33 protein-coding genes and 1 riboswitch (1 of these 34 only partly in view) are annotated in these 57671 nt (G+C 46.2%); of the genes, 27 read left to right on the plus strand and 6 right to left on the minus strand.

Features of this window, described 5'->3' with window-relative positions:
- Positions 1 to 4062, plus strand: the 3' portion of a protein-coding gene (locus V6668_RS13590; protein WP_338708680.1) for an S-layer homology domain-containing protein. 1164 nt of this gene lie to the left of the window's left edge; 4062 of the gene's 5226 nt are visible here — the last part of the coding sequence; its start codon lies beyond the left edge, outside the window; it ends in the stop codon at positions 4060 to 4062.
- A gap of 169 nt (positions 4063 to 4231) precedes the next feature.
- On the opposite strand, the gene V6668_RS13595 is transcribed toward V6668_RS13590, so the two are convergent.
- Positions 4232 to 4792 carry an NAD(P)H oxidoreductase gene (locus tag V6668_RS13595; protein WP_338708681.1) on the minus strand — a complete coding sequence of 187 codons (561 nt, stop codon included), beginning with the start codon at positions 4790 to 4792 and terminating at the stop codon, positions 4232 to 4234.
- 177 nt (positions 4793 to 4969) lie between these two features.
- On the opposite strand from V6668_RS13595, the gene V6668_RS13600 reads away from it, so the two are divergent.
- The 4 genes from V6668_RS13600 to V6668_RS13615 all read left to right on the plus strand — a co-directional run bounded on the left by V6668_RS13600 (position 4970) and on the right by V6668_RS13615 (position 10184).
- Positions 4970 to 5359, plus strand: a complete 390-nt coding sequence (locus tag V6668_RS13600; RefSeq protein WP_280523071.1) for a winged helix-turn-helix transcriptional regulator — start codon at positions 4970 to 4972, stop codon at positions 5357 to 5359.
- 219 nt (positions 5360 to 5578) lie between these two features.
- Positions 5579 to 7414, plus strand: a complete 1836-nt coding sequence (locus V6668_RS13605) for an assimilatory sulfite reductase (NADPH) flavoprotein subunit (protein ID WP_338708682.1) — start codon at positions 5579 to 5581, stop codon at positions 7412 to 7414.
- Positions 7415 to 7467: 53 nt separating this feature from the next.
- Positions 7468 to 9189 (plus strand): assimilatory sulfite reductase (NADPH) hemoprotein subunit, encoded by a 1722-nt coding sequence (gene cysI, locus V6668_RS13610; RefSeq protein WP_315373188.1) that lies wholly within the window; start codon positions 7468 to 7470, stop codon positions 9187 to 9189.
- Between the two features lie 278 nt (positions 9190 to 9467).
- Complete coding sequence (locus V6668_RS13615) at positions 9468 to 10184, plus strand: YebC/PmpR family DNA-binding transcriptional regulator (RefSeq protein WP_036608916.1); 717 nt, start codon at positions 9468 to 9470, stop codon at positions 10182 to 10184.
- Between the two features lie 86 nt (positions 10185 to 10270).
- Here the strand turns inward: V6668_RS13615 and V6668_RS13620 are convergent, their stop codons facing one another.
- From V6668_RS13620 to V6668_RS13635, 4 genes are all read right to left on the minus strand, one after another.
- Positions 10271 to 10759 carry a DMT family transporter gene (locus V6668_RS13620; RefSeq protein WP_100528918.1) on the minus strand — a complete coding sequence of 163 codons (489 nt, stop codon included), beginning with the start codon at positions 10757 to 10759 and terminating at the stop codon, positions 10271 to 10273.
- 14 nt (positions 10760 to 10773) lie between these two features.
- Entirely contained in the window at positions 10774 to 11472 is a 699-nt protein-coding gene (locus V6668_RS13625) for a Crp/Fnr family transcriptional regulator (protein WP_036670692.1), read from the minus strand.
- 45 nt (positions 11473 to 11517) lie between these two features.
- Positions 11518 to 11943 (minus strand): DMT family transporter, encoded by a 426-nt coding sequence (locus tag V6668_RS13630; RefSeq protein WP_036608521.1) that lies wholly within the window; start codon positions 11941 to 11943, stop codon positions 11518 to 11520.
- A gap of 525 nt (positions 11944 to 12468) precedes the next feature.
- Positions 12469 to 13266 (minus strand): Nif3-like dinuclear metal center hexameric protein, encoded by a 798-nt coding sequence (locus V6668_RS13635; RefSeq protein ID WP_338708683.1) that lies wholly within the window; start codon positions 13264 to 13266, stop codon positions 12469 to 12471.
- Between the two features lie 258 nt (positions 13267 to 13524).
- Between V6668_RS13635 and V6668_RS13640 the strand changes: the two genes are divergently transcribed.
- The 20 genes from V6668_RS13640 to V6668_RS13735 all read left to right on the plus strand — a co-directional run bounded on the left by V6668_RS13640 (position 13525) and on the right by V6668_RS13735 (position 52572).
- A complete protein-coding gene (locus V6668_RS13640; RefSeq protein ID WP_338708684.1) occupies positions 13525 to 14121 on the plus strand; it encodes a biliverdin-producing heme oxygenase in 597 nt (198 codons plus the stop codon).
- Between the two features lie 316 nt (positions 14122 to 14437).
- The gene (locus tag V6668_RS13645; RefSeq protein WP_338708685.1) at positions 14438 to 16978 is read left to right on the plus strand and encodes a diguanylate cyclase domain-containing protein; all 2541 of its coding nucleotides are present in this window, start codon (positions 14438 to 14440) and stop codon (positions 16976 to 16978) included.
- A 209-nt stretch (positions 16979 to 17187) separates the two neighbouring features.
- On the plus strand, positions 17188 to 18765 hold the full coding sequence (locus V6668_RS13650; protein WP_338708686.1) for a TerB N-terminal domain-containing protein: 1578 nt from the start codon (positions 17188 to 17190) through the stop codon (positions 18763 to 18765).
- A 6-nt stretch (positions 18766 to 18771) separates the two neighbouring features.
- Complete coding sequence (locus tag V6668_RS13655) at positions 18772 to 20115, plus strand: ATP-binding protein (RefSeq protein ID WP_036670698.1); 1344 nt, start codon at positions 18772 to 18774, stop codon at positions 20113 to 20115.
- On the plus strand, positions 20112 to 22331 hold the full coding sequence (locus tag V6668_RS13660; protein ID WP_100528923.1) for a DEAD/DEAH box helicase: 2220 nt from the start codon (positions 20112 to 20114) through the stop codon (positions 22329 to 22331). Before V6668_RS13655 ends, V6668_RS13660 begins: the two co-directional genes overlap by 4 nt.
- Positions 22332 to 22478: 147 nt before the next feature.
- A riboswitch (purine riboswitch) is annotated at positions 22479 to 22589 on the plus strand.
- Positions 22590 to 22695: 106 nt separating this feature from the next.
- A complete protein-coding gene (locus tag V6668_RS13665) occupies positions 22696 to 23649 on the plus strand; it encodes an EamA family transporter (RefSeq protein WP_017688752.1) in 954 nt (317 codons plus the stop codon).
- Between the two features lie 205 nt (positions 23650 to 23854).
- Positions 23855 to 24280, plus strand: a complete 426-nt coding sequence (locus V6668_RS13670) for a cupredoxin domain-containing protein (RefSeq protein WP_017688751.1) — start codon at positions 23855 to 23857, stop codon at positions 24278 to 24280.
- Between the two features lie 96 nt (positions 24281 to 24376).
- Positions 24377 to 25399 carry an SDR family oxidoreductase gene (locus V6668_RS13675; protein WP_338708687.1) on the plus strand — a complete coding sequence of 341 codons (1023 nt, stop codon included), beginning with the start codon at positions 24377 to 24379 and terminating at the stop codon, positions 25397 to 25399.
- A gap of 155 nt (positions 25400 to 25554) precedes the next feature.
- On the plus strand, positions 25555 to 33057 hold the full coding sequence (locus V6668_RS13680; protein ID WP_338708688.1) for a fibronectin type III domain-containing protein: 7503 nt from the start codon (positions 25555 to 25557) through the stop codon (positions 33055 to 33057).
- A 127-nt stretch (positions 33058 to 33184) separates the two neighbouring features.
- Positions 33185 to 33895, plus strand: coding sequence for a trehalose operon repressor (treR, locus tag V6668_RS13685; protein WP_338708689.1), 711 nt, complete (start codon positions 33185 to 33187; stop codon positions 33893 to 33895).
- Positions 33896 to 34068: 173 nt separating this feature from the next.
- On the plus strand, positions 34069 to 37407 hold the full coding sequence (locus V6668_RS13690; RefSeq protein ID WP_338708690.1) for a DUF5107 domain-containing protein: 3339 nt from the start codon (positions 34069 to 34071) through the stop codon (positions 37405 to 37407).
- 51 nt (positions 37408 to 37458) lie between these two features.
- Positions 37459 to 39798 (plus strand): beta-galactosidase, encoded by a 2340-nt coding sequence (locus tag V6668_RS13695; RefSeq protein ID WP_338708691.1) that lies wholly within the window; start codon positions 37459 to 37461, stop codon positions 39796 to 39798.
- Between the two features lie 403 nt (positions 39799 to 40201).
- Positions 40202 to 41134, plus strand: coding sequence for a glycoside hydrolase family 5 protein (locus V6668_RS13700; protein ID WP_422395278.1), 933 nt, complete (start codon positions 40202 to 40204; stop codon positions 41132 to 41134).
- Positions 41135 to 41313: 179 nt separating this feature from the next.
- A complete protein-coding gene (locus V6668_RS13705) occupies positions 41314 to 43383 on the plus strand; it encodes a bifunctional aldolase/short-chain dehydrogenase (protein ID WP_338708693.1) in 2070 nt (689 codons plus the stop codon).
- 19 nt (positions 43384 to 43402) lie between these two features.
- Positions 43403 to 44674, plus strand: coding sequence for an L-rhamnose isomerase (rhaA, locus tag V6668_RS13710; protein ID WP_338708694.1), 1272 nt, complete (start codon positions 43403 to 43405; stop codon positions 44672 to 44674).
- A gap of 157 nt (positions 44675 to 44831) precedes the next feature.
- Entirely contained in the window at positions 44832 to 46505 is a 1674-nt protein-coding gene (locus V6668_RS13715) for a ribonuclease J (RefSeq protein ID WP_076249490.1), read from the plus strand.
- Positions 46506 to 46941: 436 nt separating this feature from the next.
- Positions 46942 to 47925, plus strand: a complete 984-nt coding sequence (locus V6668_RS13720; RefSeq protein WP_036670711.1) for a LacI family DNA-binding transcriptional regulator — start codon at positions 46942 to 46944, stop codon at positions 47923 to 47925.
- Positions 47926 to 48269: 344 nt separating this feature from the next.
- Positions 48270 to 49745, plus strand: a complete 1476-nt coding sequence (locus V6668_RS13725) for a sucrose-6-phosphate hydrolase (RefSeq protein WP_338708695.1) — start codon at positions 48270 to 48272, stop codon at positions 49743 to 49745.
- Positions 49746 to 49771: 26 nt separating this feature from the next.
- Positions 49772 to 51754, plus strand: coding sequence for a sucrose-specific PTS transporter subunit IIBC (locus tag V6668_RS13730; RefSeq protein ID WP_338708696.1), 1983 nt, complete (start codon positions 49772 to 49774; stop codon positions 51752 to 51754).
- A 422-nt stretch (positions 51755 to 52176) separates the two neighbouring features.
- Positions 52177 to 52572, plus strand: coding sequence for a hypothetical protein (locus V6668_RS13735; protein WP_338708697.1), 396 nt, complete (start codon positions 52177 to 52179; stop codon positions 52570 to 52572).
- 129 nt (positions 52573 to 52701) lie between these two features.
- Here the strand turns inward: V6668_RS13735 and V6668_RS13740 are convergent, their stop codons facing one another.
- Positions 52702 to 54429, minus strand: a complete 1728-nt coding sequence (locus tag V6668_RS13740) for a cellulase family glycosylhydrolase (protein WP_338708698.1) — start codon at positions 54427 to 54429, stop codon at positions 52702 to 52704.
- Positions 54430 to 54689: 260 nt separating this feature from the next.
- On the opposite strand from V6668_RS13740, the gene V6668_RS13745 reads away from it, so the two are divergent.
- Positions 54690 to 55520 (plus strand): amidohydrolase family protein, encoded by an 831-nt coding sequence (locus tag V6668_RS13745; RefSeq protein ID WP_338708699.1) that lies wholly within the window; start codon positions 54690 to 54692, stop codon positions 55518 to 55520.
- Between the two features lie 428 nt (positions 55521 to 55948).
- The gene (locus V6668_RS13750; protein ID WP_338708942.1) at positions 55949 to 57391 is read left to right on the plus strand and encodes a 6-phospho-beta-glucosidase; all 1443 of its coding nucleotides are present in this window, start codon (positions 55949 to 55951) and stop codon (positions 57389 to 57391) included.
- Positions 57392 to 57671: the final 280 nt, after the last annotated feature.

Below are 57671 nucleotides of genomic sequence, written 5' to 3' on the forward strand. Positions count from 1 at the left end.
GCTACTGTTGCAGAAGCCACGACATACTCTATTGACTCTCCAGCAGAGTTCGTTGCCACAGCTGTGAAGGATACATCAATCTCTCTGGGGTGGAATGTCCTGCCTGGATCTGATGTAACGTATACCCTGTCCAGGTCAACCGGTGCTACGGGTAAGTATCAGCAGGTCTATAGTGGCAATGAAAACACGTTTAACGATAGCGGTCTGACGATGGGCACAGGATATTTTTACATCATTCAGGCGACCGTGGACGGCGTAACTTCTCCAGCATCCGCACCGCTTGGTGTTGCGACAGTTCGCACAAGCATTACACCGGGGCAACTGTGGCCAGATCTGGACGGTAAGCCGATTGATGCGCATGGGGCAGGCTTTTTCTATGATGAACAGACGGAGATGTATTACTGGTATGGTGAATACCACACGGGCGGATGGCCAGCTGTTGGTGTGCGTGTGTATTCATCCAAGGATCTGATGAATTGGACGGATGAAGGCATGGCTTTAACAACACTTCAATCCATGGATGATTTTGACAATGACCCGTTGATTTCCGAATTGTATGCGGGGCGTGAAGACCGCGTGGATATCTGGGCAGATATCCGCAAAGGACGGATTATTGAACGACCAAAGGTCATCTACAACGACAAAACGAAGAAATACGTGATGTGGGCTCACATGGATGGCGACAAAGACCCCTATAACGATAATGCGAATTATGGTAAGGCACGGGCCGGTTATGCGATCAGCGACTCTCCAACAGGGCCTTTTGTGTATCAGAAGAGTTACCGGATGGACAGAGCTCCCGAAGGGGAGAAAGATTTCTTCCCAAGCGACCGGGGTATGGCACGTGATATGACGTTGTTTAAGGATGATGACGGTACCGGTTATCTGATCTATTCCAGTGAGGAAAACCTGACGCTGTATATCTCCAAACTGAATGAAGACTACAGTGACGTAACAGGGTGGCATAAGGAAGGACGAACGGATGACAAAGGCAATCCGGTACGAGATTCCACCTATCAGGCGGAATACGGCGTCGATTACGTGCGTGTGTTCCCGGGAGGGCAACGTGAAGCACCGGCGATGTTCAAGTATCAGGGGAAATATTATATTTTGACTTCCGGAGCTTCCGGTTGGGCCCCTAACGAAAACAAAGTGACGGTGGCGGACAACATCTTTGGCCCGTGGTCAACACAGACCAATCCGTTCGTGCGCACGTTGCCGAGTGATCCCGATCCAGGCAAAGCATTTGGCACACAGACGACTTCTGTCATACCGGTTGATCCGGAAAAAGGCAAATTCATTTACGTGGGGGATACGTGGAATGGTGGCAATTTCTCGAATGATGCTGCAAAATACGTGTTCTTGCCAATTGAGTTTGGAATAGGCTCCGACATCGCGATCAAGTGGTATAACAGCTGGACACCTGATCTGCTGAGTTCGATGGGCAAGGTAGATATTGCTGATCCGTTGCCAGAAGCCGTGGCGTTAGGCAAATTACCATCCCTGCCAACAACATTGAATGTGCGCGACGGTGGAACACTGGTATCAACGCCAGCAGTATGGACGATTGATAACCGGGCCATGACGGCAGAGGATTTTGCCAAGCCAGGACCGCTCACATTACAGGTAACGACACCGGAATATAACAACAAAAAGCAGGCAGTTCGCGTAAATGTCATTCCGGAGAATACACTCTATTTCGTGAATAGCGGAGGTTACGAAACGGCTGATTATAGTCTCATGGGTGCTTATATGAAAGGAACGCTTGCGAACCCGGAAACTGCGGATCAGATGTACGCTCCGGCTGAGGGACGTAATTGGGGTTATGTCAGCGCAGATGCACTGGCATCCGGTTCGAATGGCGGGGATATATTCTCGACCGTACGTTATCTGAACGGTGGCAATGTCAGCAATTCTCCTAAAGGCACGGACTTAACCTATAGATTTGATGTGCCAAACGGGTCATACGATGTGTACGCCGGATTCAACGATCCGTGGACCAATACATCGCGCAGAGCGAATTTAATCATCAATGGCACCAATACCGGAGCAGTTACTTTTACGCCTGCCAGTGTTAGAGCCCATAAAGGCATCGGCGTGTTGGAAAACAAGCTGGAGTTGACTGTGCGCAATACGGCATCGCAGGACCCGATGATTAGCTGGATTATGATCGTTAAACCTGACGCCGCGCCACCTGCAAATGATAGTGCTGGCCTTAATGCTGATGCGTTGGATTCAACGAGCGCAACGCTTCACTGGGATGCTCATCTTGGTGCGGCAAGCTACAAGCTTTACCGCTCAGATCGTGAGCAAGGTGAGTACGAGGTGGTCTATAACGGCAATGGACGGGAGTACACGGACAGTGAACTGAACCCCGGCACAGAATATTATTACAAAGTCGAAGCTTTTGATGCGACGGGGCAATCCTTAAAAGGCATATCTTCCGCTTATCAGGTGCACACGGTTCAGCAGAGCGCTGCCAATGTAGCTTCAGGCATTGCAGCATTGGAACAGCCTTCGGCAGGTGCGAAAAAACTGAAGTTACCATCCGTGCCGCAAGGTTTCACGGTGAAGATCGCTTCCAGTTCGGCACCGTCGGTCATTCAAACCGATGGAACGATTGTTCCACCATCTAAGGAAACAACAGTAACCCTGGAGTTGGAAATTACTCGAACTTCTGACGACAGTAGAGCCCTGACTATACCGTTGACAGTGAAGGTGCCGACAACTGTTCCTTCCCCTGGAGGCACGGACCCTGGTTCGGGCGGTAGTCCAGGAGGCAATTCTGGTGGAAATCCAGGAGATGGTTCTGGTTCATCCAGCAATGGCGGACAATCAGGAAGTGGTAACCCAAGTTCAGAGAATGCGGTACCACAACCTAAACCGGAGAAGGACCGTTCTGTTCTGGAGTTGCAGGGACAGTCCGATCAGAAGGGTGTAGTGCAGTCCAACGTGGATGCTTCCACCATCAAAGAGGCTTTCAAAGTTGCGCCTACAACAGAAGCGGGTCAGCGCTTGGTTGAACTTCGACTGAAGCCGGTCTCGGGAGCAACTGCATATGAAGTGTCTCTGCCTGTCTCTGCGTTGTTGGATCAAGGTGAATCACATGTGTTCAACATCGTAACTGAGCTGGGGACGTTGGAGCTTCCTGCGACACTGTTAACGAAAGATGCGGTTAGTGACGGTATTGCGTTAATCCGATTGGTCAGAACGGAGCTGCCGAAAACAGTCGCAGATCAGCTTGGCACGCAATATGGAGTCCAGCTTGAACTTCAACTGGATGGTCAACCATGGCCATCGGAAAGCAAGTTAATACTTCGTCTGCCTTTCCAATCCTCACAAAATGCTCAGCAGGATCGGATTGTAGCATTTGCCATTGGGGCGAACGGTGTGACAACCCCGTTGCCGCAAAGTTACTACGATCAAAAAAGCGGGCAGCTTGTATTTTCCGTAACATCACTCACAGGAAATTATGCTGTTGTGCCTGTGGAGCAGACATTCACAGATCTTGCAGAAGTGCAGTGGGCCAAGAAAGCAATGGAGGCTTTGGCTGTCCGAGGTGTAATTGATGTTGAGGCAAGTGGTGATTCCACGCAGTTACATCCAAAACAGGAGATGACCCGCGGCCAATACATGCAGTGGTTGATGACTGCGCTGGGCTTGAATGCTTCTTCCGGGAATGCGTTCTCTGATGTAAACGAAAAGGCTTCGTACTACGAAGCAGTTACAGCTGCGCGTTCGCTAGGTATCACCAGTGGTACTGGTGACGGGCGCTTCTTGCCAGAGTCCACGATCACTCGTCAAGAGATGATGACGTTGACAGTGAGGGCACTTGCGGCGGCTGGACTGGTTGACTCCGAGACAGCTGCAACAGATAACCTTACTCGTTTCCGCGACGCTTCGGAGATTCGCTCCTATGCCCGGGATAGTGTGGCATTACTTGTGGATCTGGGCATCGCCCACGGCTACAACAGTGAGGTGAAACCACTTGCCGAAGCGACCCGAGCCGAATCGGCTACGTTGTTATATGCGTTGATGAGCAAACTGGTATGGAATAAATGATGATACATCAGAATCATAGCGTGTGAAAAAGAAGGCTTACTTTGACCTGGAACCCAGGTTGGAGTAAGCCTTCTTGATTGTACGCCCGTCATGGGCGAAAAGTCAGTTACTCAACGAACAAGTAACCTCCTATCGTTTTGCAGTTGTTATCTGTAATATCTGCGAATTGTTAATTGTAATGTTTGCCGATTTGATATGCTTGCTCAAGCAAGCCTTCGATATGTTCTTTGGATTCTGAAATGGTTTCATAGAGGAATTCGACTCGGGATTCCTGCATTCTTGCATAACCTGCGATCCCATTATTCAGATAATTGGAGATCATGTTGTAATAGTCGTATTTATGGAATGAAGCCTCCGTTCCTCCAGCTAGCGCAATCCACAGTGCCTTTTTGGAGTTTGCCTTGTTCAGCAGCCCCATGTTCCATACCTTGTCCAGATAAGCTTTGAGCATGGAGGGGACGTTGTACCACCAGATCGGGAAAACAAATACAATGGCATCAGCCGCAAGCACACGATCCAGCTCTTTGCGAATCACAGGGGCATGCTGTTTATCGGGATTTTGCCAGTCTCGTTCATCTTCTACATCATATAGTGGATCAAATCCGTCATGATATAGATCGAGGATATCGATTTCATGGGAATTCTCCTGCATACCTTCTATAAAACGATTCATCACGGCAAATGTTAGGGAATCCTGTCTTGGGTGAGTAACGACCAGTTTAACTTTCATGTAGGAGTAACCATCCTTTTTTCTTTTTATTTTGGTTAAACATTCTGACCAATGTTATTATAAGTTTCATGACATCTTCTTGAGAAGTACGCACCTGAGAGTGCTGTAGATACTTTGGGGTTCTTCGGTTACTTTTAATAACGGATATACATATATGTGAATTATGGGGGAGTACAAGTGGAACAAGAAATGAAAAAATATGAGAGTGGTGTGCAGGCGATGCTGGAACTGGTCGGTGGAAAATGGAGGATTCTTATTCTGCATCAGCTGATATCAGGTAAAAAACGAACAAGCGAACTTCGCAGAGCCATTCCTGGCATTACCCAGAAGGTCTTAACCCAGCAGCTGCGTGAACTGGAAAAGAATGAAATCATCCATCGGATCATTCATCCTCAGATTCCGCCCAAGGTAGAGTATGAGCTGACAGAGTACGGCTTGACACTACAGGACATCATTGACCGCATATGTCTATGGGGAGAGAATCACTTGGACAGAGTATACGGAGATAAAAGCAGAGTGCTTGGAGATCATTTTAGTGACTATATTCCACTTTCAACTTCAACTTGAGCTGGCCGCCAAATTAAAATTAAAACAAAAACCGTCCTTGATTTGAAAAGGAGGGTTTTTGTTGTTTTTTGTCCTTTATCAGCGAAACTGATAAATGCTATAAAATCATTGAAATTGACCCTCAACACCCGGTGTGTTAGGTTTTAGAGAGAAGAAATTAAATTAATGTGATGATTTTAGTCGGAATTAAAATCGAAGCAATGCGCGAGGTGGCAAACAGTGGAACTTCAAGTGACAAACAGCCCTTTTAATCAAGAACAAGTTGAACTGCTTAATCGTCTTATTCCTACATTGACCGATGGACAACGTACTTGGTTGAGCGGATATATTGCAGCAATTCAGGCAAGCGCGACAATAACAGCTCCAGCTAACCTGGTACAGGCTGCACCAGCTACAGGTATTGCACCTGTCAGTGCTCCGCCAGTATCCCGGGAAGTTACCGTGCTTTTTGGTTCACAAACCGGGAATTCCAGTGGCCTATCGAAAAAGCTGGCCAAGAAACTTGAAGAGCAAGGTCTTCAGGTAACGTTGTCATCGATGGGAGATTTCAAACCGAACGGACTCAAGAAAATTGAAAATCTCCTCATCATCGTCAGTACGCATGGCGAAGGCGAACCACCGGATAATGCGATTCCGCTGCATGAATTCCTGAACAGCAAACGGGCTCCGAAGCTTGAAGGACTTCGTTACTCGGTGTTGGCTCTGGGAGATACCTCCTATGAGTTCTTTTGTCAGACAGGTAAGGACTTCGATAATCGGTTGCAGGAGTTGGGTGGTACAGCCCTTGTACCACGCGTGGACTGTGATGTTGATTTTGATGAAGCAGCTGCAGAGTGGATGAATGAAGTACTGGCATCCTTAAGCAGTACATCTGCTGCTGCGAGTACGGTAACCACGGAGGCTGTTACAGCTGCGGTGAGCGGCGGGGAATCCGAATATGATCGCACGAATCCATTCAAGGCTGAAGTGTTGGAGAATCTCAATCTGAATGGCAGAGGATCGGACCGTGAAACACGCCACATTGAGTTGTCTTTGGAAGGTTCCAGCCTGGATTACGAGCCAGGTGACAGCCTTGGGGTATTCCCTGAGAATCATCCGCGCCTTGTAGATGAATTGATTGCAGCCATGGGATGGAATGCCGATGAACGCGTGACCGTGAATAAAAATGGCGATCAGGCATCTGTTCAAGAAGCGTTGCTGCGTTATTTTGAAATTACAGCTGTGACGAAACCGGTCGTGGAACAACTTGCGAAACTGAATCCTGGGAGTGGCCTGACAGCGTTACTCGCAGATGGTTCCGAATTCCGCACGGTCATGAATAGCTGTGATCTGCTGGATCTGGTTCATGATTATAATCTGAAAGGGATTCCTGCCGGAGAATTTGTAGCTGCTCTTCGCAAAATTCCGGCACGTCTATACTCCATAGCGAGTAGTTCGAAGTCTTTCCCGGATGAAGTTCATCTTACTGTTCGTTCGGTACGTTATGAAGCAAGTGGCAGAGAACGTTACGGTGTATGCTCGGTACATCTGGCTGAACGAATCGAAGCTGGCGACACCTTGCCTGTATATATACAGCATAACCCGAATTTTAAGCTACCTGAGAACCCGGATACACCGATCATCATGGTTGGCCCAGGTACAGGTGTGGCGCCGTTCAGATCTTTCCTTGGTGAGCGTGAAGAAACAGGAGCAGAGGGCAAGACATGGCTGTTCTACGGAGATCAGCATTTCGCCACGGACTTCTTGTACCAGACGGAATGGCAACGTTGGCTCAAAGATGGTGTGCTCACTAAGATGGATGTAGCCTTTTCACGTGATACGGAACAGAAAGTGTATGTACAACATCGCATGCTGGAACACAGCAAAGAACTGTACCAGTGGCTTCAGGAAGGTGCAAGCGTATATATCTGTGGTGACGAGAAAAAAATGGCACATGATGTGCATGCTGCGCTCACCACGATTCTTGAACAAGAAGGCGGTTTATCGCCTGAGCAGGCATCGGAATATCTGACACGGTTACAGCAGGAGAAACGTTATCAGCGGGACGTCTATTAATCACCGGCCCAGCCGGATTGCACCATCCCGCAGAGACGAGAGGAGAAAGCAGCATGGTTTATAATAACTTACTTAACCCACAGCGCACGAATAGCGATGTGGAAGATATAAAGATCAAAAGTGATTACTTGCGCGGAAGTCTGACCGAAACGTTGGCTGATCGTATCACGGGGGCTATTCCAGAGGACGACAACCGTCTGATGAAACACCACGGTAGTTATATGCAGGATGACCGTGACCTGCGTAATGAGCGTCACAAATCCAAGCTGGAGCCTGCATACCAATTCATGTTACGTGTGCGTGCTTCCGGTGGGATTGTAACCCCGGAGCAGTGGTTGATGATGGACAGAGTGGCACATAAATATGCGAATGAGACGATTCGTCTGACCACACGTCAGTCTTTCCAACTGCATGGCGTATTGAAGTGGGATCTTAAAAACACCATTCGCGAAGTGAACGATTCGTTGTTAAGCACACTGGCTGCATGTGGTGACGTAAACCGTAACGTGATGTGTAACCCGAATCCGAATCAATCTGATGTGCATGCTGAAGTGTATGAGTGGGCATGTCAGGTGAGCAATCATTTGGACCCTCGCACCCGGGCTTATCATGAGCTGTGGCTGGACGGAGAGAAAGTGGTTGATTCCCAGGACTCGGACGAAGAAGTTGAACCAATCTATGGCAAAGTGTATTTGCCACGGAAGTTCAAAATCGGTATTGCTGTACCACCATCCAATGATGTGGACGTCTATTCACAGGATCTTGGTTTTATTGCTATTGTGGAGAACGGCAAGTTGCAAGGCTTCAACGTTTCCGTAGGAGGCGGCATGGGGATGTCTCATGGTGATGCCAAAACCTATCCTCAGGTGTCCAAAGTCATTGGTTTCTGTACGCCGGAGCAAATGATTGATGTTGCAGAGAAAACAGTTATGATTCAGCGTGATTATGGAGATCGTGCAGTTCGTAAACATGCTCGTTTCAAATATACGCTGGATGATCGTGGTGTGGAGTGGTTTGTCGAAGAGCTGACCACCCGTCTGGGATGGAAACTGGATGCGGCACGTCCATATCATTTTGAGACTAACGGAGATCGATATGGTTGGGTAAAAGGTAATAATGGCAGATGGCACTACACGCTGTTCATTCAGAATGGTCGTGTAAAGGATGTTGATGGTTATCCGCTCATGACGGGTTTACGTGAAATTGCCAAAGTGCATACGGGTGATTTCCGTCTGACTGCGAACCAAAATCTAATCATCGGTAATATTAGCAGCCAGAAAAAGAAAAAGATTGAAGCACTCATTCAGCAATATAACCTGACTGATGGTGCACATTACTCAGCGCTGCGCAGAAGTTCAATGGCTTGTGTTGCGTTTCCGACCTGCGGCCTTGCGATGGCTGAGTCCGAACGTTACTTGCCGTCCCTGATCGACAAACTGGAGCCTGTACTCGACGAAGCCGGGCTGAGAGACGAAGAAATTGTCATTCGGATGACCGGCTGCCCGAACGGATGCGCAAGACCGATGCTGGCAGAGATTTCATTTATCGGTAAAGCACCAGGGAAATACAATATGTATCTCGGTGGCAGCTTCACTGGACATCGCTTGAATAAGCTGTACAAAGAAAACATTGGTGAAACTGAGATTCTGGACACGTTAACTCCAATGGTGAATCAGTATGCCAAGGAGCGCAATGAAGGGGAACATTTCGGAGACTTTGTCATTCGTGCGGGTTATGTTCCTGAAGTGTTGGATGGTCGACAATTTCACGCTTAATTGACCGAGTAAGATAACTGAAATTAGGACTGATTTAGGGCGGAAGCATTCCTTTATGGGGTGCTTCTTGTCTGCTATATATGGAGTGAATAGAGGTAACGTTAGTTGCTGCTGAGAGATTTATGAGAGGATAAACTGAAGCTAATCTTCAAATGGAGATGGATAATCACCGCAGTTATTCCCATTATTTCGTGTGTATTAACTTGTTGAAGTACGCTCAACAAGATATAATGGCATAGTAGAAAGCAGATTAAATGTTGAAAGTGAGCGGAAACGATATGGGTCGTAAGTGGAATAATATCAAGGAAAAGAAAGCTTCAAAAGATGCAAACACGAGCCGGGTCTACGCTAAATTCGGCGTTGAGATCTATGTAGCTGCCAAGAAGGGCGAACCGGACCCGGAAGCGAACCGTGCACTGAAAGTCGTGCTGGAACGTGCCAAAACGTATAATGTACCCAAAGCCATCATTGATCGTGCGATGGAAAAAGCAAAAGGTAGCGGGGATGAGAACTATGAAGAGTTGCGTTATGAAGGCTTCGGACCGAATGGTGCGATGGTCATCGTTGATGCACTCACTAACAATGTGAATCGTACAGCGCCTGAAGTGCGCTCTGCGTTTAACAAAAACGCTGGCAACATGGGTGTCAGTGGTTCTGTTGCTTACATGTTTGATCCAACAGCGGTTATTGGTATAGAAGGCAAAAACTCCGAGGAAGTACTGGAACTTTTGCTTGAAGCAGATGTGGATGTACGTGATATCGTGGACGAAGACGATGCTGTAATTGTATATGCAGAACCGGATCAGTTCCACGCTGTACAAGAAGCATTCAAAGCTGCGGGTATTACTGAGTTCACAGTAGCCGAGCTGACCATGCTTGCGCAAAACCATATTGAACTTCCAGAGGATGCACAAGCTCAGTTCGAGAAACTGATCGATGCGCTTGAGGACCTTGAAGATGTTCAGCAAGTTTACCATAACGTAGAGTTCGTATAAGAGAACGAAACGATATGTGGTTTGATTGTATAAAAAGAGTGTCTGACCAATCTACGGGATTGGACGGACACTCTTTTTTTGTTTGTTTATGAGTCAGACTGAAGTGTTCCAGGGGACTGCTCTGATTTTTCCGATTTACCCCCACCGAACTTGAACAATATAATTCCCCCAACAATGACAAGTACACCAAGCAGCTGATTCCACGAAAAAGGAATTTGCTCCAGACCGAGCCACCCCATGGAATCAAACAATAGAGCAAAGCTCAGTTGGGATGTTAGCACAATTGAGATGGCATACGTGGGACCAAGCAGCTTCATCCCTTGCACGAGACAGAAGACCACGCCAACGCCGATGGCTCCACTGAGCCAGTACCAGGGTTGCATATGCTGAAAGCTGAATGTATTCTTGCCCTCTACCAGCAGAGAGATGAGGAACGAAGCAATGAATCCAGTGAAAAGCACCATCGTTGTTGTAGACCATGAACCGGTACGTTCATTGACTTTGCTATTAAAAATCGTTTGCAGACTGACAAGTGCACCTGCCAGTAGTGCAAGCGAAATACCTGTGATTAACATGGTTGTCGAACTCCTTATTCATAAATGTTGTGACCTGTTATTTCACGTAGACCCGCCCGGTCCTTGATCATAATCAATCCCTGATGTCGTTCAATTAACCCGTCTGCACAGAGCTTCTGGATGACCCGGTTCAGGTGTCGGTAACTGGTGCCGATCAGATTCGCGATGTCGGTCAGATTGAACGCGTCCAGCTCTTCATGAACGACGTTGCCCGCTTCTTCTGTTGAGATGGAGAGCAGGTAGCTGACTAGACGAACCTCAACGGGATACATCAGGTTGAAATTGGAAAAATTCGAGTCAATGTAGAATTTGTGAGAGATGATTTTAAGCAAAAATTTAAGTAAAGGTGCATAATCGCTGGCAAGCTCAGCAAGCCATTGATAATGAATGCGAAGCATCACCACAGGTGACACGGCCTGAACCGTATTAACAATATCGCTTTCACGGACATACTCTATGTCACCGACAACTTCAAGCGGTGTTTTGAAACAAAGCACCAGCGTTTTGTCCTGAGCGGAGGTGGTGAAAATCTTGATTTTACCCTCGACCAGTACGTACAAATATTCGGAAGTTTCCCCTTCACGACAGATCAGTTCACACTTCTCAAAGTGGCATAACGTCATATGTGTACGCAGGGGCTCGTGAAATACAGTTTCGAGTTGATATTGCTTCAGATATTGTATTAATTGTTGCTCGTTATGGATCTCTTGCACGCTGTGATTCACCCCCGACGATATGTTTCAATCCTTCTCCAAAAACTATAGTTTCATAATAATGACACCAGTCACCATTAAGGCAATGCCTAGAAATTGCGGCAGTTTCATCTTTTGTTTAACCACGCCGAACCATCCGTTACTATCCACCAGAAAAGTCAGGAACAGCTGAGCAATGAGCAGAGCCGAGATCGTGAATGTAACCCCAATTTGCTGAATGGCCGTCACTTCGCTGAAAATAATGACGGCGCCAAAAGCACCTCCAGCCAAGTACATAGGTTTTACTTGTTTGAGTCCTTGAAGGTTGGTGTCTCTAACAAACATTAGGATCAGCGCCGCTAAGATGAATCCCGTCAGTTGTGTAATCGTAGCGGCCTGCCATGTACCCATGTCGGTGCTAATCCGAGTATTGGCAACCCCTTGGAGCGTGATACACGCGCCGCCCAGTAATGCAAAAATAATTCCTCTCATATGTACGCTCCTTATTCAATCACTTCGACTTCTATTATTAAATGATAAATTAACTCTGAACGCCAAGGACAAATGTCCTGAGCTTTGAAGTCACAGCATCTAGAGTACAATAAAGAACTCGGGAAATCCAGATGGGGCTTGAAGAAATGCGTGGCATATGTGCTCAGTACTCATTTTTCATCATAATCTAACGAACCAGTGACACCTTATTGTACTGATCCGATTGAATTGAGAAATCTAACGAATCTCAGCGACGTTAAATGGGCTATGTTGGGTAGAAATGGGCGGTAAAACAGGGGGAATGGAGGCATAGGGTGTCTAAGATTCGTTACTTTTGAAAATCGGCAAATATTCGCTCAATAGAGGGTGTCAGGTTCGTTAGCTATCCAAGAAATGAAACGAGAGTCTGCCCAGCGTCCCCGGAGCATAGAAAGTATCCAAAGCTCCAGGGTAGGATAGGCAATGAAAATTAGAAGCAATCAGCTAGAAGATCGTGATCCTCTCCATACAAATCAAATGATCCTATTAGATCACAGTGTACACAGGCTTCTCGCCTATAAAACGAACAGACAATTCGGGAAAACGTTCTGCCAACCTGTCTGTTAATAGCTTCATTCCCGAAGCCTCGCTCTCGGCATGCCCCATCATGATCATTGCCTTGGACTTGCCTTGTTGCACAGCATCACGGATATATTCCGGTGTTTCCCATTCAAATCCTTCTCCTGCAATGATGAGATCCAATTGCTCATTCTGAATCAAGGGAATTGTCACATGTCCATTACCACGAAAACCTACCAGTACCGCTGCGCGTCTACAGACTATTTCCGCATTACCTGCAACGCGTACATAATCGATGCCTAGGGAACTTTTCACATGGTGAGCAATAGCTTGGGCGGTGCGTCCTTCCGGAAAAGAAAGGACGTCTGCTTCCGGTAGTCGTTGCTCTACATAAGAGGACCACCCCAATGCCCGAATCAGTCCTTCAGTAATGCCATCTGGTTGGAAGCGGTGGATGATATCATGACATCGATAGATGGAAATGCCTGCTTCGTCGATCAACTTTCTTTTGTCCACATAAACCGAATCATTTGCAAGCCAATCCGTATGACTGTGATGGTTGTAGAAGGGGGATTCATGCGCAATGATCAAGTTTGCACCTTCCTGTATGGCTTGTTCAATAACATAATGTGTGGGCATAAAAGCAATGATAATGCCTTTGACCTTACGATCAAGGGAGCCCGTAATGAGCTGATCTACCGTGTTTTCCGGCAATTCAATGTTATCTGTGAGATGAAGTACAACGTCTTGAACTGTAAGATCCATAGAATGCATTCCTCCAATGACAGGATATAAAGTTAGTGTACCATGTTGACATCTGAAATCTACTGCCTTCCAGATTATAGGGTCGTTTTTATTGTTTTCGGTTAATACTAAAACATACAGATTACAGTCAGTTAAGATAACAACGGAGAAATGTATTGGCTGTTTACGGATGTGGATTCATATAGTTTTCTCAAACAAGAATAAGTATACTTACATAGAGTCTTTGCTTGTAACAGATTGTGAAAGGGGATAACTACGATGACAGCAACAACTATTATGGAACGTCTGAAGAGCGAGACAGCTCATTATCACAGACAAGTAGAACAGAACCCTTATGCAAAAGCCATTATGAATCAAACTGTGACAATAGAAGAATATAGAACATATTTAGAGAAATTTTATGGATTCCTGAAACCGCTGGAAGATCAGGCTGTACAACAGCCTTTCTGGGGAAGTACGGGATTGGATATCGAGATTAGAGGCAAGGCTGGACTGTTGGAGAAAGATTTACGAAATCTGGGTGCTAGTGAAGAGGAAATCAGCCAACTTCCGCTCTGTGAAGAACTGCCGGATATTTCAACACCTGCCCGTTTGTTTGGATACCTGTATGTAATTGAGGGGTCCACGAACGGTGGACAAATCATGACCAAGCGTTTGTCGCAGTTCCTGCCCATTGAGGCTGATCGTGGTTTGGAATATTTCAATGCTTACGGCTCAGAGACAAGAACAAGATGGAGCGAGTTTACGGGGTTGCTGCAGCAGTCCATCAGTGCTCCAGAAGATCATGACAATATGGTGCATAGTGCATCAGAGACTTTCCGACTACTGGACCAGTGGATTAATACGGACAAGTAACATCCCTTTCATCAACCCAAACGCCTGTAGGGCAGATTTTTTCACATTTAAAAGGTATCTATATAAGTTGAAATAATACATTTACACCTAACGGAGAGGACAGAAAAAAGCTGGAAAAGCGAAGCGTTCGCCCAAAGCTTTCTGAAAGAAAGCTGCATCGGAAGCATACGCTTATAACCGGATTTTTCCCTCTAGAAAAGGGAATCGATAAAATCTGGGGATAACAGCGATTGGAAGATTATTCTGTCATCGTAGTGCAATGTAAATAATCATTATTTCAACTTATATAACATCATGAGAGGGGATTTTCCTGGCCATGGCCGAACCGAAGTCCAAGAAAGAACAAAATTTGTTAAACCGCACACTGCTTCATCAGGGGACTTACACGAATGATCCTATAGATCTGAATAACTGTGATAAAGAACCCATTCATATCCCCGGCTTTATTCAACCTCATGGTGTTCTTTTGGCCATCAATACCAGTCATACGCCAACAATAGTTCAGTGTAGCCAAAATACGGAGGACCATCTGGGTATTGCCTATGAAGACGTTCTGGACATGCCTTTGGAAAATCTGATTGGCAAGGAAGATGTACGCAAACTTTTGGCTAGCAGCTTCAATGCAGCTGTAACCTCTGATTTGCATTACATGGATCTGACCATTAAGGTATCCGGTGAAGACCGGATCTTTTCTTCTGTTCTTCATGAAAGTGAAGGTCTGCTTATTCTGGAAATTGAGCCTTTTTATGAAAAAGAGGACATGGAGACTACCGACTTTGAATGGATATCCCGTTTCTTTGGTCGGATCAAAAGTACAGATAGTCGCGTGGAAGCAAGTCAGATTGCGGCTGAACAGGTGAAGGGAATGCTCGGTTATGACCGGGTGATGATCTATGAGTTTGACGAGCAATGGAACGGTAAAGTAATTGCTGAAGCACGTGAACAAGAACTCGAACCATTCCTTGGACACCACTATCCGGCTTCGGATATTCCAAAACAGGCTCGGGAATTGTATCTTCGCAATTGGCTGCGAACCATTGTGAATGTCGATTATAAACCCGTCGAGATTGTACCTATGCTCCAACCGCTCACAGGCAAACCGCTAAATTTGAGTCTTTCGGTCCTGCGCAGCGTATCTCCTCTTCATATCGAATATTTGCATAATATGGGTGTAGGTGCGACCGTTACGATCTCGCTTATTCATAACAATCAACTGTGGGGACTCATCACATGTCATCATTATTCGGCCAGATATGTACCCCATCGCGTACGGAATCTGTGCAATTTTCTGGGTGCGTTTTTCTCGAATGAATTGTTCCAGCGTCAGCAACTCGATGATTATCAAGCAGAGATCCAATCACGTGAAGCCGCTTCACGAATTGCCAACATATTTATCGGTAACACAAGTCCTACCCGAGTCCTTGAGGAATTACAGGGAGAAGAAGAGACGGTGTTAAACCTGATGGGTGCTGCCGGAGCAGCAATCTGTTACCAGGACAAGTTGTTGTTGTATGGTGAAACTCCGAACAGCGGACAGATTCGTGAACTGGCAGGTTGGCTTGCAGGAAAGTCCGAGGATTATAGTTATCATACGTCGAAGCTGAGTGCAGAGTATGAAACATCCAAAGCTTATCAGGATAAGGCTTCCGGAGTTATTTATGTTGCCATTTCGCCTGGACAGCATAACTACATGCTCTGGTTCCGACCTGAGGTCGTCCAGGTTGTTGATTGGGCGGGTGACCCCGCGAAGGCAGTGTTAAAGACAGATGATGGCATGCGGTTATCTCCTCGTAAATCATTCGAGAAATGGCGTGAGGTTGTAAAATCAACTTCGTATCCTTGGACATCCAAAGAGCTGAGCGTGTTACCTTTACTCAAAACCATTGTACGTCGGCAGACAGAGAACCAGTTGGTTCAGGCTGAAGAACAAGCGCTGCAGAATGCTCGTATTTTGCGACAAAATGAACAGCGTTATTTGCAGTTAATGGATTACTCGCCCGTGGCATTTTTTACTTTGACTGACGGTCAGATTATCTACTGTAATACGAAGGCTGCCGAGCTGCTTGGGTTCGAGAGTTCCAAAAACCTGATGGGCAAGGACTTCAGGGCGTTTGTACCTGAGCAAACGAGAGTGACGTTGCAACAGAATTTTGAGGAATTAAAGCACAATAACACAAGTTTGATTACCAGCCAGTCCTATTTCACCACAGCAGCAGGTACCTCATTGTTGCTTGAAATTACACTTGCTTCTGTTACGCATGCGGGTAAGCCATCTGTGATGGTCCTACTGCACAGTGGAACGTCTCACCATGAACAGGACAATTACACCGAAACGACGAGCCAGCTGCAGAGTTATCTGAGGACTGATCCGTTAACGGATATGCCGATCCAGACAGTGTTCAAGTCACAGCTTCAAGATGACTGGGATGACTGTTTACAGGAAAAATGCAGTCTTGGACTGCTCATTATAGATATTGATGATTTCCGTTCGTATAATGCAGCATACGGCCTTCAAGGAGGCGACTTGTGTCTGCAATGGATCGGTGAGGTGCTTACGGTGGTTAGCGAACAGCATGAGGCGCAGATCTCTCGTCTTCGCGGAGGCACATTTATGCTGAAATTGAAGAGCACAACGTCACAATATTCAGCTAAACTTGCAGAAGAGATCAGACAACATGTGCTGGCTCTACAGATTCAAAGGGAATCATCCGGTCCGAGTGGAGTCGTCACTGTTAGTGTCGGTGGTGCAGTACAGGTACCAGATGAGAATTCCAATGCATCCGAACTGATCGAAAAAGCGAGTCGAGCGCTGGCTCAAGCCAAAAGTGAAGGCAAAAATCGCGCAATTGTCGTGTGATTACGCCTGTGCAACGTTCGATTTGAAACGATACAATCATTATTTGAAAAGAGTTAAATAGACATGATGAAAAGAGGGCAGAAATGCCTTCTTTTTTGTGTCCAGGAATGTTTAAATTTCGTCACCGCAGACACAGGACAAGTGATATAATGATCCCTATGGATACACTTGTTCGTATTCTGTCTTGGAGGAGGGTGAGATAACGTTCTATGAAAGACAACTCAAGACAATTGGAATTTATGGAGATAGATCTGAGTGAAGAACCTGAAACAGCAACAGTTCCGGTTCCCGATCGTTCAACCATTGTGCAGTCTGCACATGATACGATGCAGCATCGTGGAGGCATATTGTCCTCAGAGAAACGTTTTGTAGAGGAAGCAAAGCAGTGGGCAGAGATGGAGGGGGATGTATCCCCGTGGGTTCCCTTTATGAGTTACTGGCCAACGTATGGCGTGATGAATGAAGCCCAGCGCAAGTGGTATATGTTTTGGAGGAAGGAAGTACGTCAGGGGAGATACCCGGATACCGATCTGTCCTATCTATTTGTTCATATCTACGAGTTAATTAACGGCATTGGCTGGCAGAATCCTCAGGATGGTTATGATCAATTGAAGCAGCTATGGGTGAACTACCGTGAACGGCTGCCCCAATTAAATATATATATGCAAGAGTGGATGGTCGATTATGTGCTGGTCCATCAGATGGAAATGTCCTTATCCGAGGTCATGGGCCTTTCGGGCGGATACCTGCCAGCAGAGATGCTGGATAGGGAGCTGCAACGTATTTTACAGGATAATGTATCGGATATATCGCTCAATATGCTGCAAAGATACTATGATTACGATATTACGCTCAGTAAATTCTACAGAGATGGCGGCAAAGAAGTGATGGAGCAGTACATCCCGCGGGTCGTGGCCTTGGTTGATTCGTACCTGGAACGTACGCGACAAGTTGGACTGTTGCCTGAGTGTGATCCTAACGATGAACGCACGATGGAGCGCATTCTGTTTCGCAAAGCAGTCTATGATGATTCGATCTATGGAAGATCGGTATCGTTCAGATATATGCCCATAGGTGAACAGGCTGAATTTCTGCAGATGGTTACGCGGATCTATCGATGTACTGAAAATAAACTTCGTGAACTGCTCGGATTCAGAGGCAGATTGCGAGGACAGACTCTTGAACCCGAACTTGCAAATCTGATTGAGCGATACCTGGACAAAACATACGCGATCGAACAGGCGAAGTCCGTGGAACAACCGATGATTCGTATTGATTCAGAGAAACTGGCGTCTTTACAGCAGGAAAGTGAGTACGTGCGATTGGCGCTTACAATTGAGGATGATCACCCTTCTGAAGTGAAGGATGAAGAGGTTAATAGCGCAAATGTTACAAGTAATCCATTCGATGTACTGGAAGCAAGGAATGAGATCACTCCAACTGAAGGTTCTATGGAGTCGGAGCCATCTGCAGTAGAGATTGCAACAGGAGCGCAAGTAGAATCGATTAGGTTGCAGTGGGACGAGTCTGCTGAGGCTGATCTGGATGAAGAATGGCTGCTCTTTGCCAATGAACTCTCCCCTCAGCAGGTGCAAACGATTCATGTCCTACTTGGCGCAAGTCCAGATACGGAGCTGATGCGTCTGGCTGAGCAATATGGAACGATGCCTACGCTTCTGCTGGATGAAATTAATGATGTGGCTATGGAAACGATCGGTGATCTTCTGATTGATGGTGATCGGATTGTTCCTGATTATATAGATGTGTTCGAACATGTGAAGAGGTGATACGCAGTGACAGAACTTAAAATACCAAAGCGGCTGACCACCGCGCTTGTAAATTCATTGACAGCTGGTGTTGTCCCGCGCATAGGACTGGAGCAGATTGCTGTTGGTCGGAAACCGGAAGTGGAAGCCATCTTGCGGGATATGGATAATATCGCCGAGGGAGGCGCAGCGTTTAAACTCATTACGGGTCGTTACGGCAGCGGTAAAAGCTTTCTTTTGCAAATGATTCGTAACTATGCGATGGATCGTGACTTCGTTGTTGCGGATGCGGATCTGTCACCTGAGCGTCGATTGGTGGGAACCAAAGGGCAGGGACTTGCGACATATCGCGAACTGATGACTCGTCTGTCTACACGCACACGCCCGGATGGGGGAGCGTTGGAGCCGATTTTGCAAAAATGGATCGCAGGGTTGCAACAGTCCACGATGCAGAGTCAGAACTTGCGCCCGGATGATCCCGCTCTGCCGCTGGAAGTAGAGAAGCAGATCTATGCGGTGACGGGGGAGATGCAGAATCTGGTTCACGGCTTTGATTTTGCCAAAGTACTGGCGTCGTACTGGAACGGGTACAAGCTGGCTGATGATGATCGCAAACAGGCGGCGCTTCGCTGGCTTCGAGGAGAATTTGCAACCAAAACGGAAGCGAAAAAAGAACTCGCTGTTGGGGTCATTATTGACGATGATAACTGGTATGACTACTTCAAATTGTGGTCTGAATTCACAGCGCGCATTGGTTACAAAGGATTGCTGTTGTTCATTGATGAAGCGGTGAATCTGTACAAAATTACAAACAGTGTCTCCCGTCAAAGCAACTATGAGAAATTGCTGACCATGTTCAATGATACGATGCAGGGTAAGGCAGAGCACCTGGGCATATTTGTAGGTGGTACACCGCAATTTGTGGAGGATGAACGGCGCGGATTATACAGCTATGAAGCGCTTCGCTCCAGGCTTATTGATGGTCGTTATGCAGCCAAAGCGTATGCGAATTACACAGGTCCGATCCTGAAGCTGGCGATGTTATCGCATGAAGAGATTCTGATTTTACTTCAGAAGCTGCGGCAGATTCATGCCCTGCATTTTGGATACAGCGCAAGTCTGACGGATGAACAATTGGTTGATTTTATGCAAACGGCGGTGAACCGGCTGGGTGCGGATGAATTGCTGACCACGCGTGAAGTGGTACGAGACTTTATGGATGTTCTGCATACGTTACACCAGAATCCTGAAGTGACTTATACTCAATTACTTGGCGAGCGGGTTGCCAAACCTCAGGAAACGGGTAAAGGGGCAGATGCTTCCGCGAATACAGATGATCTGGACGACTTTCTGGCGGAGTTTGAATTATGAGTGATAATCCGTTCTATCGGCTGGCTCCGTTTGTTCAGGAATTTATATATAAAAAAAGATGGGAATCGCTTCGTCCTGCTCAGATTGAGGCCTGCAATATCTGTTTTCATACCCCGCATCATATGCTGATTGCGGCGGGAACAGCCTCCGGCAAGACGGAGGCGGCTTTTTTTCCTGCATTGACCGAGCTGTATGAACGGCCTTCCAAATCGGTTGGCATTTTGTACATTGGACCTCTGAAAGCCCTGATTAACGATCAATTCGAACGTCTTAAGGATCTGTTATCCGAAGGAAATATTCCGGTTTGGCATTGGCACGGGGACGTACCTCAGGCGGAGAAAACAAAACTGATGAAAAATCCGTCCGGTGTGCTCCAGATAACGCCAGAATCGCTGGAAGGTCTGCTCATGAATCGACCGAATGCAATCCCGGCGCTGTTTCATGACTTGCGATATGTCATCATCGATGAGGTGCATGCTTTCATGGGAGCGGATCGGGGCATTCAAGTACTCAGCGAACTTGCCAGAATCGAGCGTATGGCTGGCTGCGCACCGCGAAGAGTGGGCTTGTCCGCTACACTTAGTGACTATGATGCGGCTACATCCTGGCTTGCTGCGGGAACGCAGCAGGGGGTGGATGTGGTCTCTTCCCCGGGCGGTCGCAAGTTGCGACTGCGGGTGGAACATTTCTCCTTTCCAGATGCACAGGACGAGGAGCAGGCGGAGCAGCTTCATAACGCACGCAAAGCGTACTACGACTTCATCTATGAGAGCACACATCGTAAAAAAGCGCTGATCTTCACCAACAGCCGAACGGATGCAGAAGTCACCATTCTTGAGATGCGGCGAGTCGCGGCTCGCAGGCAAGAGCGTGATGTGTTCCATGTGCATCATGGAAGTATCTCGGCTATGCTGAGGGAAGAGACGGAAGCTGCCCTACGCACTGGATCGGGACCTGCGGTTGCTGCGGCAACGGTCACGCTTGAACTGGGCATCGATCTGGGCGAACTGGAACGTGTGGTTCAGCTCGGTGCACCGTATAGTGCGTCCAGCTTTGTACAGCGTCTGGGACGTTCAGGGAGACGAGAGGACATGGCATCGGAGATGCTTTTTGTATGTCCGGAGGAAGAGGATGAGGAAGCGCAATTGCCAGCACGTATGCCGTGGACGTTGATGCGTGCGATTGCTGTTATTGAGCTCTATGTAAAAACCAAGTGGGTCGAACCTCTTGAAGCTCGCAAAATGCCCATAGGTGTGCTCTACCATCAGACGATGAGCATGTTGAAAAGTATGGGGGAGGCGGAGCCGAGAGATCTTGCGGAAGCCATCCTTTCGCTGGCCCCATTTGCGTTGATCAGACCTGATCAATATCAGGTATTCCTGAATTACCTCATTGAGACGGATCATCTGCAATGGACAGAGGATCGAACATTGATCATCGGTCTGACAGGTGAGAAAATTGTGAATAATTATCGCTTCTACGCCGTGTTTAAAGACGATGAGGAACATAAAGTACTAAACGGCTCGGAAGAGATTGGTTCGATTACAACAGTGCCCCCACCTGGCTATTGCTTCTCGCTCGCAGGCAAACTGTGGAAAGTGGAAGAGGTCGATCACAAGCACAAGGCTGTGTATGTGAAGTCTGCAAAAGGTAAGGTAGATACGTTATGGCTTGGAGCGGGAGGAGATATTCATACGTCGGTAGTACAGAAAATGCGTGAAGTGTTGTCCGACTCGACCATCTATCCTTACCTGTCACCACAAGCCGTCAATCGACTTGAACGGGCGCGCCGCCTAGCTCGTGAAAGCGGACTGTTAAAGCAGGTCGTGATTCCGGCAGGGGGAGATTCGATGTATGTTCTTCCTTGGGTTGGAAGTAAATCATTCCGTACATTGGAGCGCCTGATGAAGCATAATCTGTCCAAGAAACTTGCCTTGCGTTCGGTTGTGCCCATGGAGCCATATTATTTTGTAGTGTCCGGCAAGGTCGACGAACGAACATTGTTAGCCGAGATCATGAGTGAGTGTCGAACGGCTGAAGACGCATCTGCGTTACTGGCTGAAGATGAAGCGCCTTATCTGGGCAAGTATGATGAATTTGTCGCGCCGCCTTTGATCCGTGAGGCTTTTGCCGTAGATGGGCTGGATCTGGAAGGATTGAAGGCAGGTTTACAGCAAACATTGGAGTGGGACTCCTCAGGCTTCAATCGGACATGACGTTTTTACGTAATTAGAGTACTCGAAGAATGGTACAGCGATCGAAGCGACTCGGTGTAATAATTTAGTTTAACTTTTTATACGGAATAGGGTTGACACCATCTCACCTCCCATGTAATATATGAAAAGTCGTCACACACGAATTACATCAAATTGCATATATCATTTCGTATAACCTCGCAGGCCGAAAGTGTACACAGGGCGAGGGTCTCTACGGGAAGCCTATACTTCCTAACTACGATGCCAAGGAATCAATGTATTCCTTGCTCGTAGTTAGGATTTTTTGCATTTAGATGGTGTCTGTGACCTTGGCATGAACCAACATGCAGGCGTATTTTTCTTATCATCAGGAGGTTTATTCACAATGAAATATTATCTGTCCGTTCTCGCGGGAGCGATGAGCTATGGCATATTATCCACGATTGTGGTTCTGGCGTACGGCGAAGGATATAAACTTGGAGAGGTTGTGGGAGCACAGCTGATCACGGGTTTCCTTCTATCCTGGATGCTGGCGCTATACACAAAATTTAGAACAAAACGTAAGTCACAGGCAAATGGCAAAGCATCAGGAGCCGTGGCACAGGTATTCAAGCGGTTGACGTGGAAACAACGTCTGATATTGATGGCTGCTGGAACACCAACGGTAATTACAGGTCTCGTGTATTATCAGTCTTTACGTTATATCCCGGCTTCACTTGCCATTATCCTGTTGTTCCAGTTCACTTGGATTAGCGTATTGATTCAGGCGATAAGCAAACGTCAACGTCCAGACAAAGTCACGTTCCTGACGTTGATCATTCTGTTTGGTGGAACCTTGCTGGCAGCGGGTTTCCTGGAACAAGGATTGGGTGAGTTCAACGGTCTGGGTATTGCTCTTGGACTAATGGCAGCCGTAAGTTATTCCCTGTTTGTCTTGTTCAGCGGCAAAGCGGTTCCTTCAGCGCATCCAGCCTTTCGTAGTGCGTGGATGGTTACAGGCGGATTGATTCTACTGTGCATTTTGTTCCCACCGACATTCCTCTTTAACGGATTGATCTGGAGCCAGTTGCTTGTATTTGGATTGCTGCTTGGATTCTTCGGGGCATTCATTCCACCAGTACTGTTCGCTATCGGCGTTCCGCATATTGGTGGTGACATGGCCGGAATCCTGGGTGCAGTGGAGCTTCCAATTGCAGTTTTGTTATCCTCAATCGTGCTCCATGAGCATGTCAGCGGATTGCAATGGTTCGGAGTTATTATTGTGCTCATTGGTGTAGCCCTGCCAGAGTTGTATAAATTACGCATGAGACGAAGTCGGAATACACCGATCTATTCCTAATTAATACGAAAAGGAATATTGCGAATCATGAACGGGAATACCCGTAGATAAGCCTGAGAAATCAGGCTTTTTCTATTGAAATATTTTTGCTCAATCGCAATAGCCCAGAGGGGTCATTTTCATTGTCATGCGAATCAGGTATGCTTAAAGAATACATCCGTCTGTTGATTGAATATTGATGGGACATCGAATGAGGAGTGTTTATATGAAAAGCTGGTTTGGAAAAACATGGCCTTGGTTAACGCTGGGTCTGACCGTTGTTGTACTGCTTGGATCATTTTTGGTTTATTTTATGGGCAAAGACGTATCCCCCGGATCGGGAAGTGCGGTAACAGCACAAGCTGAGACTCCGGAGGATTTGAAGGGATATGAAGTCATTGATGTGGACGTGAGCAACGATGGTTTTGGACCAGACGTTATCGAGGTGAAAGCTGGCGTACCGACCAAAATCAACTTTATTCTGACCCGGTCGGTGACACATGTGAAATCAGTGGGATCACAAAAGCTTGGCATGGATCTATACATGCAAAAGGGACCCAATTATTATACGGTCGACAAAGATCTGCCCAAGGGAGAATATGAGATCCATTGCGGCATGTACATGATATATGCAACGATTAAGGTCGTATAAGCAGAAGGAGCGAGGTTTCGGGTCACCGAGCTTTGCTCCTTTTTTTGGTGCGTGATATCATGGAAAAGTGGGTAAAATCGATCAGGAGGTGGCGAAATGAAAGCGCTATTTATTGGAGGGACAGGCACCATCAGTACGGCCATTACGGAGATGCTCGCACAGCAAGGCTGTGAACTTTATTTAATTAATCGCGGCAATCGGAACGATGAGTTACCAGCAGAAGTCAAGGTACTTCAAGCTGATATTAATGACGAGGCACTTGTAGCGGAACTGATAGCTGATCTGGAATTTGATGTTGTGGCAGACTTTATCGCTTTTGTACCGTCTCAATTGGAGCGAGATTACCGTTTGTTCAAGGATAAAACCAAGCAGTTTATTTTTATAAGTTCAGCATCGGCGTATCAGACACCTTTGGCTGATTACCGGATCACGGAAGGGACGCCCTTATCGAATCCATATTGGGAGTATTCTCGCAACAAGATTGCCTGTGAAGACTATCTGATGAAACAATACCGAGAGCACGGATTCCCTGTAACCATCGTGCGTCCGAGCCATACGTATGGCGACAAATCGGTACCTCTCGGTGTTCATGGTGCTCAAGGCAGCTGGCAGGTTCTCAAGCGTATCCGTGAAGGCAAACCCGTTATCATCCATGGAGATGGCACTTCACTGTGGACCATTACGCACAATACTGATTTTGCCAAAGGGTTTATCGGGCTGATGGGAAATATCCATGCCATTGGCGAATCGGTACATATCACCTCAGATGAATCCGTCACCTGGAATCAGATTCATGAGATTATAGCTGGTGTGTTGGGCGTTAAGCTTCATGCGGTGCATGTACCCTCTGAGTTCTTGGCCGCATGCAGTGATCAGGATCTTCGCGGCGGATTGCTGGGTGACAAAGCCAATACTGTTGTGTTTGATAACAGCAAGCTGAAGCGACTTGTTCCGGAATTTGTAGCAACGACAAGAGCCGATCAGGGCATTCGACGTACGATTGAGCACATTCTGGCGCATCCTGAATTACAGACCGAAGATCTGGAATTTGATGTATGGTGTGACAAGGTCGTTGGCGCACTGGATGAAGCGTTATTAAAGATCAGAGATGAGAAATGACAAGTAAGGCGTTCATGATCAAGTGTTTACATTCATGCGCTTAATCGTTATAATCAAGAAAAAATGACACTTGTTAGGGGAGGCACCCCAACTTAGGACATCGTTCCTTTGTTGGGGTGCCTCCTTTTTTTGTGTGCCAAAAAGGAGAGTAGACGTTGAAGAAATCAGGAAAACGTGTGAAAAAACAAGCGGAACAATTAACCAAAGTGGTATTGGCATTTGCGTTATTATCACCTCAAGCCCTTTTGCTTGAATGGGGCGCAACGACGGTAATGGCTGAAACGGTTGAAACAATCGGGATTGTATCCGATACGTCCAGCATGAAGGCTGTACAGTCCTCCAAGGTGAAAGTGGAGATGAACAGTGATGGTAAATACAGAATTGTATTACTACCAAACACAAATGTATTTTACGGTGGTGATACAGGGAATGTATCTACGATTATCGACCATAATGGATCACCCGTGAATTTCAAAACATTGCCGCTTAATTATTACCGAATTAACAATAATGTGATTGAGATGTCCCGGCAAAAGGACAATGTCGAATATATTTTGCGTGTATCTATCGTTAATGCTACCTCACAAGGTGGGTATATGAAGGTTGAACTGGAAGCCATCAACCGCAGCGGATCGGCACTGAATTTGGGTGGAACATTTTATTGGGATACGATGGTGAATGGCAATGATGCATCTCCGTTTGAAGTCATAGAGAATGGATGGCGCAATTACAGCGGCGGCGTTCAGGTCACGGCTTTTTATGCGAATACGTACAATGTTGTGAATGCAGATCGCATATACATGGGACAGTACAGCGGTCCGGACAATGCGCAGCTAACAGGGGGTTCTTCACCTTCGTCATTCACTCCAGGCCAGACCGTTACGGCTAGTGATACAGCAGCGCAATTCTGGTGGAATGCCAAAGCAACAGCGAATCAGGCTTCACGCAAATTTTCAACGATCGTGGGAATCGGCCCTCAGAACGTTCCACCTTCATTTACCCTAACGGCTCCTTCTTCGGGGCAAACGTATTACAAAGGCGAGCAACTTCAGATCTCTGGTACAACGCGAGATACGGATGTAGGCGACCTGTTGACCGTGAAATGGTCCATTGATGGTGGGTCTGAGAACATTTTGACCCAGATGACCGCGACGGGTTCAAATCAGTCTTTCAACACTAACTACACATTGCCTGGCACCCTGCCAGATGGCACACACACGTTGCAAGTATGGGTCATGGATGACAAAGGTGGAGTATCCTCGGCAGGAACCGTTAACTTTACGGTTAGAAGTTTTGTTGTGCCTGGAACGCCGACGTATACACTGGTTGACCCTAATAACTTGACGGTGAACTGGGATAAGAAGGCTAATGATGCATCCGTAACGTATGAACTGAAAAATATGACGACGAATCAGATCGTGGATACAGGTGCGTCAAACAGTCGGCAGGTGAGAGGGCTCACTCCGAATACCAGTTATTCTTTTGCTGTACGTGCCAAAAATTCAAGTGGTTCCTTCACGGGGTACTCCAGTCCATCCACCAAATATACATTGGCCAATCCACCCGCTGCTGCGGCTGTGACACAATCAGGCAACTCTGTTACAGCGAGTTGGAATAATAATAGCAATCCTGCGGGCACTCATTACAAAACGGAAATACGCAGTCCAGGTGGGCAAGTCCTCGCAACGGGAACAACAACTTCCACACGTACAGAATTTGCCCTGACCGGACTCGCGGATGGAAAATATGAAGTTCTTGTGGCGGTACTGAATGGTGAAGGGATACAGACCCCATTTATATCCGCTGGAGAGATGATTAAAGATACAACGGGTCCAACTGCTCCTTCCGTTACAGTCACTCCATCCTCATGGACCAAGGAAGATGTTCTCATCACGGTTGAAGAAGGAAAGGATGCCTTGAGCGGAACTCAGAAGACTGAAGTAAAAGTTGGTCCGGCAGGAGAATGGCGTGAATATAGCGCTCCGTTTACCGTAAGCAGTGAAGGAAACACAACTGTTATGGCACGCAGTATTGATGCGTTTGGTAATACAGGACAGGAAACGGCTGTGACAGCCAGAGTAGATCGGACGGCACCAACGCCACCTGTCATCTCGCTGAATCCGCCCGATTGGACAAAAGCGGCGGTAATCGTGACATTAACGGAGGGTACGGACGAAGCGAGTGGCATTGGTCTGACACAATATAAGCTGGGAAGTGAGGGAGAATGGATCGACTATAAGGCTCCTCTTACACTAAGTGAAGAAGGGATAACTGAGATTTACGCACGAAGTGTTGATCGGGCCGCCAATGTCAGTGCTTCCACTTCGGCAACAGCCAGAATCGACAAGACTGGGCCTGAGCAACCAACGATTGCGTTAAGTGAAGAGGATTGGACGAATGAGGATGTAACTTTTGCAATAAACAGTGGTGAAGATGCGGGCAGTGGGCTTGCCAAGAGCCAATATCGACTTAACAAAGAAGGTCCCTGGATCGATTACACGGGCGAAGTGACGGTTACCGATGAGGGAGAAACGATCGTATATGCACGCTCACTTGACCGTGTAGGCAATATAAGCACGTCCGCTCAGGCTACAGTTCGAATTGACACGACAGCTCCAACCGAGCCGGTGATTAGTTTAAGCCCTTCTGGATGGAGTAAAGAACATGTGCAATTCACTATCGCTGGAAGTGTGGATGAACAAGCGATATCCTATGAATACAGCATGAACGATGCTCCTTATATTGCAGGCAATACGGGTACAGTAAGCACAAACGGCGCTACCACCATTCGGGCTAGAGCAAGGGATACTGTTGGCAATGTAAGCAAGGAAGTGAGTCGAATCGCCTATGTGGATCAGATGGCTCCAACGATTACATTTGCACCGAACGGACATGCTTGGACGGATATAGATATATCCACTACCATTCAGTATGCCGATGCCCACTCAGGCATTCAGGAACGGGAACGATTCTATCAAGTTACGAACAGTGCAGAATCACCGGAGCATTGGCTTGAAGCCCGCTCTGACCAGCATAAAATATCCATCGAATCGGAAGGTATATGGTACATCCATGCGAAAACCATGGACAGAGCAGGGAATACATATGAGACAACATCATCACCTTACCATATTCAACGCAAGCCCCAGCAACCGACTCATGTGAAAACGACACAGATCGCTGAGACTTCAGCTGAACTTACAGTGGATTTGCCAACTGGGGAAAGGTATACCGATGGATATCAGTATGAGATAACGAACAAAACTACAGGGCAGTCATGGACACTCGATTATCCTAACCACAGTGTAATCGATCACTCCCTAAGTGGTGGTCAGGTCTATGAATATGAAGTTAGAGTGAGAAACCATACCGGAGTAAGTGATGCAGTAAGCGTTCAAGTATTAACTACCCCGGCAGCTCCCGGAACGTTGCACGTTCGAAAAGTAGATTCACAGCCCAATTTGGCCGAAATTCAATTTGATCCAGTACGAGGAGCAGATGCTTACCGCATTATTGCGACTACTTCAGACGGTGCAATCGTATTTGATCAGACGGTATCTGATCCTGGCAGCCTTCCCTATGTCAGCAACCTCGTTCCAGGAACCATTCATAACATCTCGGTAACGGCAATGAATGAAAGCGGAGCAGGTGGTAGTAGTAGAACTGGATTTCTCACACTGCCGGCAGTGCCCGGTGAATTTATGGCCGTTCAAATTCAGGAGCATGATATTTCATTAAAATGGGAGACAGTGACTTCTGCAACGTATTATGGTCTTTCACGCGATGGAACAGCCATATATGAAGGAGAGCAGACGGAGTATCTGGACTCGGGTCTGGATAGCGGAACGGAGTACAGCTATACGTTAATTGCCGGAAATGAGACAGGACCAGGACCGTTGGCAGGATTACCTTTGCTCAAGACTTTACCTGGGCAGGTGTCCGGCTTACAGATATCAGATGCTTCCACAGGGAGCCTTCGTCTGAATTGGGAAACAGTACGTGGAGCCGATCGTTATGACTTATGGTTGAATGGAGAGAAGTCGGGAACGGTTCCTGCCGGAACCCAAGAATGGAACTTTGCGGGACTGAGTTCAGGAACATCTTATCAACTGGATGTACAAGCAGTGAACGGAAGTGGACAGGGGATGCGCAGTTCGGTATCAGGAACAACGTTACCAGAAAGCCCGTCGGGACTTCACGTTGTTCAAGTAACTGAACAGGGAGCAATCTTGAGCTGGGAGCCTGTAGCTGGGGCAACGAAATATCGGGTGGTCATCGATGGAAATAGCCATGAGATATCAGATACACAACTCGCAGTTCACCACCTGTCAAGCAGTCGTGAGTATACCTACGAAGTACAGGCGGGCAATGCTGCCGGGTACGGTGCATCCACCAGTAGTACAATTCTTACTTTACCTAGCAGGCCGGAAGGACTGAATGTCACATCGACTGGTGAAACAAGTATGGGACTTGCATGGCAAGCTATAGATACGGCGAATCTCTATATTGTGAAAGTCAATGGAACAGAAGTGGGCAGAACATCAGAACTGGCCTACACGGCTGAGGAATTGTTGCCAGGTACAGAGTACGCTTTGGAAGTTCAGGCTGTGAATGCTTCTGGATCAGGTGAAACAGCTCAGCTCATCCGATTGTCCAAACCTGTGTCGCCTGCCGAAGTACTTGTTGATTCAGGAGTACATCATGCAAAAGTTTCTTGGTCTGTCGTGGAAGGTGCCTCTGAATACGTGATTGAGCAGAATGGCAAGGAGATCTATAGAGGAATGGAGAATGGAGCGACGATTACAGGTCTCCAGGGTGGAACGTGGCATCGCTATCAACTATGGGCAGTCAATAGACAAGGGACTCGTTCTGAAGCGACGGATGTATCTCTGCTGACTTTGCCTGAGAAACCCGTTAAGGTTGCAGTATATGATGTGGCAAAAAACAGCCTAAGTCTGGATTTCAGTAACACTGGTGTCCAAGGGGCAGATCATTATGTCATTGAACGGGATGGAAGAGAGATCGCTCAGATGGATTCAAGTGAACCCCAATTTGTAGACAAGGATCTGTCGCCAGGAACGAAATACACTTATGTAATTCGGGCAGTCAATGCGAGTGGAACGAGTGCGCCGCTTACTTTCAGTGTAATGACTCAAACGTTGCCATTGGTTGCAGAAAGTATAACAGTGAAAGCCGGAACACATGCGGTGGATCTGGCTTGGGATGTTGTTAAGGGAGCGGCTGCATATGAGATTCGTAATCGGGTAACGGGAGATATACAGAGCGTGTCTGAACCCTCTGTACATCTCAATAGCATGCTGGATGGCACAGCGTATGAATTCGAACTTGTTGCGATTAATGAAGATGGTCATCGGTCAGAGTCTATTCAGATTCAAGTTTTAACGAAACCTATATCACCTCAGACGGCAGGTATAACCCACATTACAGATCAGACTGCGGTACTGGACCTGACTGGAAGCTCCACACGGGGAGCAGAGCAATTCATTATTATGCGGGATGGCGTTGAAGTCGCAAAGGTTCCAGCAGATCACGCTTCATTTGAAGATCAGGGACTGACACCAGGAGAGCATTACACGTATACCATCAAAACATCCAATGCAACGGGAGAGAGTGATTCCGGTTTCGAAGTTTACTTACGAACGTTGCCTGCGACCATAAACGAACCTTTACATGCAAGCATGATTGGGGAAAAGGAGGGATTGATCTCTTGGCCAAAGGTACAAGGTGCGGAGGGAAATAACATACGTATCGGAGATCAGATGTTCACCACGATTGAAGAAGGGGATATCACAGAGGTGAGATTAACTCATCTGGAGAGTGCAACCCGATATGATCAGGTACAGATTATTCCTTATAATACGGCTGGTTCAGGAAGTCCAATGATCGTGACTCCTTTTTACACCTTGCCTCATGTGGATTCACTGGAAATGAAGATATATCCGGAGACAGATCACGCCAAACTGGAATGGAACTTCCCTTATGGGAACGAAACTTTCGTTATATTACTGGATGGTACAGAAGTATACCGAGGCAAACAAAAAGAGTTTATTGTTGATCAACTGGATGCAGGCAAACAGTACTCGATTGAAATCTACACAGAGAATGATCAAGGAGATGCATCGGAGAAGCTGGCGTATTCTGTCCTGACCAAGCCAGCAGCTCCGGTCAAAGTGGAGTATCATTCGGCGAAGGACCACATTCGTCTTCTATTGGAACAGAGCCGGTTCGAAGGTGCCGAGTTGTTTATCATTGAGCGTGATGGTGTGGAGGTTGCTCGTGTTCCTGCAGACGAACTGTTCTATGACGACAAGGAACTCGAACCGGGCGTGAACTATATCTATATAGTGAAGACCATGAATGCCTCGGGCAGTAGTGATGGTGGTTATTACCTTCATGCCATGACTTTGCCCGGTAGTGCTGCTTCACTTCCTGTAGTAGAGGGGCGTTCCATGTATGGTGCAGACATCGTATGGGAACTGATTCCTGGTGCTGCGGGTTATCGAATCTATCGAAATGAAGAGCTTGTGGGAACAACAACGGAGACATCCATACATGTGTCTGAATTAATCAGTGCAGAGCGTTATACTGACTTTGCAATTGTTCCATTTAATGAGGCAGGGGAGGGTGAGGCGCTCCTGGTTCCGGAATTCGAGACGTTGCCTTCCGAGGATCTGACAGTTGCAGCCGTAGCGCAAGGCACAAGTACGATTAAGCTAACTTGGGAACTGGATTCAATGAATGAGGTGATTGTGATCACCCATAAAGATCGTGAGATCTACCGTGGCACGCAGCGCAGTCATGTATGGACAGGACTGAATGCCGAGCAGCATTATGAGGTGGAAGTATGGACGGAGAATTCAGCAGGTGAAAAAAGTGAAAGAAAACGGGCAGCAGCCATGACTTTTCCGTATCCACCATCCTCCTGGAGCGGTGGCGGTGCAACCCCGAGTCCAAACGGTACATCGGAACAAGCCGATGAGGTGAGTTCACAACCAGAACCGTCTGAGCAGCCTGATGTACCTGTGAAAAAAATCATCAAATTTATTGATATCAGCCAAACATTCAATAAAGATCAGATCACCTGGCTGGCGGAACAAAATATCATTCAAGGTGTAAGTGAAACTCGCTTCGAGCCACGCCGTCCGATCACCCGTGCGGAGTTCACTGCATTAATCGTGCGTCTGATGGGTGTGGACACAACGGTTAATGAACAACATGGATTCAAGGATGTGAACGATGAGGATTGGTTTGCTCCTGAGATTAAGGCAGCCGTTCATCATGAGATGGTTCAAGGCATGGGGAACGGCAAATTCGCTCCACATGCGCTGGTGACACGGGAACAGGCATCCAAGATTATAGCAAATGTTGTTCGTAAAATCAGACCGGAACCGCTGACTTCCCCAAGAGCGTTTACCGACCAGACTGATGTATCTGATTGGGCCAAAGAAGAAGTGCAGGAACTTGCAGGTTTGTACATGATTACCGGATATGAAGACGGCAGCTTCCGTCCCATGCAGCACTTAAGCAGATCCGAAGCTGCAGCGCTGATCTTCCGTTTAAATAAGCTGATTCAAGTTATGGATGAGAACCGTACAGATCAAGTGGAGAAAGCGTCAGCGTTTGATCGTCATATCTAGATTGAATTGATTCTTACATGTGATACTGCAATCATCGGTAGTAACGACATTACCGCTTGATTGGTTTTTAATGCTATAATGGTTGCCAATATGATAAAAAAAGGGTAATGAACAATGGTGATGAATAATGAATAATAAATTTATCCGGATATATGAAGATATTGCAGATCGTATTCGGACCGGAGAGATTGAGGCAGGGACGTTACTTCAATCGGAACTGGATCTATCGGAAAGTTATCAAACGTCTCGAGAGACTATTCGCAAAGCATTGAAAATGTTGTATGAAGAAGGTTATATTCAGAAGATTCAAGGCAAGGGCTCGATTGTACTGGATATACGCAAGATCGATTTTCCCATCTCAGGTCTGGTTAGCTTCAAGGAATTGGCCAAAAAAATGGGACATCGTGCTCAAACGTATGTGAAGGTTTTCGAGGAGCAACAGGTGGATCAGGCGTTGCACAAAAAAATTAACTTTGGCCTGAATGAACAGGTCTGGGAGATCAGACGTGTGCGCAAAGTGGATGGAGAGCATGTCATACTGGACAAAGATTATATTAGCCAGCGGCTTGTTCCTGGGCTCAGCAAAGAGATCTGTAATGATTCCATCTATCAGTACATTGAGCAAGAGCTGGGGCTTTCGATTTCGTTTGCCAAAAAAGAGATTTTGGTGGAAGAACCCACCGCTGAGGACAGGGAACTACTGGACCTTGAAGGGTCCCACAATGTAGTTGTGGTGAGGAGCCAGGTCTACCTGGAGGATGCCAGTCAATTTCAGTATACGGAGTCGAGGCATCGACCGGACAAGTTCAGATTTGTGGATTTTGCGCGTCGCAGATAAGTTAATCAAGATCGATCAGAGAGTACCTTTCACTGCATTATTCAGTGGAGCGGTACTCTCTTTGGTTATGGGGGAATCCGAAGATCGTCCATCAAGAACCGCTTAATGTCAATGTTTTTTCTGCATGTCGGAGCGTATGATCACAATATATACGAGGCCGAGGAGTGAGGGAATTGAATCACGTGACAGCGACATCAAATGTTCGCATATGGGAAGAAACCAGAGATATTCCAACCTATGGTACAGGTAAACCAGACAAAAATCCGATGTTTCTTGAAAAGAGAATCTACCAGGGAAGTTCGGGTAAGGTGTACCCGCATCCTGTAATCGACAGCATTGAAGATGAGGCCAAAATGAAGTCGTATCGATTAATTATTCTTGAAAATGAATATGTACGTATCGAGATGATGCCCGAACTGGGTGGACGGATCTATCGTGCGCTGGATCGGACCAACAACTACGATTTTGTATATTATAACCGGGTGATTAAACCTGCGCTCGTGGGTCTGGCAGGGCCATGGATTTCCGGTGGAATTGAATTCAACTGGCCACAGCATCACCGGCCCAACACATTTGGTCCAGTCGATTATACATTTGGCAGTAATGAAGATGGAAGCGCTACCGTGTGGGTGGGTGAGATTGACCGCATGTATGGTACCAAAATGACCGCTGGCTTCACATTACATCCCGGCAAAGCCTATCTTGAAATCCATGCTGAGGTATACAATCGCACCAGCGCACCTCAAACTTTTCTATGGTGGGCCAACCCGGCTGTAGCTGTCAACGATCATACGCAATCCGTGTTTCCACCTGATGTAACGGCTGTGCTGGACCACGGAAAACGGGACGTATCCCGCTTTCCTATCGCAACCGGCACCTATTACAAGATGGACTATTCCGAAGGTGTGGATATCTCACGATATAAAAACATACCGGTTCCAACATCCTATATGGCGTATAAGTCGGATTATAATTTTGTAGGGGGTTATGACCACGGGGTTCAGGCGGGTTTGTTGCATGTAGCCAATCATCATATTTCTCCGGGCAAGAAGCAATGGACCTGGGGGAACGGGGAATTCGGGCAAGCTTGGGATCGTCAGTTAACGGACGAGGATGGACCTTATATTGAATTAATGACCGGGATCTACACTGATAATCAGCCTGATTTTACGTGGTTACAGCCCTATGAAGCGAAATCATTCTCGCAGTATTTTATGCCGTATAAAGGAATTGGTATGGTCAAAAATGCAACGATTGATGCAGCGGTTAATCTGGAAATGGACGAAACGACCGGAATGGTAACCGTGATGGTATATGCGACGTCGGTTTTTGAACAAGTGACCGTTGAAGTGATAGGACCAACCACGGTATATCTCCATGAGAGATGTAATATCTCACCTACGGAACTATATAAATCTTCATTCCCGTGGAGCGGACAAGATGAATGGCATCAGGTGAAGTTAAGTGTTCGAACTGCGGAAGGAAAAGTACTTGTAGCCTATCAACCTGAACCTTCTGAGATTCAGGAAGTCCCAGACCCGGCCACACCACTCCCGCTACCATCCGAGATTCGTACGAATGAACAACTATATCTGGCGGGCCTTCATTTGGAACAATATCGGCATGCCACGTATGAACCGGAACCTTATTATCTGGAAGGTTTGAAGCGTGATGCAACGGATATTCGTTTAAACATAGCGTATGGCACATTGCTGCTGCGTAGAGGGTTGTTTCAAGATGCAGAGAAGCATTTCAGACAGGCCGTACAATCGCTGACGTGGAAAAATACGAATCCATATGATAGTGAAGCATTTTGCCAACTCGGTCTGAGTTTGAAACTACAGGGGAAACAGGAAGAAGCCTACGCAGCCCTGTATAAAGCCGTATGGTCTGCACAGTATCAGGATACAGGTTATTACATGCTTGCTCAGATCGATACGGCGTTACAACGGGACATCGAAGCGTTGGATCACATCGAACGTTCGCTGATTCGTAACACCAGAAATTATAAGGCTCGGCATCTGAAGGTGGCTCTGTTACGTAGATTGGGTCAATATAAACGGGCCATTCAATATGCGCGTGAGACATTGGAACTGGACCCGGTTGAATTTGGAGCTGCACATGAATTAGTCCTGATCTATAGCGGAGCGACTACACCTTCAGAGAGAGAACAAGCGGGGCAAACACGTGAGCATTTCCATCGTCTGATGCGAGGAGACGTTTATAATTATCTGAATCTAGCCGCAGACTACGCTGATTGTGGATTGTGGGAAGAAGCACTGACGGTACTCTCTTATGTTGAATCCGAAATTGCACAGCCGTATCCTATGGTTGGTTATGTTCAGGCTTACTTGTATCGTCAGCTGGGGGATGTGGAGCAGGCCCGGGAATGTCAAAAGCAGGGGAAAGCTGCTCCAACGGATTATTGTTTTCCTAATACGTTATTTGAATTCATTGTGCTTCAGGATGCATTGGCAGTGGATTCGAATGATGCGCGTGCTCACTATTACCTGGGAAATTGGTTATATGATCATAAACGCTACGAGGAAGCAATTACCCATTGGGAAACTTCACGCGAGCTGGATGCTGCATATTCGACTCTACATCGGAATCTGGGACTGGCTTATTATAACAAGCTGAATCACCCCGATCTTGCACTGGCATCATTAGAGGAAGCTTTCCGGTTGGATTCACAGGATGCCCGAATCTTCTACGAGTTGGATCAATTGCACAAGAAGATAGGGTATTCCTGCGAGAATCGAGTCAAATTGCTGGAACAACATATGGAGTTGGTTCACCACCGTGATGATCTGTATATCGAGTGGGTGACTTTATTGAATATGCAAGGTAGTCATCAAGAAGCATGGAATGCCCTTCAGACCCGGCGGTTTCATCCATGGGAGGGTGGAGAAGGCAAGGTAACAGGACAATATGTTACGGCACTGACAGAACTGGCAAAGCAAAATCTGGAGAAACAACAACCTGAACTAGCATTGGAATTGTTGAAGAAGGCTTTGGTTTACCCGGAGAACTTAGGTGAAGGTAAATTGGAGGGAGCCGGAGACAATCCAGTTTACTTTTATCTTGGCTGTGCCTACCAGCAACTGAAGAAGAATCAGGTGGCAGAGGAGAATTTCCACAGAGCATCCATCGGTTTGAACGAACCGGCAAGCGCGATGTTCTATAATGACCAACCGCCGGAATCCATCTATTATCAGGGTCTGGCTTGGCAGAAGCTTGGCAATGTGAAGGAAGCAAACCGACGGTTTAACAAACTCATTGACTATGCGGAAAGACATATGCATGATCATATCCGAATGGATTATTTTGCGGTATCTCTGCCCGATTTTCTGGTATTCGACGACGATTTAGATCAGCGAAATGAAGAACATTGCCGGTATATGCGGGCATTGGGTCTTCTGGGGTTGGGGCGGATAAGTGAAGCTGAACTTGAGTTGGAGCGGGTACTGGAGAAAAACCCGAATCATCAAGGGGCAATCATCCATCGATAATTGATAATCGTTTCAACACATCCCATTTATATCGAAGGAGTTATATAATCCATGAATGATAATATAGCAGGTAGCCATATTCGCTTTATATTGGATGCGGAAGATAAAGAGATTCGTGTGGGTCGCATGACTGGCAGTGGCGGCAAAAGCCCACGAGGGGAATCGTATGATTTTACAAACTATTATATGACTCGTAATGCTAAACCCCATATTCCCGTGGTAGGTGAGTTTCATTTCTCCAGATTCGCTTACTTGCAGTGGGAAGAAGAATTACTGAAGATGAAGGCAGGCGGGGTGAGCATTGTCGCTTCCTATGTTTTCTGGAATTTTCACGAGGAGCAGGAAGGCGAATTCAATTGGTCAGGAAATCTTAATTTGCGGCACTTTGTGGATCTGTGTGGCAAACATGAGCTGCCTCTGATCGTACGAATTGGTCCATTCTGTCATGGGGAAGTGCGTAATGGTGGAATGCCGGATTGGTTATTCAGTTATCCATTCGAAGTCAGGTCGAACGATGAAGGATATCTGTATTACGCTAAGCGATTATATCGGGAGATTGCCCGTCAGCTCAACGGCTGTTTTTATCAGGAGGGTGGCCCTGTTATCGGGGTACAGTTGGAAAATGAGTATATGCACGCTGGCGCACCCATGGATGCCTGGGGATATACCCGCGAAAAATACATTGCCTCCGGTCGGGATGGACGAGAACATCTGAAGATGCTTCGCGATATTGCCGAAGAAGTCGGTATGAAGCCGATGTTCTATACTGCCACGGCCTGGGGCAATGCTGCGGTGCCTGAAGAAGGAACATTGCCTATGCTAGCGGGTTATGCGTACACACCATGGATTCCCAATCAGCCTCCAAGCCGGGAGTATTTATTCCGGGATCTGCATATGAATCCTGTGGAAGAAGTGGATTATGACAGTCTGGAGTACCCCGCTGCGTACTGCGAGCTTGCTGGAGGCATGCAGGTCAGTTATCACGCTCGTCCGGTCGTTGATGCGGACAGCGTCGAGGCGATGACCATTGTGAAACTTGCGAACGGCAGCAATCTGGTTGGGTATTATATGTATCACGGGGGGACCAATCCGATAGGCAAAAATTCATATATGAACGAGCAGGCATTGCCGAAAATGACGTATGATTACCAATCGCCACTCGGGGAATTTGGGCGTGTTGGTGAATCGTATGACCGCATTCGTACCTTGTCCATGTTCCTGGAAGGATACGGTGAGTTACTTGCACCAATGGGCTGTGTTGTACCGGATGGTCAACATGCGATAACACCGGAGAACACGATGGATATGCGTTGGTCTGTTCGCCAACAAGATGGCTCGGGATTCCTGTTCATGAATAATTATCAGGATCATGTGGCGATGCCTGATCGAGACATACAATTGGAACTGCATACCAGCAAAGGGACTGCTTTTTATCCAAGAGAAGGAACAATGCAGCTGAAATCCGGCATGGCAACCATTCTGCCTTTCCATATGAATCTGAGTGGAATGAAGATCATTAGTGCTACCGTTCAGCCACTGACCCGATTTATGGTAAATCAGGAGCTTACGGCTGTCTTTTATGCCCATGAAGGCATGGCGCCTGAGTATGTTGTTGATGCATCTTCTGTTACAAATGTGGAGATGCCCGAAGGTACAATATCAGAGCAGGGGAATGAAGTTGTGATACATCCGATTGCCGGCAAGGACCATCATCTGGGGATTACAACATCGGACGGTATAATCATACGTATCATTACATTAACCCGTGAAGAGGCATTACATGCCTACCGTTTCCGTGTGGGCGGAGAAGAAAGGCTTGTAATTAGCAGCAGTCATCTGTATGTACAGAATGAGATGCTCCTATGTACATCTGTGGAGCAACCAGAGATGGAGGTATCCTTTTATCCGGCTCCAGAGCATGTTTCAGCTTCGAAATATGCTGTGTCATCCCAGTCGAAGCAGGGAATATTCGGTACGTATACATTCCAAGTTTCTCCTTACGAGCCTGCTGTAGAGGTTGATTATCCGAAAGAGTATGCAGCAACACTGAGATTGGACACAGCGTGGCCGGAACAAGTAGATGACGTGTGGATTGAGATTGATTATGAAGGAGACGTTGCAACAGCACATATTCATCATCAGATGTTAACGGATCATATTCACTATGGACACAGCTGGATGCTTGGTTTGAAGCAATCCCGTCATTTGTTGGCTGATCACGCGCTTCGTCTGTCTATAACCCCAATTCGAAAAGGGACGACTGAGAGTTATGTGAATCAGGCTTATGTGGAGCGGTTTGAGGGCGTGGAGATTGGAAAGTTTAATGAAATTCGGGTGAGACCACAGTATCGGGTTGGTTTGGTATTGGCGGGAGTTAGAGAAGACACTTAGTCTAAATCAGGAGTTAAACAAAATAACAGATAAACAAGAGTTAACTTTAGTTAATAATACAGAGGGTTCTTTCTCCGAACGATTGTGAGGGGAGAGAACCTTTTTTTGCTGTGTTATGTAAAAACAAATGATTCCTAATCATGGTAAAAAGATCTTGACTGGTAAGCGTTTTCAATTTATTATAACTTCATAACCTTAACGATAAAGTTTATTTAAACTAAATAACGTGACTTATATAAAGTTTTTTGTTATTTATTTAATAAAAAAAACTTCCATTACCAACGATTTTAGTTAACTTCTTGCCTAGAGCAAGGTTAATTGAAATAAAAAAACAAATACAGGAGGTTCCAAACGAATGGTTAATCTGAAAAAGTGTACAATCTTCACGGTTATTGCTACACTCATGTTCATGGTATTAGGGAGTGCAGCACCCAAAGCATCTGCTGCTACAGGATTTTATGTAAGCGGTAACAAGTTATACGATTCCACAGGCAAGGCTTTTGTCATGAGAGGTGTTAATCACGGACATTCCTGGTTCAAAAATGATTTGAATACCGCTATCCCTGCAATCGCCAAAACAGGTGCCAATACGGTACGCATAGTTCTTTCGAATGGTAGCCTGTACACCAAAGATGATCTGAACGCTGTTAAAAATATTATTAATGTGGTTAACCAAAATAAAATGATAGCTGTACTCGAGGTGCATGACGCTACAGGGAAAGATGACTATAATTCGTTGGATGCGGCGGTGAACTACTGGATTAGTATTAAGGAAGCTTTGATTGGCAAAGAAGATCGGGTCATCGTTAATATCGCCAATGAATGGTATGGAACGTGGAATGGAAGTGCGTGGGCTGATGGTTACAAAAAAGCCATTCCGAAACTCCGAAATGCGGGAATTAAAAATACGCTCATTGTGGATGCAGCCGGATGGGGGCAGTTCCCTCAATCCATCGTGGATTATGGACAAAGTGTATTTGTAGCCGATTCTCAAAAAAATACGGTCTTCTCCATTCATATGTATGAGTATGCTGGCAAAGATGCTGCAACGGTCAAAGCCAATATGGAGAATGTGCTGAACAAAGGATTGGCTCTGATCATTGGTGAATTCGGGGGATATCACACAAACGGTGATGTGGACGAGTATGCCATTATGAGATATGGTCAGGAAAAAGGGGTAGGCTGGCTTGCCTGGTCTTGGTACGGAAACAGCTCTGGTCTAAACTATCTGGACATGGCCACAGGTCCGAACGGAAGCTTAACGAGCTTTGGCAACACCGTAGTTAATGATACCTATGGAATTAAAAACACTTCTCAAAAAGCGGGGATTTTCTAATCCGCCGTTGAAACAGGAACACTCTGACGGTTTCGTCAGGGTGTTTTTTTAATAAAATAGTTCAATCTATAATGACTTTTGAATATTTCCGTTTTGTTTTAAAATATTTTGTTTTCAAAATAAAACAAAGATGTTAAACTCGGATTAGGAATAAAACAAACATTATCGGAGGGAAACAAATGGTACAGAGTTTATGGAATGCATCGCAGGCATCTGAGAGAACAACAGGACTTGAGCAGTTGGTTTACCGATCCAATCTGATTGGGACTGATCGCAGTGTATGTAACATCTACGGTGGTAATACGTCTACCAAAACGACAGTGAAGGATTTTCGTGGTCGTGATGTAGAAGTAATGTATGTGAAGGGAAGCGGCTCTGATCTGGGTTCCATGGAAGCGAAACATTTTACCGGACTTGGGCTCGAAGACATTCGACCATTAATTGAACGTGAATCCATGTCGGATGAAGAGATGGTTGAATATCTGGGACATTGCATGATTGATGCCAAGCACCCGCGCGCCTCTATCGAGACTCTTCTGCATGCGTTTCTTCCATATAAACATGTGGATCATACGCACCCGGATGCCATTATCAGCTTGTGCTGTGCGCATAACGGCAAGGAATTGGCGAGAGAGATCTACGGTGATCGTTTTGTATGGGTACCTTACGTTCGTCCAGGGTTTACGTTATCTAAAATGATTGCTGAAAGCGTATTCTCGAATCCCAATGCCGAACTCGTGCTGATGGAAAAACACGGACTTGTCACTTGGGGAGAAACATCCGAGGAATGTTACGCACAAACGATCAAGATTATCAACGAAGCAGAAGCATTCATCGAAGCACGGGTGAACGAAGAAAGTTTGTTTGGTGGTGTGAAACACCCGGCACTTGCAACAGAGGTTCGTCGTCAGATCGTATCACGTGTAATGCCAACAATTCGTGGAGCGGTATCGGATAGCAAAAAAATGATTTTGTCCTTTGACGATCAAGAGGACGTACTTGCTTTTGTGGGCGGAGCAGATTCACCGGAATTGTCACAGGTGGGTGCAGCTTGCCCGGATCATCTGGTACATACCAAAGTGGTACCTTTGTTCATCGATTGGACACCGGATGCGGAAGATATTGAAGGTTTAAAAGCCAAGTTGGTAGAAGGTGTGGCTGCCTACAAAGAGCAGTATCAACAGTATTTTGAGAGCAACAAAAACGAAGGTGATGTCATGTTCGAAGCGGCACCACGCGTTATCCTCATTCCAGGTGTGGGCATGATCAACACAGGCAAGAGCTGGGCGCTTTCCCAAGTAAGCGGAGCGTTGTATCACAGAGCGATTGCCGTTATGCGTGGGGCTACTAGCTTGGGCCAATTCGTATCACTTAGTGCAAACGAGTCTTACAATGTGGAGTACTGGCCGCTGGAATTGTACAAATTGTCTTTGGCTCCAGCAGAAACCGAATTCTCCCGTAAAGTGGCGTTTATTACAGGCGGCGCAGGCGGTATCGGAAGTGAAACAGCACGCAGATTGGTATCTGAAGGCGCACATGTGGTGCTTGCTGATCTCAACCTGGAGGGCGCACAGAAAGTAGCACAGGAAATCAATGATCAGTACGGTGCGAATCGTGCTTACGCGCTGAAAATGGACGTAACCGATGAGGAAGCCGTTCAATCCGCTTATGCTGATGTTGCGGTGCAATATGGCGGAGTGGATATCATCGTGAACAATGCCGGATTGGCGACATCCAGCCCATTTGACGAAACATCCCTGAAAGAATGGAACCTGAATATGAATGTTCTGGGTACAGGGTATTTCCTCGTGGCTCGCGAAGCATTCAAGCTGATGAAACAGCAGGGTATTGGTGGAAGCATGGTATTTATCGGGTCCAAGAACTCGGTGTATGCAGGTAAAAGTGCCTCGGCTTACAGTTCAGCGAAAGCGCTGGAAGCACATCTGGCACGTTGTATTGCAGCAGAAGGTGGAGAGTATGGCATTCGTGTCAACACGATTCTTCCAGATGCCATTCTACAGGGTTCAGCGATCTGGAACGGTTCCTGGAGAAATGAACGAGCAGCGGCATACGGGATTGAACCGGATCAATTGGAAGAGTATTATCGCAAACGGACGACTTTGCTCGTGAATATCTATCCAAGAGATATTGCGGAAGGAATTGCATTCTTTGCTTCTTCGAAATCCGAAAAAACAACCGGTTGTATGATGACCATTGATGGCGGTGTACCGGCAGCATTTACACGTTAAAATAGGAGGGTTTTTGCGGATGGATAACCAAGTCAAGCAAGCTTATGAAGCAGCCAAGGCATTGTATGCCCAGCACGGAATTGATACGGACGAGGTACTGAACAAACTCGCGGAGATCAAAGTATCCGTACACTGCTGGCAAGGCGACGATGTCAAAGGTTTTCTGAACAAAGATGGAGAGCTAACAGGGGGCATTTCCGTTACAGGTCAGTATCCGGGGGCTGCGACAACCCCTGCAGAACTTCGTAACGATCTGGAGCAAGCTTTTGCTCTGATTCCTGGCAAACATAAGGTCAATCTACACGCGATCTACACGGATACAGACGAGCAGGTTGAACTGGATCAGATTGAGCCAAAGCATTATGAGAACTGGGTGAAATGGGCCAAAGAACAAGGACTTGGTCTGGATTTCAACCCAACATGTTTTTCCCATGAAAAATCAAGTGACGGGTTCACGCTCAGTCATCCAGACCCTGAAATTCGCAAGTTCTGGATTGATCACTGCAAGGCATCCCGCCGGATTGGTGCTTATTTCGGGGAACAGCTTGGTCTGACTTGTGTAACCAATGTATGGGTACCGGACGGATTCAAAGATAATCCGGTTGACCGGTTGACACCACGCAAACGTCTCAAAGAATCGCTGGATGAAGTATTCGGTGAACCACTTAACCCGGAGCACAACCTGGATGCGGTAGAGAGTAAGCTGTTTGGTCTGGGTTCGGAAGCATATGTGGTGGGTTCTCATGAATTCTATATGGGTTACGGTTTGCAAAATGATACGTTAATCTGCCTGGATGCGGGTCATTTCCATCCAACAGAGGTTATTTCTAATAAACTGTCGTCCTTGTCTTTGTTTACAAGTGGCATTCTGCTTCACGTAAGCCGCCCGATGCGCTGGGACAGTGACCATGTGGTAATCATGGACGATGAACTGCTGGAAATTGCCCGTGAACTGGTTCGACATGATCTGCTTGCGACCACACATATTGGACTGGATTTCTTTGATGCAAGTATTAACCGTGTAGCTGCATGGGTTGTGGGGACTCGCAACACGATCAAAGCCCTTCTCCGAGCGATGCTCGAACCAGTGGATGCCTTGAAACAAGCCGAATTGGAAGGGGATTACACGTTGCGTCTTGCCTTAACGGAAGAGTTCAAATCCTATCCGTTTGGGTCGATCTGGGACTACTATTGTGCTCAGCAAGGCGTTCCAGTCCGTGAAAAGTGGATCACCGATATCAAAACCTATGAACAAGACGTATTACTACAGCGTGATAAATCATTGGTGTAACCGCATTTATATTTCGTATAAACCACTATGGAATGAAAATTCCATGGTGGTTTTTTGGCATAATCACGCTGAAATGCATAACTGAGGCGATTGCTTCCATACTAGGAATATAGATCCGTATCGTATACGATTGCCACGCAGAGGAGGAATAACAGAGTTGAATCTAGCCCACAACAAACTTTATATCGCTGCACTTGGCGGCGTGAATGAAATAGGGAAGAATATGTATTTCATCCAGTACCATCAGGACATCATCGTGATTGACTGTGGTTCGAAGTTTCCCGATGAGACATTGCCTGGTATTGATCTGATCATTCCGGATGTAACGTATTTGCTGGAGAACCTGGATAAAGTAAGGGGTCTTGTGGTTACTCACGGACATGAAGATCACATTGGTGGCATTCCGTATTTGTTAAAACAAATGAACATCCCGGTGTATGCATCCAGACTCACTCGTGGGCTGATCGAACTTAAACTGAAAGAGCATGGGTTGCTACGCAAGGCCGACTTGCATACGATCGATGCTCATTCCAGCATTACGCTGGGAGGGATCGAGGTTTCCTTTTTTGCAACCAGTCATAGTATACCGGATTGTCTTGGTATCTTTTTTCAGACCCCAGCAGGCAATGTTGTGCATACCGGAGATTTCAAATTTGATATGTCGCCTGTACATGGACCATTCCCTGATCTGCACCGTATGGCCGAGATTGGCAAACAGGGTGTCCATATTTTGCTCTCCGAGAGTACCAATGCAGAAAGACCGGGATTTACACCTTCCGAGCGTGTTGTGGGAGATCACATTCTGGATGCCTTTATCCGTGCAAAACAAAAAGTATTCATCTCGACCTTTGCGTCGAATGTCAGCAGGGTACAGCAGATTGTGAATGCAGCATTCGAGACGGGCCGCAAACTGGCACTGTTGGGCAGAAGTATGGTGAATGTGGTATCGGTGGCCAGTGAATTGGGGTATTTGCAAGTTCCTGACGGATTGTTGATTGAAGCTATCGATTCGGATCAGTTTCCACCAGAACAAGTTGTTGTATTATGCACCGGTAGCCAGGGAGAAGCGATGGCAGCATTGTCACGTTTGGCATCCGGTAAACATCCTCACGTAAGAATTAACGCCGGGGACACGGTCATTATTGCTGCCGGAGCCATTCCGGGCAATGAACGAAATCTTGCACATGTAATTGATAACCTGTATGTTCTCGGAGCACGTGTGATATATGGTTCAAGTGGTGCAGCTGGGATGCATGTATCGGGACACGGCAGTCAGGAAGAACTCAAACTGATGTTAACCCTGATGAAACCGGATTATCTGATTCCGATCCACGGTGAGTTTCGCATGTTGTATCAACACAGACTGCTTGCTGAATCCGTAGGAATAGAGCGTGATCATGTGTTTATCGTGAATAATGGGGATATGGTCCAGTACAAAGACGGCATTGCTTCGCTAGGTCCCAAAATTGCATCAGGAAATAGTCTCGTAGACGGTCTGATCATGGGTGATGTCGGCAATATTGTACTGCGTGACCGCAGGCAACTATCCTCCGATGGCATGCTGGTGATTGTGACTACACTGAGCAAAACGGAAAAACAGATGGTCACGTCACCTGAAATTATCTCCAGAGGGTTTGTATTTGTTAAGGATTCGGAAGAATTCATGCATGAGATTCATGAGCTGGTTCTAAACCGAATGGGGGAGTTGACCGGGGCTGGGGTGAATCAGTGGAATGTGATCAAAAGAAAGCTGAAAGATGAGATTGGTCACTATATTTACGCTCAAACGAAGCGAAGACCTATGATCTTGCCAATTATTATTGAGGTCTGAGTCAGCAGGGATAGGGATTATCCATGCCCTAATGGTCTGTGCAAACGTGTATATGGAAGCTTAACAGCCTGATGAATGTCGGATCATACTTTGGTATGAACGTCACATTGATATCGGGCTTTTGCTATTACATCGGGAATGTTCAATAGATGCGCGATAAATGGAGTTGAATCAAATTCGCCATGGGTTTGCGATTCGAAGTATAATAAAAGGTAAACTATATGAATTGAACTAAACATTCACACGAGAACGTAGAGGACAGAAAGAACCTGAAGAAGCGGAGCGTGCGCCTTTATCTCCGGATGTTCACCTTTGAAAAAGTAAATCAAAACATCTGGGGATAACAGCGATCGGAAGGTTGTTCTGTCATCGGAGTGGTAAGTGTGAATATTCTTGAGTTCAATTTATATAGCTAACAGAAACAAGAGGAGTCTTTATGAATAAAACGATTTCTGATATCGCTCAGATGGCAGGTGTGGCAAAAAGCACGGTCTCTCGCTTCCTGAATGGCGGATCGGTTAGTGAGGATACACGCCAGAAGATTGAGCGCATTATCAAACAATACAACTATGTTCCCAATACATTTGCACAGAGTCTGAAGGCTAAGAAGACCAGTATCATCGGTACGGTTGTGCCACGTCTTGATTCTTTTGCAACATCACAGACATTGATCGGAATTGATGAAGAACTGCGGAGTAATCAGTATCAGATGCTGATCGCAAACACGAGTCAGGACATGCAGCGCGAGATTGATGCTATCTATGATTTTGCACGACAGAAGGTATCGGGTATTATTCTGCTGGCTGCTGAAGTGACCGAAGCACATCTGAAGGCCGTTGAGGATATACGGATTCCGGTGTTATTGGTAGGGCAGCAGCATGAGCAATTGCACAGTCTGGTTCACAATGATGACCAAGCAGGTTATGAGATGGGCAGATATGTCGTCGAACAGGGTCATCGCAAGATCGTGTATATGGGGGTTAGCGAGAAGGATCGGGCGGTAGGAATCTATCGTAAACAAGGGTTCCAGCGAGCAATCGCCGAGTGTGGTGGATGTGAAGTGAAGTATTATGAGACAAGCTTTAAGATGTCGGAAGCCATCGTTACCGCTGAAGCCATTCTGAAAGAAATCACACCAACGATCATTGTAGGGGCCACGGATAATATCGCACTGGGTGTGATGAAGATTGCATTCTCCAATAAAATCCGCATACCGCAAGATTTGTCTGTTACGGGATTTGGCGGATATGATATTACGGAGATGATTCACCCCACGCTGACGACTGTGAAATATCATTATTTGCAGGCGGGCAAAGTAGCGGCGAATCATATTATTCGTCTGGTCAAAGGCGAGTCGGTGGAGGAACGAACAACACTCGACGTAGAACTAATTCCTCGAGAAAGCGTTGACAAATTATAAAAACATCCTTTATGATAATTCCATCGAACCGGTTCCATTATGAATATCCAATGCGGATATGCGAACACGGGCAGGCACTAATGCCATGGAATTATTTTTTTGCGTCGAATGGAACCGGTTCCTGTAATTGATTTTTGTATAAGTTAAATAAGAAATAAACATTTACGGAGAGGGCAGAAAAAATCTGAAGAAACGTAGTGTTCGCCTTTATCACCGGATTTCACCCTTTAGAAAAGGGATCAGGAAATCTGGGGATAACAGCGATCGGAGGATTGTTCTGCCATCGTAGTCTCAGTGTGAAATTTCTTGGTCTAACTTATATAAGCAAGGAATGGAGAACAGCTATGAAAATGACTAGAGAGCAACGCTACAGACGAATTGAGCAAGCGGAGCCTGGAGAGATTGCGAAGCTTGAAGCACAGATATCCGTATGTCCTTGGCGACAAAGTTATCACATTCAGCCGATAACAGGTCTGCTTAATGATCCTAACGGCTTTGCATATTATCAAGGCTATTATCATCTGTTCTATCAGTGGTTTCCACTTGGGACAGAACATGGCATGAAATACTGGTATCATACCCGCTCGAAGAATCTGGTGAACTGGGAAAATGTCGGGATTGGAATCGAACCGGGTGGCAGGTATGACTCACACGGAGCTTATTCCGGCAGTGCGATTGAAAAAGACGGCAAGCTGCACTTGCTGTACACGGGCAATACCAGAGATGAGGATTGGGTCAGACATCCGTATCAATGCTTGGCAGTTATGGATGAAAGCGGTTCAGTAACCAAACTGAATGATCCCGTGATCTCGTCTGTGCCAGCCGGATACACGGAACACTTCAGAGATCCCAAGGTGTGGAAACAAGGAGACACGTATTATTGTGTAATTGGTGCGCAGAGAACAGACGAGACGGGATGTACAGTGCTGTATCGCTCCTTTGATGTGAACAACTGGGAGTTCCTTGGTGAAATTCGTACGCAATTAACCTCCTTTGGTTACATGTGGGAGTGCCCGGATTATATGGAGATGGACGGGAAAGGTGTACTTGTCTTTTCCCCGCAAGGCTTAGATGCAGCGGGAGATCATTATCAGAATATTTTTCAATCCGGTTATCTGATCGGTGAGCCGCTCAATCTTCAGACGAGAGAGTTCAATCATGATGAATTTCAGGAGTTGGATCGTGGATTCGACTTCTATGCGCCGCAGACGATGCAGAGCCCGGACGGAAGACGTATTCTGGTTGGATGGATGGGACTTCCCGATCTGGAATATCCAACAGACGATAGTGGCTGGGCTCATTGTCTGACCATTCCTCGGCAATTGTCATTCCGTGACGGCAAGTTAATTCAACAACCGGTTGAAGAGATGGTCCAATTACGTCAGCAGGATAAAGGTACACATGTTCGCGCAACAATTGATAATGAGAGTCGATCTTTCACTGGTTTTAATGGGATTGCCTATGAACTGATATGTGAGATAGGCCATATAGAAGCAGAGGTTGTAGGCATCGAATTCCGGGCAAATGGAACTGAAAAAACGGTTCTTCTGTATGATCGGATTCAGCAGAAAGTTGTCTTGGATCGGACCATGTCTGGTACCGAGCTGGCAGAGCAGAATGGCGTTGTACGGCAGTGCACACTTACTGCGGAAGTGATTAAGTTCCATCTGTTCGTAGATTCGTCCTCGGTCGAGATCTTTGTGAACGATGGGGAAGAGGTCTTTACCAGCCGCATTTTCCCAAGCCGGGACAGCGTGGACATTCGTTTCTTTGCACGCGGAGGCAAAGCTGATTTTGAAGCAACTCAATGGAATTATTAAGTATTACGTGAGAGGAATGAGATAACATGTCGGAGAATCAACGGATTGCCCAAGAAGTCATTCATGCCATCGGGGGCAAAGAGAATATCGCATCATTTGCACATTGTGCAACTCGTCTTCGCATCATGGTGAAAGATAAAGAAAAGATTGATCAGAAAACGGTCGAGAATATTGAGAAGGTGAAAGGCGCCTTTTTCAACTCAGGTCAATATCAGATTATCTTTGGTACGGGAACAGTGAATCGAATCTTTGAAGAGGTTGAGAAGCTGGGCATCGAAGGAACGTCCAAGGAAGATGTGAAGAGTCAGGGGAAAAAAGAAGGAAATGCTTTTCAACGGGCTATCCGCACGTTTGGTGACGTATTTGTACCCATCATTCCCGTACTGGTAGCTACAGGACTGTTCATGGGATTGCGCGGATTACTTACCCAGAATGAAATTCTGGCGTTATTCGGTGCAACACCGGATGATATCTCGGTCAATTTCCTGTTGTTCACTCAAATCCTGACGGATACGGCATTTGCATTTCTACCTGCACTTGTAGCGTGGTCCGCATTCCGCGTATTTGGCGGAAGTCCAGTACTTGGTATCGTACTGGGGCTAATGCTGGTCAATCCTGCATTACCCAATGCTTACGCGGTGGCAGATGGATCAGCACAGCCGCTGCATATGTTCGGTTTTATACCTGTCGTGGGTTATCAAGGTTCGGTTCTGCCTGCGTTCTTTGTAGGTTTGATTGGAGCCAAGTTTGAGAAGGTACTAAGAAGACGGGTACCCGAGGCACTGGATTTAATTCTGACTCCTTTTATTACGTTAACGGTTATGATCACACTTGGATTATTCGCGATTGGTCCCGTATTCCATTCCCTAGAAGAGTGGGTGCTGCATGGAACAACTGCCGTATTGGATCTTCCGTTTGGCATTGCAGGTATTATCATTGGATTCTTCCATCAGATTATTGTTGTTACCGGTGTACATCACATCTTTAATTTCCTGGAGATTCAGCTACTGGAGAAAACGGGATTCAATCCGTTCAACGCCATCATTACCTGTGCCATGGCAGCACAAGGAGCGGCTTGTCTCGCAGTCGGTCTGAAGACCAAAAATATGAAACTCAAAGCACTCGCATTACCTTCTTCCTTGTCCGCATTTCTGGGCATTACGGAGCCAGCGATCTTCGGAGTTAACTTGCGTTATATGAAACCATTTATTATGGGACTTGTTGGTGGTGGTGTAGGTGGTTTCATCGCTTCCTTGTTCCATCTGCAGGGTACAGGCATGGCTGTAACGGTTATTCCCGGTACACTGCTCTATCTGAACAGCCAACTGCCGTTGTATATCTTGTCCAACGTGGTTGCCATGGCGATTGCATTTGCACTTACCTGGTTCTTCGGATATAAGGATCAACCGGTCGCAGAAGAATCGGTGAGCCATGAGAACAGTGGAGTAACATCAACTGAACTTAAAGCAGAGGAATTTAATCCGCGTATTAATTCAGTTACCGATGCCGTTACAAGCAATCGTCCTAAGGTAGATTTTCTCGAAATCGCTTCGCCAATGAACGGTACCGTCGTTGCTCTGGAGCAGGTTCCTGACCCGGCGTTCTCGGAAAAACATATGGGTGAGGGCGTTGGCATCGAGCCATCAGAAGGCAAAGTATATGCACCGTTTGATGGTGTCATCGCACATGTCATGAACAAGAGTAAACATGCGGTGATTCTGGAGCATGAGACAGGTGTACAGATGTTGGTTCATATCGGAATTAATACGGTTGGACTGAAAGGAAACGGTTTTACCGCACATGTGAATAGCGGAGATCGTGTAACTGCAGGTCAATTGTTGATCGAATTTGACATGGATGTCATTCAGGCTGCGGGTCTACCTTTGATTACACCTGTGTTGATCCCAAGTGGAAACGAAATGATAGCAACTGTTACAGCAGCCTCAACCGGTCGTGTGCAAGCCAATGGAGAAGCGGTGCTGGTAGTGAAATTTACTGAGCCACAATAAGTGATCGTTTGAAATAGAAATGTACTGGAACATGGATGTAGAAAAATACAAATCATACAAGGCAAAGGGAACTGGTATATCATCAGGTTTCCTTTGCCTTTTTGCATTACTTTTAGCTAAAGTATTAAGACATTTTGCTTTGAATCTGTGCATGTAAGCGATTAAAAAGAGATATATCTTCAATTATGGCTCGGTTAATCAGGTTTCTTGAATCACTTATGATTGACCGAGAAATAGGGAGAATAACAGAGTAAAGAGTGCATTATACAAGATATGAACAGGATTACGGTCTGGAATCAATCAGGAAGGTTCTGAATCGGATACGGTTCAATTGCGGAAAGGCAGACAGAGGACTATGATTCGCACATAACGTACTTGAGATGATATATGCAGGATCTGATGTGAAGGCGAGGTAGACAGCAATGGATGAAGCAATGATTGTTGTATCAGCAGGACACAGTGCAGCGGGGATGAATTTCGTGGATTTATTACTGAAAAAGAGATTAGCCTTCGTTGTGCTTGTACACAGTGAAGAGGAACGGGAACAACTTCAAACCCTCGTAGCATTTCCTGTGCGTTATATTCAAGAAACGGAAGGGATGCAACAGACTCGACCCGAATATATGGTCACAAATGCATTTGTGTTCGAGAATAATCTGCCTCAATGTTGCCAGGATATCCAGTTGTGTCACAGCTGGTATCCGCAACATCTCTATGTCGTTTCCAGTAACAAGGCTCCAGTTGGTCTTGTATATAAAGGGCTTGGTGCGACGTATGTCATTCATAGCCAGAGTGGGAATGTTTCGTTTTTATTGTGAACGGTCATTCATAATGGATGTGGAAGGAATATCTGAAGTAAAAGGAAAAACGTTCTGTCCGAGCCGTAGGCTCTGGACAGAACGTTTCGTGGTTCCCACGGGTATAGATTAAGTGGGGAATCCTTATAACTAATATGAAGCTACACCAACAACGCTGGTTCCATTTTTCGTGATTTTGTACGTCAGCACATCTCCATTCCAGAAATGGAACTTAAGCGTGATTTCGCCATCATTGGTTTCATTGAAGAAGTTAGGTTTCAGCTCAATCACATTACGTTCGTAATCTGGGCTAAATGTGTAGGAGAATTCTTTGAACGAAGTCCAGTTCTGTGGACCGGCGTTTTCTCCGTTTGCATATGTTGCTTCCATCGTTGCCAGTTGGTTCCCGTTAAACGTAGTCGGAATGGCAAATGCACTGGTTGTACCTGTTGCATCGTTCAACTTAGGTGTGTCATATTTAATGATATTAAAGTTCCAGTCAGCACCTTCATTGAATCCAGCCGTGAGTGTGGCATTTACGCCCAAATCACCAGAGGTTGTCAATTTGGTTAACAGATTGGATTTTAACGTAAGCACATCTTTTTTGATCGTATAGTCTTTACCTCTTACAAGAGGGGTAGTGCCATTTTTCAACGAATTGAATTTGTTCCCATTCAGATTGAGTTTTACCTTCTTATCTTGAATGGCTTCATTTTGTTTAAGATATACGAGATCCGTTTCGGCTGTGGATGAGCGACCTGTCCAGCTGGCTTTCATGGTATCAAACAATTCCTGATCAGACCAAGTAAAACTTGTGCGACCGAAGTGTTGTCCGTTATCCCACAACATCGTTGTCATCTGTTTTTGACGCAGATATTGTCCAACAAATTCGAAGAATTTCAGTTTTTCGCCTTGCTCAATGACACCTGTGTGTTGATCAAAACCAAGCAAGCCATACTCACCAACGATAACCGGAATGCCTTTCGCTGTAAAAGCATTGTATACCCGATCAAAAGTGTCGGTAACGTCCTTCTGTACTTCCTCGTTATACTTGGTGTAACCTGCGATGTTCACACTGAATGGCCAGAACCCGTAGTAGTGAACGGTTGCAATAATATTGGTGTCATTCAATTTTTGAATGGTCTTATTCAGTTCATCCAGATCAGGTTGAGCGGAAGAGGTATGCATCGTTGGAAGTACAAGAGGACGTGTCTCGTTGTTTCCACCCGAAGTTCTTACGATCTTGTGAAAAGAAGTATTCAACTCGTCCAGCATGCGATATCCAATCGCTGCATCTGTTGTGCCGCCTTCGGAGAAACGTGGTTCGTTAACACTTTCGAACATGAGTTTATCGGATGCATCTTTGAATTTGTCCGCAATCTGAGTCCAAGCAGAGTTATAACGTGCAAGCACATTGTCATGGTCTTTCTCCATGTAACTGATCCAGCGCCAGGAATCATGGTGAAGATTGATCATGACGTAGAGATCCGCATCAAGGGCCCAGTTTACTACTTCTTGAACCCGATTCATGTAAGCGGAATCAATTGTGTAGTCGGGTGCGTCACCGATATGGGCTTCCCAGGTTACAGGAATACGGATACTGTTGTAGCCCTCATCTGCGATCGACTGAATTAGTTCCTTCGTAATGCGCGGGTTGCCCCAGGCTGTCTCATCTTCACCAACGGCGTCAAGAGAGTTACCCAGATTCCAGCCAGGCTCCATGGCGTTCACGTAGGTCTGCATTTTGCTTGGAGCGGGTGAGGTATTGGCCTGTTCGCTGTTGTCAGTTGCAGCTGAAGCCATAGCCGAGGAGAATAGAGATAGAATCAGGGCAGTCACAAGCGTAAGAGATAGGACTGATTTGCGGTTTTTTTTCATTAATATAGTCTCCTTCGAATAGAGAATGGTTGAACATGAATAGCGGTTAAGCAGGGTGGAAATAGAGCTCAACGCAAACAAAAGTTCACTTGTCTAATGCTGGAATCACCACCGATTTATGTACTGAAAGCGTTTTCGTAATTTACTATATCATGATTTAATATACGACAATACCTGCACAATTGGAATAAAAATCATGTGAAAATCAGTGATTGCTTTTTAATGATAATTAGATTTAAATACCCTGGGAGGGATCTAATATGAAGCTGGATGCACATCAACATTTCTGGGAATACAATGTCGCCGAATACGGATGGATTGGCGAAGAGATGAAAACCATTCGTCAATCTTTTCTTCCGGAAGCTCTTGAACCTTTATTGGTCCAATCCGGACTGGATGGATGTATTGCGGTACAAGCCAGACAATCACTGACAGAAACCGAGTGGCTTCTGCAGTTGGCAGATCGGCATGAATGTATCAAAGGTGTTGTCGGATGGGTGGACCTTTGTTCGGATGAAGTTCGGAATCAGCTTGAACTGTTCGCGTCCAATCCGTATCTGAAGGGCGTACGACATGTCATACAGGATGAACCTGATCTGAAGTATGTATTGAGAGAAGACTTTCAGCGCGGAATTTCATTGCTAAAGGAGTATGGTTTGGCCTATGATCTGTTGGTATCCAAGGAGCAACTGCCTTATGCCGTTGAACTGGTTAAGACGTTTCCTGAACAGCGATTTGTACTTGATCATCTAGCCAAACCCGACATAAAATCAGGTATACTCTCACCCTGGAAAGAAGCGATTGAGTCATTGGCCGCACAACCTAATGCGTACTGTAAACTTTCAGGGATGGTGACGGAAGCAGACTGGGTAAATTGGAATCCAAAGGATTTTACAGCCTATCTGAATATCGCCATAGAAGCCTTTGGTGCAGAACGGTTAATGTTTGGGTCCGACTGGCCTGTGAGCAACGTTTCAGCTACGTATTCTGAAGTATATGGTCTTATTAATTCTCACATTAATGCCTTACCTATACTAGATCAACAGATGATTCTTGGCGGCACATGTGCTGCGTTCTATCAAATATCGTAGTGGGCAATCCGAAGCTAAACCGGTTTCAAGAAGTTGACAACTGTTCTGATTCTTGCTAAAGTTTTATCCAATCCGCATAATCATGATCTGGGAATGTTACCGATATGGGCATAACCTGAGCTGGCTTGTTTACACGTAATCGTGTACCCAGGCTGGTTCGGGTTTTTTCTATTTAAGTTGAACAACCGATTTTACACGAGACGACTGCGCGGCCAGAACAATCTTCCAATCGCTGTTATCCCCAGATTTTTTGAATCCCTTTTTAAAGGGGAAATCCGGTGATAAAGGCGAACGCTCCGCTTCTCCAGATTTTTTCTGTCCTCTCCGTTTATGTGTAATTGTGTAGTTCAACTTAAATATTTTGTCTTTTTAATGTTTCTTACGATTGGAGCGGATAGCTGAATTACATATTTGGAAGGAGAATGATGATGACGAATTTTAAATTTCCCAAAGACTTTCTGTGGGGTGGAGCCATTGCTGCCAATCAGGCGGAGGGCGCGTATCTGGAAGATGGCAAAGGGCTGAGTATTGTTGACTTGCTGCCAACAGGAGAGAACCGCAGAAGCATTATGAAAGGCAATGTTCCAGCTTTTACGCCGCTTGCTACCGAGTTCTATCCTTCGCATGAAGCAATCGATTTTTATCACCGTTACCCTGAAGACATTGCTTTATTTGCCGAAATGGGATTCAAAGCACTGCGTGTCTCCATTGCTTGGGCACGGATTTTCCCGACAGGAGAAGATGCACAGCCAAATGAAGCCGGATTACAATTTTACGATAACCTATTTGATGAATTGTTGAAAAACGGCATTGAACCTGTGGTTACATTGGCTCACTTTGATGTGCCTGTGCATCTGATCGAGAAGTATGGCAGCTGGAGAAGTCGTGAACTGGTAACTCTTTTCGAGACATACGCTACAACGGTATTCACTCGGTACAAAGACAAGGTGAAATACTGGATGACATTTAATGAGATCAACATGCTGTTACATCTTCCGTTCCTTGGGGCGGGGCTGGCGTTTAATGAAGGGGATAACATCAAGGAAATTCAATATCAGGCTGCTCACCATCAACTGGTTGCAAGTGCATTGGCAGTCAAGGCATGTCATGAGATTATTCCTGGTGCCATGATTGGGTGTATGCTCGCCGCAGGAAGCTTCTATCCGTATACTTGTAATCCGGAAGATGTGTTCCAGGGCATGGAAAAAGATAGAGAGTCCTATTTCTTCATCGATGTGCAGTCACGCGGGGAATATCCGGGTTACGCCAAACGTTTCTTCAAGGATCACGAATTGAACATTGTTATGCAGTCGGGTGATGCGGAAATCTTGAAGAATCATACCGTAGATTATATCGGGTTCAGCTATTATTCAAGTCGTACAACCAGTACCGATCCGGAAGTTATCAAAAATATGACCAGTGGTAATGTATTTGGCTCGGTAGCCAATCCATATCTGGCGAAGTCCGAGTGGGGCTGGACGATTGATCCCAAAGGATTCCGTATTACCGCCAATCAACTACATGATCGTTATCAGAAGCCGCTGTTTGTTGTTGAGAATGGATTTGGTGCCAATGACGAGGTTACACCGGAAGGTGAAGTGGATGATGCGTACCGGATTGACTACTTGAAACGACATGTAGCTGAAATGGGTGAGGCCATTCAGGATGGAGTGAACATCATCGGTTACACCAGCTGGGGACCTATTGATATTGTAAGTGCCTCCTCAGGTGAGATGAGAAAACGGTATGGCTACATTTACGTGGATCGTAATAATGAAGGTCAAGGTGAGCTGACACGACTGAAGAAGAAGAGTTTTGAGTGGTACAAAAATGTGATCGAATCCAACGGAACAAACTTGGGTGACGCGTAGTCAAAAAGGTGAATTGGATTAGTTCAGACATCAAACAATCGGAAGGACCATAAATTCACGGAACTTCCGATTTTCCTCACATTGAAAGCGTTGACATATAGTCAGGTTCGCGCTATACTTGACGCAATTATATCGTTTCTGGGATTGTTACTACTCGAAGTAGGCAAAACCTAAGCACCAAAAAAAGCAGACCACCATGTCTTGTTTATTTTGTGATGCTTCAGGTTTTTTTTGTATGCCCAAAAAACGATGTATAACTGCCAAGAGAGTGGAACGTGAC

This window comes from Paenibacillus amylolyticus (assembly GCF_036894225.1).
Lineage (GTDB): Bacteria > Bacillota > Bacilli > Paenibacillales > Paenibacillaceae > Paenibacillus > Paenibacillus amylolyticus.

Excerpts from the sequence above, each read along its gene's own strand:
- V6668_RS13595 (WP_338708681.1), bottom strand. The coding sequence starts at position 4,792 with ATGAAAGTTAAACTGGTCGTTACTCACCCAAGACAGGATTCCCTAACA.
- cysI (WP_315373188.1), top strand. The coding sequence starts at position 7,468 with ATGGTTTATAATAACTTACTTAACCCACAGCGCACGAATAGCGATGTG.
- V6668_RS13615 (WP_036608916.1), top strand. The coding sequence starts at position 9,468 with ATGGGTCGTAAGTGGAATAATATCAAGGAAAAGAAAGCTTCAAAAGAT.
- V6668_RS13620 (WP_100528918.1), bottom strand. The coding sequence starts at position 10,759 with ATGTTAATCACAGGTATTTCGCTTGCACTACTGGCAGGTGCACTTGTC.
- V6668_RS13630 (WP_036608521.1), bottom strand. The coding sequence starts at position 11,943 with ATGAGAGGAATTATTTTTGCATTACTGGGCGGCGCGTGTATCACGCTC.
- V6668_RS13635 (WP_338708683.1), bottom strand. The coding sequence starts at position 13,266 with ATGGATCTTACAGTTCAAGACGTTGTACTTCATCTCACAGATAACATT.
- V6668_RS13640 (WP_338708684.1), top strand. The coding sequence starts at position 13,525 with ATGACAGCAACAACTATTATGGAACGTCTGAAGAGCGAGACAGCTCAT.
- V6668_RS13645 (WP_338708685.1), top strand. The coding sequence starts at position 14,438 with ATGGCCGAACCGAAGTCCAAGAAAGAACAAAATTTGTTAAACCGCACA.
- V6668_RS13650 (WP_338708686.1), top strand. The coding sequence starts at position 17,188 with ATGAAAGACAACTCAAGACAATTGGAATTTATGGAGATAGATCTGAGT.
- V6668_RS13660 (WP_100528923.1), top strand. The coding sequence starts at position 20,112 with ATGAGTGATAATCCGTTCTATCGGCTGGCTCCGTTTGTTCAGGAATTT.
- V6668_RS13665 (WP_017688752.1), top strand. The coding sequence starts at position 22,696 with ATGAAATATTATCTGTCCGTTCTCGCGGGAGCGATGAGCTATGGCATA.
- V6668_RS13670 (WP_017688751.1), top strand. The coding sequence starts at position 23,855 with ATGAAAAGCTGGTTTGGAAAAACATGGCCTTGGTTAACGCTGGGTCTG.
- V6668_RS13675 (WP_338708687.1), top strand. The coding sequence starts at position 24,377 with ATGAAAGCGCTATTTATTGGAGGGACAGGCACCATCAGTACGGCCATT.
- treR (WP_338708689.1), top strand. The coding sequence starts at position 33,185 with ATGAATAATAAATTTATCCGGATATATGAAGATATTGCAGATCGTATT.
- V6668_RS13695 (WP_338708691.1), top strand. The coding sequence starts at position 37,459 with ATGAATGATAATATAGCAGGTAGCCATATTCGCTTTATATTGGATGCG.
- V6668_RS13700 (WP_422395278.1), top strand. The coding sequence starts at position 40,202 with ATGTTCATGGTATTAGGGAGTGCAGCACCCAAAGCATCTGCTGCTACA.
- V6668_RS13705 (WP_338708693.1), top strand. The coding sequence starts at position 41,314 with ATGGTACAGAGTTTATGGAATGCATCGCAGGCATCTGAGAGAACAACA.
- rhaA (WP_338708694.1), top strand. The coding sequence starts at position 43,403 with ATGGATAACCAAGTCAAGCAAGCTTATGAAGCAGCCAAGGCATTGTAT.
- V6668_RS13720 (WP_036670711.1), top strand. The coding sequence starts at position 46,942 with ATGAATAAAACGATTTCTGATATCGCTCAGATGGCAGGTGTGGCAAAA.
- V6668_RS13725 (WP_338708695.1), top strand. The coding sequence starts at position 48,270 with ATGAAAATGACTAGAGAGCAACGCTACAGACGAATTGAGCAAGCGGAG.
- V6668_RS13730 (WP_338708696.1), top strand. The coding sequence starts at position 49,772 with ATGTCGGAGAATCAACGGATTGCCCAAGAAGTCATTCATGCCATCGGG.
- V6668_RS13735 (WP_338708697.1), top strand. The coding sequence starts at position 52,177 with ATGGATGAAGCAATGATTGTTGTATCAGCAGGACACAGTGCAGCGGGG.
- V6668_RS13740 (WP_338708698.1), bottom strand. The coding sequence starts at position 54,429 with ATGAAAAAAAACCGCAAATCAGTCCTATCTCTTACGCTTGTGACTGCC.
- V6668_RS13745 (WP_338708699.1), top strand. The coding sequence starts at position 54,690 with ATGAAGCTGGATGCACATCAACATTTCTGGGAATACAATGTCGCCGAA.
- V6668_RS13750 (WP_338708942.1), top strand. The coding sequence starts at position 55,949 with ATGACGAATTTTAAATTTCCCAAAGACTTTCTGTGGGGTGGAGCCATT.